Source organism: Pseudogemmobacter humi, assembly GCF_900609055.1.
Taxonomy (GTDB): Bacteria; Pseudomonadota; Alphaproteobacteria; order Rhodobacterales; family Rhodobacteraceae; genus Pseudogemmobacter; species Pseudogemmobacter humi.
Genome location: NZ_UXAW01000081.1, coordinates 109,932 through 164,294 on the forward strand (window position 1 = coordinate 109,932; position 54,363 = coordinate 164,294).

The following is a 54,363-nucleotide window of genomic DNA, read 5'->3' on the forward strand; positions in this document are numbered from 1 at the left end:
ATCTGCAACCGCTCCAGCCCCATCCATTTCGCCTTCAGCCGGTAGTAGCGGTGCGACAGCCGGGGATAGGCGGCGACCACGGCATTCCTGAGCGCCTCGACCACCTCGGGCTCGACATGGTTCGACAGATGCCGCCCGGTCTGCGGGGTCGGCATCTTGCGCCAGCGGTCCTCGATCTCTTTTTCCTTCGCCAGCGTGTTGTGGACCCGGGCGAAGAGCTTCACGTTCTGGCGGAACACCTCGGCCAGCGCCCGCGCGCCCGCCTCGCGCTTTGCGCGGACGGGGTCGGTCAAAAGGTTCAGCGTGGCTTCGAGGTTCAGCTCCTCCTCTTCGCCCTCCACTTTGAACATCAGCCCGGCCATGGTCTCGTCGAACAGCTTGTTCCAGGCCGAGGCGCCGACCACCGACTGGTCGTGCAGGAATTTCTCCATCTCGTCGGAAAGCTGATGCGGGCGCATGGCGCGCATGCGGTCGAACACCGGGCGGTAGCGGGCGAGATCCGCGTTCGCCGCCAGCAGCGCGTCGAGATGGGCATCCTCCAGCCGGTTGAATTCGAGGCTGAAGAACACCAGCGCCGTGGTGGCATCCGTCACGGCGCCTTCCGCGTCGGACATGAACTTGGCGCGTTCCGAATCCATCGTGTTCTGGTAGTAGCGCAGCCCCGCGTAGGACATCAGCCGCCCGGCGGTGATGTCGATCCGCTCGTAATCCTGAACGCAGGCCAGCAGCTCGTCTGCGGAAAGCGTGGCGAGCCTGCCCTCATAGCGGGCGGCGAAATCCGTGCAGGCGGAGGTCAGCCAGTCCATGTCGCGGCTGAACTCCGGCGCATCGGGCGCGGGGTAGAGATCGCGCAGATCCCATTCCGGCAGATCGCCGAGCGCCTTGCCCGAGGCATTGGCGTCGAAAACGGGGCGGGGCAGGGGAAGGGTCATCGCGGCACTACCTGTCATCAAGGGGCGCCCTTGCGGGCCTTGCCGTCATCTAGGCGCGCGAGGCGGGTGGCCGCAAGGCCGCATGGGTTCAAACCGCCGGGATCAGGGGGGCAGGAACGTGTCGAACAGGCCGAAAACATGGCTCAGGGGGATCATCCCCGGGCCGCCCGTCGCGGGGCCGAAGCGGCTGTCCATCGCATTGTCGCGGTTGTCGCCAAGGACGAAGACATGGCCCTCGGGCACCTGCTGCGGCGCCATCCGGTCGGTGACCGCGATATCGCCGAGGTCCAGCACCTCGTATTCCGTCCCTCCGGGCAGGGTCTCGCGCAGGCGGGCGGTGCGGCAAACCCCGTCTTCCTCTGTGCCGCAGCGTCGCCAGTGCGTTCCGGCCAGGCGCGGCGTGACGTAATCCGCCACCGGCACCTGCACGACCCCGATGCCGTTCAGCCGGAGCTGCCCGTCCTCGATGGCGACCGTATCGCCGGGCAGGCCGATCAGGCGGAAGACATGGGTTTCGCCGCTGACGGGATGGGTGAAGCCGATCACCGTGCCGCGCGGCGGCAGCGCCACCCCCGCCGCCGGGACGGCCAGGGTGAAACAGGTGCCGGTGGGGATCCCCGGCTCCATCGACGAAGACGGCATGATGTAATGGCGGAACGGCCCGCCCAGGCATTTGAGGCAAAGACAAAGCGCATCGGCCTGCATGGGCAGCAGTGAAAGGCTCAGGGCGAGGGCGGTGCGGCGGATCATCGGCCCGAGGCTAGCCCGGCGCGCCCGGCCCGGCAAGATCGCGCGGAACCGGCAGGCCCCCGGGGGCGTTGACCGCCGTTCTGCCCGATTTTCGGGCAGTTGCCTGTGGCACAGACGGTTTTCGCGCCCCTTTCGGGCCAAACGCGCCGGCGGGGGGCTTTACGCGCCGGTTTTCCGCGCGGTTGACTGAACCTGCCATCAACCAGCGGAGCCGGGCATGGATGCAGCCTTCGACGAGATGAACGGTTCGGGCGGGGGAACCCGCATCCCCTATGCCAGGCTGGAAGACTGGCTCGCCCATATGCCGCGCGAATTGCGCAGCCTGAAACAGGCCGAGGCCGAGGCGCTGTTCCGCCGCATCGGCATCACCTTCGCGGTCTATGGCGAGGGCGGCGATCCCGACCGGCTGATCCCGTTCGACATGTTCCCCCGGGTCTTTTCCGGCGCCGAATGGGCGCGGCTCGACCGCGGGGTGCGCCAGCGGGCGCGGGCGCTGAACGCCTTTCTGGTGGATGTCTACGGCCGGGGCGAGATCATCCGCGCCGGCCGCATCCCCGCCGATATCGTCTGTCGCAACGCGGCCTATGAGAAGGCCGCCGTCGGCTTCGTGCCGCCGCGCGGGGTCTATTCGCATATCGTCGGCATCGACCTCGTGCGCACCGGTCCGGATGAGTTCTTCGTGCTGGAGGACAATTGCCGCACCCCCTCGGGCGTCAGCTACATGCTGGAAAACCGCGAGATCATGATGCGGATGTTCCCGGCCCTGTTCCGCGAGAACCGGATCCAGCCGGTCGACAGCTATGCGGGCCTTCTGCGCCGGACGCTTGCCTCGGTCGCGCCCCTGAAATGCGAGGGCGAGCCGAGGATCGTCATCCTGACCCCGGGCCCGTTCAACAGCGCCTATTACGAGCATAGTTTCCTCGCCGATCTGATGGGGCTGGAACTGGTCGAGGGCCAGGATCTGTTCGTCGACGGCGAATATGTCTGGGAGCGCACCACCGAAGGCCCGAAGCGGGTCGATGTGATCTATCGCCGGATCGACGACGCTTTCCTTGATCCCTTGTGCTTCCGCCCCGATTCCACGCTGGGCGTGCCGGGGCTGATGGATGTTTACCGCTCGGGGGGTGTCAGCCTGTGCTCGGCGCCCGGGGCGGGGGTGGCGGACGACAAGGCGGTCTATACCTACGTGCCCGAGATGATCCGCTTTTATCTCGGCGAAGAGCCGGTTCTGAACAATGTCCCGACCTGGAAATGCGCGGATGCCTCTGATCTGAAATACGTGCTCGACAACCTCGCCGATCTGGTCGTGAAAGAGGTCCACGGCTCGGGCGGCTACGGCATGCTGGTCGGGCCGAAGGCCAGCCGCGCCGAGGTCGAGGCGTTCCGCGCGCGGCTTTGCGCCGATCCGGCGAATTACATCGCCCAGCCGACGCTGGCGCTCTCCACCGTTCCCACTTTCGTAGACGAGGGCGTGGCGCCGCGCCATGTCGATCTGCGGCCCTATTGTCTGGTGGGCGAGCGGATCGAACTGGTCCCCGGCGCGCTGACCCGGGTGGCGTTGCGCGAGGGCAGCCTTGTCGTCAATTCCTCGCAGGGCGGCGGCGTGAAAGACACCTGGGTGCTGGCGGAGTAAGGAAATGCTGTCACGAACCGCCGACAATCTTTTCTGGATCGCCCGCTATATGGAACGCGCCGACACTGCCGCGCGGCTCCTGGACATGGGCTGCCGGATCTCGCTGATCCCCTCGGCCCAGGGCTATCGCAGCGAATGGGACAGCGTGTTGCAGGCCACCGGCACCGGCGATCTGTTCCGCCGCAAATACGGCGAGCCGGTGCAGCGCAACCTGGAAAGCTGGCTGTTCTTCGACCGCGACAACCCCTCCTCGGTGGCAAGCTGCCTGACGGCGGCGCGCGAGAACGGCCGCATCGTGCGCACCGCGCTGACCGCCCAGGTCTGGGATGCGCTCAACACCGCCTTTCAGGAGCTGCGCCAGCTTGAGCGCGCGGGGCCGTCCCGCGATCCCTCGGAACTGACCGACTGGGCGGCGCGGCAGAGCGCCATGGTGCGCGGCGCGATAGACGCCACGCTGCTGCGCGACGACGGCTACAATTTTCTGAACATCGGTTATCATCTGGAGCGCGCCGACAGCACCGCCCGGCTGATGGATGTGAAATATTACGTCCTGCTGCCGCGGCTGGATTTCGTCGGCTCCGGTCTCGACAATTACCAGTGGAGCGCGCTTTTGCGCGCCATGGGGGCGGGGCGCGCCTTCCACTGGGCCTATGGCGGCGAGGTGACCGCGGCGCGGATCGCGGATTTCCTGATCCTGAACCGGCAGAATCCGCGCTCGCTGATCACCTGCGTCGCCGGGATCGCCGGACATCTCGATCTGCTGGCGCGGGCCTATGGGCGCGAGAGCGCGGCGCAGGCGCGGGCGCACGACATGCGGGCGGCGCTGGAGGCCGGGACGGTGGCGCGGATCTTCGACGAGGGGCTGCACGAATATCTCTCGCGTTTCATCGGCGAGGCGGCGGCGCTCGGCACGCTGATCCATGAGATCTATCTGAGCGGAGAGATGCGCGGATGCGGCTGAGCGTCGATCACACCACCCGTTACAGCTATGCCAGCCCGGTGCGCAGCCTGGTGCAGAGCCACCGGCTGACGCCCTCGGTCTGCGAGGGGCAGCGGGTTCTGTCGTGGGAGATCAGCGTCACCGGCGGCATCCGCGGCGCCGATTTCACCGATGGCGCGGGCGACCGCATCCAGGGCTGGAGCATCGCCGGACCGCTGAGCGAGATCGGGGTCACGGTGAAAGGCGAGGTCGAGACCACCGACACCGCCGGCGTGCTGCGCGGCCACCGCGAGGCGATCCGCCCCGAAGTCTGGCTGCGCGAAACCGCGATGACGGCGGCGGACGCGGGCCTCGGCGCGCTTGCTGCGCGCGCCTCGGGGGAGGGCTCGCTGGCGCTCGCCCATGCGCTGGCCGAAGCGGTCGCGGGGGCCATCGCTTACCGCCCCGGCGCGACCCATGCCCATACCACCGCCGCCGAGGCGCTGGCGCTGGGCGAGGGGGTCTGCCAGGACCATGCCCATGCGCTGATCGCCTGCGCCCGGCTGCGCGGCCTGCCCGCGCGCTATGTCTCGGGCTATCTCTTCGCCGCCGCCGACGGCCAGCCGCACGAGGCCGCGCATGCCTGGGCCGAGATCTTCGTCGCGGGCCTCGGCTGGGTCGGGTTCGATCCGGCCAATGCCTGCTGCCCCGATGCGCGCTACATCCGTCTGGGCAGCGGGTTCGACGCGCGCGATGCGGCGCCGATCCGGGGCGTGGCGCGTGGCGCCTCGGGGGCGGAAAGCCTGGACGTGGCGGTTGCGGTCCTGTCGGCGGGCCAGTAGGCTCCCCGCGTTTGCCTGGGACCGGAGAGAGATGACCTATTGCGTCGGCCTGCTGCTCAACGAGGGCATGGTATGCCTGTCGGACACCCGGACCAATGCCGGGCTCGACAATATTTCCACCTATCGCAAGATGTTCTCCTTCGAGGTGCCGGGCGAGCGGGTGATCCTGATCATGACCGCGGGCAGCCTGTCGGTGACCCAGACCACCATCGCGCGCCTGCAAGAGGCGATGGATCATGACGAGGCCACGCCCGAGACCTCGATCCTGCTGGCGCCGACCCTGCTCAAGGTCGCCGAACTGGTCGGCAACACGCTGTCGTGGGTGCGCCACGAGATCGACGAGAAACTGGCGATGAGCCAGGGCGCCCATGCCTCGATGATCGTCGCCGGGCAGCGGCGCGGCGGGGCGATGCGGATGTTCCTGATCTATCCCGAAGGAAATTTCATCGAGGCGACCGAGGACACCCCCTTCCTTCAGATCGGCGAGCACAAATACGGCAAGCCGATCCTCGACCGGGTGGTGCGGCCCGAGACCAGCCTGCACGACGCGCAGAAGGCGGTGCTGCTGTCGATGGATTCGACCCTGCGCTCGAATCTTTCGGTGGGGATGCCGCTCGATCTGGCGGTGATCGAAAAGGACAGTTTGCGGGTGGGGATGCGGCGCCGGATCGAGGCCGGGGACGAGGGGTTCCGCGCCATGAGCGAGGCCTGGTCCACCGCTTTGCGCGACGGTTTCGCCCGTATCAGCATCTGAGGCCCGGGGGAAATTGTCGCAGCCCCCGGCGTGGGGCTTCACAGGCCAGGGCGGCGGCCCTACCTTGCCCGGATCAGCCGGAGAAACGATTCATGCCCAGACTCGTGCGCCTCTATATCTGGTCGGTCGCGATCGGCTTTGCGATGTCGGGCGGTTTCACCGCCCTGCTGATGTGGCTGAACGTGGCGGGGATCGGCGGGCTGGTCCTTGGGTCGAATGTCGGCTGGATCGCGGTGGCGATGCTTTTCGTCTTCTTCGGCATCCTGTTTTCCGGCGTGCAGTTCGCGATCCGCATCATGATGATGGCGGAAAGCGGCGACGGCCCGCGCGGCGGCCTGCGCCAGCATCTGCACCCCCTGCGCCTGCGCGCCGCGGCTGCCGCCCGGCGGCGCTGAACGCCCGTTCACATTTTCTGACCATCCTGTTGCGGCCGCGGCCCTCGCGTGAGGCGCGGCGGCGGTTTTCTGCCCCCCGCCAGGGGGCAGGGATCGCGATGCGCCGCCTGCGGCGTTATGGCAGCACATGTTCAGTGCTCAGGCGGTGCCCCGATGGAACTTCAGCTTATCCGCAGCTTTCTCGAAGTCGCCGAAAGCGGGTCTTTCGCAGCGGCCTCGGACCGGCTTTTCGTGACCCAGTCGGCGGTGTCCCTGCGCATCCAGCGGCTGGAGGATCAGCTTGGCCGGCCGCTGTTCCTGAGATCGAAAGACGGGGTGACGCTGACCGCCGCCGGGCGCGAGTTCCGCAGCTTCGCGGTGACGATCCTGCGCAACTGGGAGCAGGCGCGCCAGCGCGTCTCGGCCGCCGACGAGGTGCGGGCGTCGCTGGCGATCGGGGCGCAGCACTCGCTCTGGCCGCGGTTCGGCTTTCGCTGGCTCGACAGCCTGCGCGAGGCGGCGCCCGATCTCGCGTTGCGCGCCGAGATGGCGCGGCCCGACGGGCTGAGCCAGATGATCCTGTCGGGCAATGTCCAGGTGATCCTGTCCTATGCGCCGCTGGCGCGCGCCGGTCTGCGCACCGAATCGCTGCTGGAGGAGCAACTGGTGATGGTCGCGCCTTTCGAAGGGGCGGGGCTTGCCGATCTGAAGGGGCGTTATCTGCTGGTGGACTGGGGCCCCGACTTCCTGCGTTTCCATGAAGAGGCGCTGGCGGAACTGCACGATCCGGCCCTTGTCATGGCGCTCGGCTCGCTTTCGGCGCGGTTCATCCTTTCGCGGCCCTTCGCCGCCTATCTGCCGGCGCGCTACGTCAAGCGCTATGTCGACAAGGGGCGACTGCATCTGGTGGCGGATGCGCCGGTCTGGGCCATGCCGGCCTGGGTGATCTGGCGCGAGGACATGGATTCAGAGTTGCGCGATGTTGCGCAGGCGACACTGAACGCGGTGGTGGAACGCGCCGAAGAGGATACCGCCGATCTGCTGGACACGCTCTGAGAGGTTGTGATCAGTTCTGAGAAGGCGGCCGGAAATCATTGATTTCCGGCCTTTTTCATTGCCGCGCCGCCATGCGCCCCGGCGTGGGTTTCCAAATCGCCATCCGGTTCCACGAGTAATTCTGAGGACATCCTCAAATTTCGCAAATGTTCCGGTTTCCCCGCACAGGCCCCAGATCATCCTCATCCGAGCCGCCCGGAATGTTCCGGATCCGGCACACCACCGTGAAAGGATTTACGATGAAACAGGTTGCTCTTCTGGCATCAGTCTCGGCGCTGACCCTCTCGCTGGCAACTCCGACCCTCGCGCAGACCGATATCATCGGCATCAGCGGCCTCGACGATCAGATCGAAGACATCGAGCGCGACGTCGCCCGCGACATGCGCCGCGCCGAGGATACCGCGCGCTTCGGCAATCCCGAAAGCCGCCAGGGTCTCTCGGGCAGCGCCTCGCTGGGCTATTCGGGCAAGACCGGCAACAACGAATCGCAGGATCTGACCATCGGCCTGCGCATCCGCCACGCCCAGGGCCAGTTCCAGCAGACCGTGGGCGCGGTGCTGGATTTCCAGGAAGCCAACAACACCTCGACCAAGAAGGACGTGTTCGGCATCTATGATGCGAACTACTACTTCAACGACAGCTTCTACGGCTTCATCCTGGGCCGGGTGCAGTCGGACGGTCTGGCGGACCAGCTGACGGCTGACGAGATCGCGAACGGGGTGACGCTGGCCGACAAGGTCAAGCGCGACGCCTTCCTCGGCTTCGGCCCGGGCTACCGGGTGATCAACACGCCCGACATGACCTGGCGCGTGCAGGCCGGTATCGGCGTCAGCTATCTGGAATATGGCGACGACAGCTCGGTCACCGAGGAAGCCGCCATTGCCTCGTCGCGCTTCTACTACGGCATCAACGAGAACATCTTCCTGACCAACGACACCGATGTGCTGAATTCGGACGCGGCGCTGCGCGCCAACAACGATTTCGGGATCAACTTCAAGATCACCGACACGATGTCGACCCGCGTGAGCTATCTGTCGGAATACAACGACAGCCGTGCGATCCGCACTGACAACAAGCTTGGCGTTTCGATCGTTTTCGGCTTCTGAGCCGGGAACAAAGGATGCAGTCAGCCCTGGGCGCGGAGAGATCCGCGCCCTTTTTCTGAAACGCCGCGCGGAGCGATCCGCGCCGTTTTCATGCGGCAGGGGAAAGGGTGGCGGGCCCGCAGCGGCCGTGGGTGGTCGTATGTCCCGAGAGCCAGAGGTCTCAGGTGGGCGCCAGATACCCGGACCAGGATCCGGGCAGAGCCAGCCCCCATTCACGTGCTTATCGGCCACTGGGATATTGACCCCACACGCGAAGAGCAGCACCCGCCGTTTTTCAATCTAGGCACCCCGCGCGCCGCCCGCAAGGGTGCGCTCATCGGCCCTTACGGGCCTCTTCGCTGGCGATGACGCCCGTAAGGGCGGAAGAGCGTCCGGGTGCTGGACAGATGTTTGCATTTTGTTCATGTTTGGACAATGACTCCGCTGCCGCTTTCCCGCCCCACCTTTGAAACGGATCTTTCCGCCGGCCAGCGTCTTGCACGCGGCGCGGCGCGGCTGTTGCGCAGTCATGATTTCCTCGCGCTGGAAGAGGTGCCGCTGAAGGGCGGTCTGCGCGCCGATCTGCTGGCGCTTGGTCCCGGGGGTGAGATCTGGATCGTCGAATGCAAGTCCTGCCGGGCCGATTTCCGTGCCGACCGCAAATGGCAGGGGTACCTGGAACATTGCGACCGCTTTTTCTGGGCGGTGGACCCGGACTTTCCGGCGGCGATCCTGCCGGAAGACAGCGGGCTGATCCTTGCCGACGCCTGGGGCGGCGAGATCCTGCGGATGGCGCCCGAGACCCCGCTCGCCGCCGCCCGGCGCAAGGCGCTGACCCGGGAGGTCGCGCGTCTGGCCATGGCGCGGCTGATGGCCCTGCGCGATCCGGCGGTGTGAGGCCAAATTTCTTTGAAGAAATTTGCCCGGATCCTTTGAAGGATCCGGCCCGGATCGTCAGAACAATCCGAGCTGATCCCCTCTGGCGAAGGGCGGCGCGAAGAGATCGGTTCTGAGCGGCGGCAGTTGGGTGTCCAGCTCCAGCCGCGCCACCGCCTTGCGGAAACGCTCATGGATCAGCCGCGACCACAGGCCTTCGCCGCGCATCCTCTTGCCCCAGGACGGGTCGTAATCCCGGCCGCCGTGCACGTCGCGGATCCGGGCCAGCACCTTGGCCGCCCGCCCCGGAGCGGCGCGCTCCAGCCAGTCGCGAAACAGCGGCGCCACCTCCATCGGCAGGCGCAGCATGATCCAGCTGGCCGAGGAGGCGCCCGCCGCCTTCGCTTCCGTCAGCAGGGCCTCCATCTCGTGATCGGTCAGCCCCGGAATCACCGGCGCCAGCATCAGCCGCACCGGAATGCCCGCCTCGCTAAGCCGCCGGATCACTGCCATCCGCCGGGCGGGCGCGGGCGCGCGGGGCTCCATCCGCCGCGCGAGACCGGCATCCAGTGTGGTCACCGTGATCCCCACTTTGAGCAGCCCCTGCGCCGCCATCGGCGCCAGCAGATCCAGATCGCGCTCGATCAGCGTGCCGCGGGTCACGATGGTCAGCGGGTGGCGGAAGGCGGCCAGCACCTCGACCACCTCGCGCATGACGCGGTGTTTCGCCTCGATCGGCTGATAGGGATCGGTGTTGGTGCCGAGCGCGACCGGCGCCACCCTGTAGCTCTTGCTGCGCAATTCGCGGTCGAGCACCGCGCCGATCCCGGGCCGGGCGATCAGCTTCGTCTCGAAATCGAGCCCCGGCGACAGGTTCAGATACGCATGGCTGGGCCGGGCGAAACAGTAGGTGCAGCCGTGTTCGCAGCCGCGATAGGGGTTGATCGAGCGGTCGAACCCGATATCGGGCGAGCGGTTGCGGGTCAGCGCGCTGCGCGGGCGCTCCAGCCGGACTTCGGTCGTGACCAGTTCCTCGTCATGCGGCAGATCCCAGCCGTCGTCGGCCGTCTCGCGGCTGAGCGCCTCATAGCGCCCGGCCTCGTTCGAATCCGCGCCGCGCGCCCGGACCCGCGCGCCGGGCATCAGCCCCGCGCCGGGCGGCGGTGTCGGATTTTCGTGGCGGCTCATGGCGGGGACCCGGGTTGCGAAACTGGAACAAAGGTAGAACAAATGCGCGGTAAAGTGAAGGCCATCTGCACGGAAGTCGGCTTTCTCTTCGCGCATGTCGCAAACCGCGAAGTGTGTGCGTCGTATTCGGCTCATGCAGGACAAAAGACCTCTGCCGTTTTGGAGCGCGCCATGGCCGACGAAGACATCATCCTCTCTGAACTGCCCGATGACGAGCTGGTCCTGCAAATGCACGACGATCTCTACGACGGGCTGAAGGACGAGATCGAAGAGGGCACCCGCATCCTGCTTGATCGCGGCTGGACGCCCTATGACGTGCTGACCCAGGCGCTGGTCGCCGGGATGAAGATCGTCGGCGACGATTTCCGCGACGGCATCCTCTTCGTTCCCGAAGTGCTGCTGTCCGCCAATGCAATGAAATCGGGCATGACCATTCTCAAGCCGCTGCTGGCCGAGACCGGCGCGCCGCGGATGGGCAAGATGGTGATCGGCACCGTCAAGGGCGACATCCACGACATTGGCAAGAACCTCGTCGCGATGATGATGGAAGGCGCCGGTTTCGAGGTGCTGGACCTGGGGATCAACAACTCGGTCGAGAAATACCTTGAGGCGCTGGAGGCCGAACAGCCCGATATCCTCGGCATGTCGGCGCTGCTGACCACCACCATGCCCTATATGAAGGTCGTGATCGACACGATGAAGGAAAAGGGCATGCGCGAGGATTACATCGTCCTCGTGGGCGGCGCGCCGCTGAATGAGGAATTCGGCCGGGCGATCGGCGCCGATGCCTATTGCCGCGACGCGGCGGTGGCGGTCGAGACCGCGAAGCAACTGGTCGCCCGCAAGCACAACCAGCTGAGCGCCTGAGGAAAGTTTCTTCTGCACGGCCCCGGGTTTTCCCCGGGGCCTCTTTCAATCGTGACTTGTGGTGCGGGCCGGCCGACCCCAGATTGAGAAAAGGAGGGTGATGACATGCCGCTGACCTCTTTTCTCGGATTGATCGCCCTGGTCGTCGTTGCGGCGGGGCTGACGCTGCTCTTGGCGTTTCACCTCGGTGTGCCGATGGCGGCGCTGGCCTTTGCCGCGCTTGCCGGAAGTCTGATCCTCGGGATCAGACAATGGCGCTGACGGAGTCCGGACGTGACGGCTGACCCGCTTCCCGTCGACGAGGTGCTGACCGGCGGGGGCCTTGCGCCGGAGGGGGCAGGGCGGATCCTGCTGATCGCCTGCGGCGCGCTGGCGCGCGAAATCCTCGATCTGAAACGCGCGAACGGCTGGGATCATCTCGATCTGCAATGCCTGCCCGCCAATCTGCATCTCTGGCCCGACAGGATCACCCTCGCGGTCGAGGCGGCGGTGAAAGAGCATCGGGCGGCTTACGACCGGATCTTCGTCGTCTATGCCGATTGCGGTACCGGGGGGCTCCTGGCCGCGAAATGCGCGGAACTGGGCGTCGAGATGGTCGAGGGGCCGCATTGCTATTCCTTCTTCGAGGGCAACGAGGCTTTCGCGGAACGCGACGAATTCACCGCCTTCTACCTGACCGATTTCCTTGTGCGCCAGTTCGATGCCTTCGTCTGGAGGCCGATGGGGCTGGACCGCCACCCCGAACTGCGCGACATGATTTTCGGCAATTACGAAAAGCTGGTCTATCAGGCGCAGACCGAAGATCCCGCGCTGGACGCGAAGGCACGCGACTGCGCGGACCGGCTGGGTCTGGCCTACGAGCGGCGCTTCACCGGCTATGGCGATCTGACGGGGGCGCTGGCGCGGCTGCGGTGATGGCCGCGGGCGATTGCCGATCCTGGCCGCGCCCGGCAGGAGAGAGGGGATCAGCCCTTTTCCACCGCGCCTTTCATCTTACGGAAATGACGAAGGCAGAATACCCGGATCGCCGAGGCCAGCCCTTCGCCAGGATCGCGATGTTCGTCGATCTCGGCGGCGAGCTGGTTGATCGCGATGCCTTTTACGGCGGCGATCTCGCGGAAGGCCAGCCAGAACTCCGCCTCCAGCGTGACGCTGGTGCGGTGGCCGTGCAGGGTCAGCGAATGTTTTTGCGGGCCGGGGGACATCGGGGCCAGGATAGCCACGCGGCCAGCCGTGCGCCAGCCGGAGTTTTCGAAAACTCCGGCCCGGAGCCTTCAAAGGCTCCGGCGCGATTTCTTTGAAGAAATCGCTTACACCAGCCGCCGCAGCGGTTCGCAGTTGCAAAAGATTACGAATTGCCCGGCGTTTTCGACCACTGGAAAGCCGCGCCTGCGCATTTCGGCGAGAAAGGCCTCGCGCCCGACGAAGCGTTCGATGTCGCGGATCTTGCGGCGGATCACGCCGCCCTGCCGCGCCGCCTGCGAGGAAAACAGATGGCCAATCCAGTGTTCGGCGCTGAGAAATTGCGGCATCGCTGTCATCGGGCACCTCCACCCGCCAGCCTGGCCGCTCACGGTTAACCGGGGGTTAATCACTCTCCCCGCGCCTGTGCGCCTCAAAGTCGCGGGCGGCTTTCTCCGCCCGCGCCCTCTCCAGATCCCGCTCGGCCCGGCTGCGGCCGGATTTCGCGGCATTCTCGTCGCCCTTCGCGCGGGCGGCCTTGCGGGCCGCCTGCTTCCTTGCGGTGCGCAGGTTGACGATTTCCGCCATGGTCAGTCCTTCGGGCCGATCATGTCCTCGGGGCGCACGATGCGATCAAAGGTCTCGCCATCGACGAAGCCGAGCGCGATCGCCTCTTCCCGCAGGGTGGTGCCGTTCTTATGCGCGGTCTTGGCCACTTTGGTCGCATTGTCATAGCCGATGGTGGGGGCCAGCGCCGTCACCAGCATCAGGCTTTCCTGCATCAGCTTTTCGATCCGCGCCACATTGGCCTGGGTGCCCACCACCATATTGTCGGTGAACGAGGACGCCGCATCGCCCAGAAGCTGCATGCTTTGCAGCACATTGTAGCTCATCATCGGGTTGTAGACGTTCAACTCGAAATGGCCCTGGCTGCCGGCGAAGCCCACGGCGGCGTCGTTGCCCATCACATGGGCGCAGACCATGGTCAGCGCCTCGGCCTGGGTCGGGTTGACCTTGCCCGGCATGATCGAGGACCCCGGCTCGTTCTCCGGCAGGATCAGCTCGCCCAGCCCCGAACGCGGGCCCGAGCCGAGGAGACGCAGGTCGTTCGCGATCTTGAACAGCGAGCCCGCCACCGTCTTCAGCGCGCCCGAGAACATGACCATCGCATCATGCGCGGCCAGCGCCTCGAACTTGTTCGGCGCGGTGATGAACGGGAGGCCGGTGATCGCCGCGATCTCGGCGGCGACACGGGTGTCGTAGCCCTTTTTCGTGTTCAGCCCGGTGCCGACCGCGGTGCCGCCCTGGGCGAGCTCGTAGATGTCGCCGAGGCAGGCTTTCACCCGCGCGATGCCCTTGTCGACCTGGGTGGCGTAGCCCGAGAATTCCTGGCCCAGGGTCAGCGGCGTCGCATCCTGGGTATGGGTGCGGCCGATCTTGATGATGTCCTTGAACTCGGCCGATTTGGCCCACAGCGCCGCCGCGAGCTTTTCCAGCCCCGGGATCAGCACGTCGCGCGCATGCATGCCGATGGCGACATGCATCGCGGTGGGGAAAGTGTCGTTCGAGCTTTGCCCCATGTTCACATGATCGTTCGGATGGACCGGCTTTTTCGAGCCCTTCTCGCCGCCCAGCATCTCGATGGCGCGGTTCGAGATCACCTCGTTCGCGTTCATGTTCGACTGGGTGCCCGAGCCGGTCTGCCACACGACCAGCGGGAAATTGTCGTCGAATTTGCCTTCGATCACCTCGGTTGCGGCGGCGGCGATGGCATCGGCCAGCACCGGATCCAGATCGCCCTGGGCCTTGTTGACCAGCGCCGCCGCCTTTTTAATCACCCCGAGCGCGCGGATGACGGGCACCGGCTGACGCTCCCACCCGATGGGGAAGTTGATGATCGAGCGCTGCGTCTGCGCGCCCCAGTATTTGTCGGCGGGAACCTCCAGCGGGCCGAAGCTGTCGGTTTCTGTGCGGGTCTCGGTCTGGGTTCCGGGGCGGGTCGCGGTCATACATGCCTCCTGCAAGTGCTCGGGTCCGCTCTAGCGCAGCAGAGCGGCGGAAATCAATCGGTATGCCATGGTATGCAGAATATGCTGCGGGGTGGGGGACGCGGATACACTCGCCAGCAGGACAGGGCGAGTGTTTTGGGCCCATTGCGGACATTGACCAGATAAAGCAACTTCTCAACGTTATCTAACGAAGTGTTGGGGTTCAGTATGCTCAGGTTCGATCTCGACGATACTTTTTATGCCGATGCTGAAGAAATGGCGAACGTTCGGATCGGTGAGATCCACCACATTCTCAGGAACAAGGTGGGAACAGGGTCAGTCTCAACGCCTGTAGCAAGGTATTTTGCCTGGCGCCCGAAGAACATTGAGGGATGCAACCCTCATTGGCGGATCGATTGCTTCGTTCGGGATCACAAGCTGTCTGGCGACCCGCAAACGATGGCAAAGTTGTTAACTGCCAATCTGCGCAAACTTGGCCTATGCGATCTGCCGATCTGGATCAGTTGGCATCAGTGTTCAGAACATGGCGGCGAGAAGCTAGGCGATTTGTGGGAACCAGGTTAAAAAGCCAATACCAGAAGCAGCCAGCACATTTTATGCCAACGATCGCTTTGTCCCGCAAAGCGGTCCCGTTGGCTGTGTGGGCCTCACGCCCGGCGGAAGCGGTAGACCCGCGCGGGCGGCAGGTTGGCCCAGATCTTGTGGCCCTTGTTCACCCTCAGCCCGAGCGCCGCGATGGTTTCCGGCGGCAGCGGCGGGCGGGGGCCGTAGGTGAACTGCACATAGCTGCCGCGTGGCGCCAGCACCGCGAAGGCGGCCGAGACGATGGCGTCGCGGATCTCTTCGGGCATCGACAGCAGCGGCAGGCCCGAGACCACGGTCGAGACGCCGCCCTCCATCACCTGCGGCGCGGTTTCCGCCCCGGCCTGATGCACGGTCACGCCGGGGAAGCGGGCGCGCAGGTAAGTGACGAATTCCTCGTCCAGTTCGAACAGGGTCAGGTTTTCCGGTGGCAAGCCGCGGGCGAGGATCGCCTCGGTGAAACGCCCGGTGCCGGGGCCGAATTCCACCACCCGGCCGGTGTTCGGCCCGATCCCCAGCGTCATGGCGCGCGCGAGCGTGCGCGAGGACGGCGCGATGGCCGAGACCTGGCGCGGATTGCGCAGCAGCCTGCGGCGGAACAGGGCGAGGTCGCTTTCCAATGGATTTCTCCCGCAGGCTGCGGCTCAGGTCTTGCGGAACTGGTCGAGGCTGACGACCTCGGCCTCCTGGCGGGGGGCGGGATCTTCCTCGTCCTCTTCATCCGCCTCGTCTTCGTCTTCCTCGTCCTCATCATCGTCGGACTGGGTCTCGAAACGCAGGCCGAACTCCACCGAGGGATCGACGAAAGTGCGCACCGCGTCGAAGGGAATCACAAGGGGTTCGGGCGAATTGCCGAAGTTCAGCGTGACCGAGAAACCGTCTTCCGTCACTTCCAGCCCGCTGAACCAGTGCTGGATCACCACCGTCATCTCGGACGGATAGCGCTCTTTCAGCCAGTCGGCGATGGCCACGTCGGGATGGGTGGTGTCGAAGGTGATGAAGAAGTGATGCGCGCCGGGCAGGCCGTGTTCGGCCACGTCCTCCAGCACCGAGCGGATCAGCCCGCGCATGGCCCTGTGCATCAGGTTTCCGTAGTCGATCCCGCGTGCCATCCGGTTCCTCGCCGTTTTCGCCGCCAGCATAGGGAATTTGACGCTCAAGGAAAGAGCCTGCGAGGCGAAGGACCGGCGAAAGCCTGCAAACCCCGGCGGACAAAGGGGATTTGCCGGAAATCAAGCGGGCGGCTGCCCCGCGGCGGACAAGAATCGCCCGTGCTGCGGCCGGGCCCCCCGGCGCGGCGCTTTGCCGGAGTTTTCAAAAACTCCGGCCCGGAGCCTTTGAAGGCTCCGGTGCGATTTCTTTGAAGAAATCGCTCCCGGGCCGGCGCCGCTGCCGCGGGCGCATTCCTTCAGAGGATTTTGCGCGTCACGAAGCGCGGTCCTGCGATCAGGCCTTCGCGGCGCGGATCACCAGAACCGGAATGGTGGAATGGGCCAGCACTTCCGCGGTCTGGCTGCCGAGGATCAGCTTTCGGAAGCCGCGCCGCCCATGCGACGACATCACGATCAGGTCGCAGCCATTGGCGGTGGCGAAGCGGATGATGGCCTCGGCGGGCGCGCGGTCGGTGCCGGTTTCCAGCCGGATCTCCACCCCCGCGGCGGCGGCCTTCGCCCGGATCGCCTGCGCCCGCTCGGCCAGATCGCGGGCGATGGTTTCCTCGTAGCGTGCGGCGGCATCATGCACGCCGCCCACCGCCGCCGCCTGAAGCACGCGCGGATCCATCGGCTCGGCCAGCGTCAGCACGCTGACTTTCGCCCCGAGCTTCGAAGCCAGCCCGAGCCCGTGGTCCAGCCCGAGCGCCGCAAGATCCGACCCGTCGGTCGTGATCAGAATGTGGTGATACATCCGTCCCTCCTTCGCCGTCCTGCCAGCATCGGGGCGGAGCGGAAAGATTGCAACCGCCGCGAGGGGGCCGGAGGCGGGGGGTGCTCTTTTCCCGCGCTGCGGCCATCGGGCCGGGCGGGAAGGATCTGCGTCACGCCCCCCTGGTTGCGGCTTTCGCCGGGCGGGGATCGCCTTCCGTGATCGTTCCTGCGCCTGCCGTCGCTCCTGCGCTCCGGCGGATGGAGCGCCGTGACGATGCGGATTACGCCCCCGGCGTTTTTTCGCTATCAGGGACACGCCGGAGGCAGAATCCCGGCGCCGGGACCGCCGCAATGCCGCAGCGCATCAGGATCTTCTATCACCGCAACGCCGAGCCGGGCTGGGCGCCGGTCACCCATCTGGCCGCGCTTGCCAGCCGGCTGCTTCAGGCCGAATCCGTCGATCTCGCGGGCGCCGGCCTCGGCTGGTCCGTGCGGCTGCGGGCCACGCTTCTGGCGCCTCCGTCGGGCGGCAAGGGGGGCGACATCTTCCTTTTGCGCTCGCCCGCCGAACTGGCCGAGGTCTTCGCCCATCCCGCCTTCCGCGAAAGACGGGCGTGGCGGGCGCTGTGGATCATCGACAGTTTCTGGACCGAAATGCTGTTGCGCCCGGTGCGCCATATGCTGTCGCGTTTCGATCTGGTGGCCTGCACCCGCGCGGGGGATCTGCCGGAGTACCGGGCGCTTTGCGGCGAGCGCGCGGTGTTTCTGGGCTGGGGGGCCGATGTGCTGGAGCTGGGCGGCAGTGGTGCCGAGCGGCCCTGGGACGTGCTGCGCATCGGCCGGCAGCCCGAGGAATGGGACGACGACGCGCGCACCGCCGCCGCCTGCGCGGCGCGCGGGCTCAGCTTCCACGGCCGCCCGCCGTTTCCCGCGCAGCCAGAGGGCCGCCAGCAGGATCTGATGCGCAACTGGTATGGGCGGGCGAAATTCGTGATCGCCCATTCCAACCTGGCGGCGCCCGCAGGCTATACCCATCCGGCGAAGGAATATCTCACCGCGCGCTGGACCGATGCCATCGCCTGCGGCGCCACCGTGGCGGGCTGCCAGCCGCACAGCGATCTGGGTCTGCTGGACTGGCCGGAGGCGGTTCTGGAAACCGGGCCGATCGGGCTGGAGGACAATCTCGACCGTATCGCCGCGGCTGTGGCGGCCTGGACGCCCGAGCGCGCCCGACGCAATCACGCGGGCGCGCTGAAGCGGCTGGACTGGCGCTGGCGCATCGCCGGACTGGCGGAACGGCTGGACTGCGGCGGGCCGGTGCTGGCGGCAGAGATGGCCCGGCTCCGGGCGGCGCTGGCGGCGGTGGATGGCGCGCCTCCGCCGGAGGACTGCGGCAAAAGATCCGGCAAGACCGCGCCGGGGTGACGTTCCGGCCCGACTTCCCCGGAAGCTGCCGCTCCTGCGGCAGATGGGGCGCCAGGGATCCGTGGTCTGTTGCGGGCCTCCTCCCGGTCCCGGGCCTTGCGGAGGTTTTTCCGGGTGGCGGATGGTATGGGCGCGCGGTGCGCCCCATGGCTTTTGCACCCACTTCGCCAGTGCAACCGGGCCACTGATCCGTCTTGGCATGTCCCCGCCGGGCGCTCCCTGTGGATACAGCCCCGGGGGATCGTTCATGGCGCGCCGGGGCGATCCGGCGAAGGCGTCCCGCGGGCTTGCGGACAGCCTTGGGCCAGACCGGCGCCGCTGTAAACCAGCGCATCCGCGCTCGCGCGCCCCGGCTGGGATAAGTCCGGCACGATGATGCGGGCTCCATGGCCATGCCGGAAAGAACCCGATCTGGTTTCAGGAACGAGACCGATATCAGCCTGCTGCCATCCGTATGCCCATCTTCAGCCAGAGCTCCGTGGCGGTCAGCCAGACGGCATCTGCGGAGTGCCGGCGGATGATCAGCGTCTGCACCTCACCGGGCTGTGGCGCAACAGCGCCGGACCGGGCAGGGCAGGCCTGTGAGAAGCGGGCGGGGCTGACTGGCCGGGGATCGGGGCTCGACGGGGTTTCGGGCGGATATGATCGCGGGATCGGCAGTTGAGGGGAGTGAAACCGGCGGGGGATGAGAATTCCCTGTCCGAATCAGGAACACCCTTCGGGACTCCCGGGGGTGCTTCCTGGGATTTTCAGGGTGAAACCGGCCGATGCAGCTCAAATGTTCCACAGCCCTGAAAGGATGGCCATCCCGGTGAAATCCGGGAAAATATCGGAATATCAGCGGGTTGTGGTATGGAGTGCGATGGAGCGGGTGAAGGGAATCGAACCCTCGTATTCAGCTTGGGAAGCTGCTGCTCTGCCATTGAGCTACACCCGCATAAGCCATCAGCTATGCGATGGCGGCGTGCAGGTCAAGCCGCCATCGCCGCGTTTCATCCCCGCCGCCGGCGCCGGCCGCCCTCGGCGCCGCCGCTGCCGCCGGTGTTGAACGAGACCTCGGGCAGTTGCACGATCTTCGCCAGTTCCGGGAACGGATCGACCGCATGGGGGATGGCGTTCGCGTTGACGAAATGCTCCTGAAAGCGCGGCTCGATGGCGGTTTCCACCTTGTGGATCCGGTGGACGGTTTCCTCGATCTGGTCGCGCGCGGCGCGGTTCAGAAGCGCGATCCGCGCCCCGGTCCCGGCGGCGTTTCCGGCCGAGAACACCCGGTCCAGCGGCACGTCGGGGATCATCCCCAGCACCATCGCGTGTTTCGGCGAGATATGCGCGCCGAAAGCGCCCGCCAGCACCACGCGGTCGACATGATCGACCCCCATCTCGTCCATCAGAAGCCGCGCGCCCGCGTAAAGCGCGGATTTCGCCAGCTGGATCGCGCGGATGTCGCCCTGGGTGACGGCGATCTTCGGCCCGCCCTCGGCGGTGCCGTCGTACAGCACATAAGCATGGGTGCGGCCATGCGGCTCGCAGCGCGGCGTTCCGGTCTGCTCGGGCCCGCCGATCAGGCCCGAGGGATCGACGAGGCCCGCCATCCGCATCTCGGCCACCGCCTCGATGATGCCCGAGCCGCAGATCCCGGTGATGCCGGTCGCGCGGCTGGCCCCGGCGAAGCCGGGATCGTCGGACCACAGATCCACGCCGATCACCCGGAAGCGCGGCTCTTTCGTCACCGGGTCGATCTCGACCCGCTCGATGGCGCCGGGCGCGGCGCGCTGACCGGACGAGATCTGCGCGCCCTCGAAAGCCGGGCCGGTGGGCGAGGAACAGGCCAGCACGCGGTGCTCGTTCCCGAGCAGGATCTCGGCATTGGTGCCGACATCGACCACCAGCACCATGTCCTTCGATTTGTCGGGCTCTTCCGACAGCGCGACGGCCGCCGCATCGGCGCCGACATGGCCCGCGATGCAGGGCAGCACATAGACCCGGGCGTTGCGGTTCATCGCGGTCAGATCCAGATCGCGGGCGTCGAGCGAGAGCGAATCCGACGTGGCCAGCGCGAAGGGGGCCTGGCCCAGTTCCACCGGATCGACGCCGAGGAACAGGTGGTGCATCACCGGGTTGAAGACGATCACCATCTCATAGACCCGCTCCGGGTCGATCCCGGCCTCGGAGGCGACGGCGCGGATCAGATTGTCGATCGCCTCGCGCACGGCGCGGGTCATCTCGACATCGCCGCCGGGGTTCATCATCGCATAGGAGACGCGGCTCATCAGATCCTCGCCGAAGCGGATCTGCGGGTTCATCAGCCCCGACGAGGCCAGCACCTTGCCGGTCGACAGGTCGCACAGATGCGCGGCGATGGTGGTCGAGCCGAGATCGACGGCAAGCCCGCAGAGCGGCTCCTCGGCGAAGCCCGGGAAAATGTCGAGGATGCGGTGCGCCTCATCGTGATTGCCGCGGTGCAGGACGACGGTCGCCTTCCATTCGCCCTTGCGCAAGACCGGCTGGAGCTTGCGCAGCACGGACAGATCGGCCGTCACGCCGTCGATCTGCCACTGGTCCTTCAGCGCGCGGGCGAGGCGCTCGAAATCCCCGGTGGGGATGTGCATGTCGGGTTCCTGAACCTCGACGTAAAAGCTGCGGGTGGCCGGATCCATGGCGATGTCGCGCTCGGTGGCGGATTTGCGGATCACCTGTTTGTGGACCTGGCTTTCAGGCGGCACGTCGATGACGACATCGCCCATGATCTTCGCCTGGCAGCCCAGGCGGCGGCCCTCTTTGAGGCCGCGGATGCGGTTGTAGCGGTCTTCGACCGCGTTCCATTCGGAAAGCGCATCTTCGGCGACGGTGACGCCGTGTTTGGGAAATTCGCCGTAGCCCGGGGTGATCTGGCATTTCGAGCAGATCCCGCGCCCGCCGCAGACCGAATCGAGATCGACGCCGAGGCTCCGCGCGGCCTGAAGGACCGGGGTTCCGGTGGCGAAACGGCCCCTTTTGCCCGAGGGGGTGAAAATGACGAGGGCGTCTTCTGACATGGCTGTTCTCTGGCTCCTGCGCGCGCGAGAACCGTTCTAGCGCGGAAGGTCCGCAGGGCAAGGGCCGGAAGCGTCAGATCGCGCCCGGATTGCGGCGTGTCGGCGGCGAAGGACGAGGGCTTTGCGCCTCCCCCGCGCGCATCGGTTGCCCGAACCGATGGCGCAGCATTGCCCGCCCCCGCGGCAGAGTATCCGGCTCGGAATGAAAGGGTTTCGGGAAGGAGACCGGGCGAGGGTCGGCAGGCCGGGTACCGGGTATTTGGATCAGGGTGAAGCACAGGATTTTCGCTGTGATCAGGGCGGGGAGAGTTGACGCGGGCGGGCGCGGCGCATAGCGGATGCCGCATGGCACGCGCTCCTTTGCTTCAGCTTTCGGGGATTTCGCTGACGTTCGGCGGCAATCCGGTATTCGACAATCTTTCCCTGACCGTGCAGCCGGGCGACCGGGTGGCGCTGGTCGGGCGCAACGGCTCGGGGAAATCCACCCTGATGAAGGTGATGGCCGGAATGGTCGAGCCCGACCGCGGCCAGGTCGTGGTGCCCGCGGGCGTGACCGTCGGCTATATGGAGCAGGATCCCGATCTGTCGGGCTATGCCACTCTGGGCGATTTCGCGGCGAGCCGGTTGCCCGAGGGCGAGGCCTACCGGCTGGCCCTGGCGGCCGAGGGGCTGAAATTCGATCCCTCCACCCCGGTTGCCACCGCGAGCGGGGGCGAGCGGCGGCGCGCGGCGCTGGCGAAGCTGCTGGCCGAGGCGCCCGAGCTGATGCTTCTGGACGAGCCGACCAACCATCTGGATATCCAGGCCATCGAATGGCTGGAGCGCGAACTGGCCGAGACCCGCGCCGCCTTCGTGCTGATCAGCCACGACCGCGCGTTCCTCAAGGCGCTGACCCGCGCGACGCTCTGGATCGACCGCGGCGAGGTGCGGCGGCGAGAGGCGGGTTTCGAGGGATTCGAGGACTGGCGCGAGACGATCTGGGCCGAAGAGGACGAGGCGCGCCACAAGCTCGACCGCAAGATCCGGGCCGAGGCGAAATGGGCGGTCGAGGGGATCTCGGCGCGCCGCAAACGCAACCAGGGCCGGGTGCGGGCGCTGGCCGCGCTGCGTTCGGAACGCGCGGCGCAGATCCGCCGCCAGGGCACCGCGGCGCTGGAACTGGAAAGCGGGCCGGTCTCGGGCAAGAAGGTGATCGAGGCGGCGGGGCTGAGCAAGAGCTTTGGCGACAAGCTGATCGTGAAGGATTTCGATCTGCGGGTGCTGCGCGGCGACCGGGTGGCTTTCGTCGGCCCCAATGGCGTCGGCAAGACCACGCTGCTGAAGCTGCTGACCGGCGAGACCGGGCCGGATGCGGGCAGTGTCACGCTTGGCACCAAGCTGGAGATCGCGGTCTTCGACCAGGCGCGGGCGCGGCTGGACCACGAGGCGAGCCTGTGGGAGAACCTGACCGGCGATCCGCTGATGGCGGTCTCGGGCGCCTCGGATCAGGTGATGGTGCGCGGCACGCCGAAACATGTGGTCGGCTATCTCAAGGAGTTCCTGTTCGACGACGCCCAGGCCCGCGCGCCGGTCAGATCGCTCTCGGGCGGCGAGAAGGCGCGGCTTCTGCTGGCGAAGCTGATGGCGCAGCCGGCCAATCTGCTGATCCTCGACGAGCCGACCAACGATCTGGATGTCGAGACGCTGGATCTCTTGCAGGACCTCTTGGGCGAGTTCGACGGCACCGTGCTGCTGGTCAGCCACGACCGCGATTTCATCGACCGGGTGGCGACGACCACCATCGCGATGGAGGGGGACGGCCGCGCGGTGGTCTATCCGGGCGGCTGGTCGGATTACGCGCGTCAGCGCCCGGCGGCGGCGGCCCCTGCGGCGAGGGCCGCATCGAGGCGCGAGGCGGCGAAGAAAGAGGAACCGGCGAAGAGCGCCGGCCTTTCCTTCACCGAGAAGAAGCGGTTCGACGAATTGCCCGCCCGGCTGGAAAAGCTGGAGAGCGAGATCGGCAAACTCTCGGAACTCCTGGCCGCGCCGGGACTGTTTGAGCGCGATCCGGTGAAATTCCGCAAGGCGAGCGAGATGCTGGCCGAACGGCAGGCGGCCATGGCGGCGGCGGAAGAGGACTGGCTTGATCTGGCCGAACGGGCGGGCGGCTGAAGGACCGGCGCCTTTCTGCCGCCCGCGCCACGACCCCGGCAGAATTTTGCCGAAAAATGAACCGAACGGTTCACATTGGCTCACGCCCCGGTAAAGCCGCCGTGAGCCTCCCTTGTGTCAGGGCCTTATCGGTCACACTCCAGTAACCAGCCGCGCACCGGCGACGGAAAAACAGACCGGCGCGCAGCGGAACAGATGGAGAAAGACATGAAACGTATCGCAGCGCTCCTCGCCTTTGGCGGTCTGGCCGCCCCGGCCTTTGCCGGCGGCCCGGTTCAGGTCGCGGCCGAACCCGAGGTCTATGCCCCGGCTCCGGTGGTGGTGGCTGCCCCGGTGGGCGAGTGGACCGGCTTCTACGCCGGTGCGCATCTTGGCTACGGTAAAGCAGAGGGTGACAACGCAGCGTTCGATGCCGATGGCGCCCTTGGCGGTGTGCAGCTCGGCTATCGCTGGGATCTCGGCCGCACCGTGCTCGGCGTCGAAGGCGCGATCGCGGCGTCCGATGTCAAGGACGACGCGACCGGAATCAAGCTGAAGAACAAGACCGATCTCAAGCTGCAACTGGGCTATGATCTGGGCAATTCGCTGATCTATGCCACCGCGGGCGCCTCCTGGGCCAAGCTCGACAACGGTGTGAGCAGCATCAGCGACAATGGCTGGGTCGCAGGTCTGGGTTACGATTACGCGATCAACGACAGCTGGGTCGTGGGTGGCGAATATCTCTACCACAAATATGACGATTTCGACGCGACCGGCGTCGATGTGGACGGCGGCTCGTTCGCCATCCGCGCCAACTATCGCTTCTGATCGCTTCGGAGCGTAAGCTCCGCTTGCGGGCCGGCGCCGCCAGACAGGGCGGCGCCGGTTTCTTTTTGTCCGGTTTCTTCTGCCGGGGCGGTGAAAACCGCTTGGCGGGCCGGGCGGATCGTGGCAGAGACAGGCCCGACGAACCACGATGGGCCGCCCGCATCCGATGACGAGATTGCGCGAAACCTTCGACTGCTGCATTACCCGCTGATCCCAGGGTCGCGCGGGCGCTTCGTCTTTCTTCACGGAAAAACCGGCCCGCGCGGGGGGAAAGCCTCGCGAGGACAAGACATGGCCACGATCCGGCTGACGAACAGCAAGACCCGCCGCAAGGAGGATTTCGTCCCCCTCGATCCCGCCATGCTGCGGATCTATGTCTGCGGCCCCACGGTCTATGACCGGGCCCATATCGGCAATGCGCGCCCGGTGGTGGTGTTCGACACCTTGTTTCGCCTGCTGCGTCATGTTTACGGGCGGGATGGCGTGACCTATGTCAGGAACTTCACCGACGTTGACGACAAGATCAACGCCCGCGCCGCCGACACAGGGCGGCCGATCCGCGACATCACCGACGAGACGATTGGCTGGTTCCACGACGACATGGACGCGCTCGGCGCGCTGCGCCCGACGCATGAGCCGCGCGCGACCGAATATATCGGCGCGATGATCGCGATGATCGAAAGCCTGATCGCGAAGGGCCATGCCTATGCGGCTGAGGGCCATGTGTTGTTCCGCGTCCGCAGCTACCGCGATTACGGCGCGCTCTCGGGCCGGTCGGTCGACGACATGATCGCGGGGGCGCGGGTCGAGGTGGCGCCGTTCAAGGAAGACCCGATGGATTTCGTCCTGTGGAAGCCCTCGGAAGCGTCGCTGCCCGGCTGGGAAAGCCCCTGGGGCCGCGGGCGGCCCGGCTGGCATATCGAATGCTCGGCAATGTCTTACGAGCTGCTCGGCGAGAGCTTCGACATCCACGGCGGCGGGCTGGACCTGCAATTCCCCCACCACGAGAACGAGATCGCGCAAAGCTGCTGCGCCCATCCGCATGGCGGTTTCGCGAAGATCTGGATGCACAATGAGATGCTCCAGGTCGAAGGCAGGAAGATGTCGAAATCGCTCGGCAATTTCTTCACCGTGCGGGACCTGCTGGAGCAGGGCTGGCCGGGCGAGGTGATCCGCATGGTCTATCTGATGACGCATTACCGCAGCCCGATGGACTGGACGGCGGAAAAGGCCCGCCAGGCCGAGGCCACCTTGCGCAAATGGCGCGCGCTGGTGGCTGGGGCGGGGCAGGGCAGCCCTGCGCCCGCGGTGGTCGCGGCTTTGGCCGACGATCTGAACACCCCCGGCGCGATCGCCGAGCTGCATGAACTGGCGAAGGCGGGCGACGGCGCGGGGCTGAAGGCATCGGCGGCGCTTCTGGGCCTGCTGGAGGACCACATGGGCGACTGGACCGGCGCGAATGTGGACCTTTCGCCCTGGGCCGGGCGGCTTGCCGATCTGCGCGCGGCGGCGATGGCGACGAAGGATTTCGCCCCGGTCGATGCGCTGAAAGCGGCGCTGCTGGCGGCGGGGGTCGAGGTCAGGATGTCGAAAGCCGGGGTAGAGCTGGTGCCCGGCCCCGGCTTCGATCCGGCGAAACTGGATGCGATCGGCTGAGGCCGCCCGGAGTTTTCCAAAACTCCGGGCAATTTTCTTCGAAGAAAATTGCAAATTCCTTTGAAGGAATTTGCGGGGGGACAGGGATGAGAGAGCGGCTCTACCTATTCGACACCACGCTGCGCGACGGGCAGCAGACCCAGGGCGTGCAGTTTTCGGCTGCCGAGAAGGCGCAGATCGCCCGCGCGCTCGATGCGCTCGGGGTGGATTACATCGAGGGCGGCTGGCCCGGCGCCAATCCGACCGACAGTGATTTCTTCCGGGACGCGCCCGCCACCCGCGCCATCATGACCGCTTTCGGGATGACGAAGCGGGTGGGCCGCTCGGCCGCGAACGACGACGTGCTGGCCGCGGTGCTCGATGCCGGAACGCCCGCGGTCTGCCTTGTCGGCAAGACCCACGACTTCCACGTCATCACCGCGCTCGGGGTGACGCTGGAGGAAAACCGCGAGGCCATCGCCGCCTCGGTCGCCCATGTCGTCGCCAAAGGCCGCGAGGCTTTGTTCGACGCCGAGCATTTCTTTGACGGATACCGCGCCAACCCGGAATATGCGCTTGGCTGTCTGCGCGCGGCTTATGATGCGGGCGCGCGCTGGATCGTGCTCTGCGACACCAACGGCGGGACGCTGCCGTCCGAGGTGAGCCGCATCACCGCCGAAGTGATCGCCGCGGGCATCCCCGGGGCAAGCCTCGGCATCCATTGCCATGACGACACCGGCAATGCGGTCGCCAATTCCCTCGCTGCGGTCGAGGCCGGCGCGCGCCAGATCCAGGGCACGCTGAACGGGCTGGGCGAACGTTGCGGCAATGCCAATCTGGTGACGCTGATCCCGACGCTTACGCTGAAGGAACCCCTCGCCAGCCGGCTGGAGACCGGCGTCACGCCCATTGCGCTGGCGGGTCTGGTGAAGACCAGCCGGATGCTCGACGACATTCTGAACCGGGTGCCGCAGCGCGCCTCGCCCTATGTCGGCGCCTCGGCCTTCGCCCATAAGGCGGGGCTGCATGCCAGCGCGATCCTCAAGGATCCCGCGACCTATGAGCATATCGACCCCGCGCTCGTCGGCAACGAGCGTCAGATCCCGATGTCGAACCAGGCGGGCCAGTCGAACCTGCGCGCGCGCCTCGCCGCGGCGGGGCTGAACGTCGATCCGAAAGACCCGCGCCTCGCGCTGATCCTCGATGAGATCAAGCGGCGCGAGGATCAGGGCTATGCCTATGACGGCGCCCAGGCCAGTTTCGAGATGCTGGCGCGGGGGGCCCTTGGCCTTGCGCCCCGGTTCTTCGAGGTCGAGCGCTACCGCGTCACCGCCGAGCGCCGCCAGCTTCCAGACGGGCGCCGCCTCAGCCTTTCCGAGGCGGTGGTGGTGGTCGATATCGGCGGGCAAAGGATGCTCTCGGTCTCGGAAAGCCGCGACGGGAATGGTGAGGACCGTGGCCCGGTCAACGCGCTCTGGAAGGCTTTGGCCAAGGATCTGGGGCCCTGGCAGGGCTGCGTCGACGATATGCGGCTGGTGGATTTCAAGGTGCGCATCACCCAGGGCGGCACCGAGGCCGTCACCCGCGTCATCATCGACAGCGAGGATGGCCAGGGCCGCCGCTGGTCCACCGTGGGCGTCAGCGCGAATATCGTCGATGCGTCTTTCGAGGCGCTGCTCGACGCCGTGCGCTGGAAGCTGATCCGCGACATCGGCCTGAATGCGGGGAAAGCGGCGTGACGCTCGACGCCTGCGCGGCTCTGATCGAGAAGGGCGATCCCGACCGCTGGCAGGCGCTGCTGGCCGCGCCGGTCGCCGCGCGGGCGCGGCTGCTGCCGCTTTACGCGCTGAACCTGGAGGTGGCCCGCGCGCCCTGGCTCACCCGTGAGCCGATGATCGCCGAGATGCGGCTGCAATGGTGGCGCGATGTGGTGGAAGAGGCGGCCGCGGGCAAGGCGCCGCGCGCGCATGAGGTTGCGGGGCCGCTCTCCGATCTGATCCGCGGGGCGGGGCTGCCGGTTGATGTGCTCGATGCGCTGATCGCCGCGCGCAGGCATGACGCCTGGAAGCAGGCGTTTGCGGGTGAGACCGCGCTCGATGATTACCTCGCCGACACCGCGGGCGGGCTGATGTGGCTCTCGGCGCTGGCGCTTGGGGCGGGTCCCGGGGCCGAAGCGGCGGTGCGCGCCTATGGCCGGGCCGCGGGGCTGGCGGCTTACTTCACGGCGGTGCCGGAGCTTTCGGCGCGGGGCAGGGCGGCGCTGCCCGATCCCGCGCCCGGGGCGGTGAGGCGGCTTGCAGAGCGCGGTCTCGGCTGGCTGGCCGAAGCCCGTGCCGCCCGGGCGACGGTTCCGCGCCGCGCCGCGCCCGCGCTGCTTGCGGGCTGGCAGGCGGGGCCGCTGCTGCGCCTCGCCGCCGCGACCCCCGAAGCGGTCGGCGCGGGGGGGCTGCACCTGTCGGAATTCTCGCGCCGTGGCCGGCTGTTGTGGCAGGCGATGAGCGGCCGCTGGTAGCTCAGGCCCGCTCCTGCGGGCGCAGCCAGAGCCAGATCAGTGCCCCCCCGGCCATGACGAGGAAGGGCAGCATGGCAAGGTTCACCATCTGCCAGCCCGCCTGGACCGAGCCGCCCGAGCAGTTCATCAGCCCGCCCGACGAGAACGAGGCCATGGTCACGCCGCCGAACACCACCAGATCGTTCAGCCCCTGAAGCCGCCCGCGCTCCTCGGGCCGCTGCGCCTGGGTCAGCATGGTGGTGGCGCCGATGAAGCCGAAGTTCCAGCCGATCCCCAGCAGGATCAGCGCGGCGAAGAAATGCTCCAACTCCACGCCGGACATGGCGACCGCGCCGGCTCCGGCCAGGATGGTCAGGCCGAGCGCGATGATCTTCTCGACCCCGAACCGCGCGATCAGATGGCCGGTGAAGAAGCTGGGCACATACATCGCCAGCACATGGGCCGAGACCACATCGGCGGCGTCCGAGGTCTCGAACCCGCAGCCCACCACCGCCAGCGGCGAAGAGGTCATCACGAGGTTCATCAGCGCGTAGGACACCGTGGCGCAGATCATCGCCACCGCGATCGCCGGGGTGCGGATCAGCTCGGCCCGGCTGCGGCCGCGCGCCACACCGGCGGCAGGCGGCGCCGGGCGCGGGATCCTCAGCGCGAAGAACAGAAACATTCCGACGAGGTTCAGCGCGATCACCGAAAGATAGGTGCCGATGAACGGCACCACCCAGGCGGTTGCGGTCAGCTTGACGATCTGCGGCCCGATCACTGCGGACAGCAGCCCCCCCGCCATCACCCAGGAGATCGCCTTGGGCCGGAAGCTCTCGGAGGCGGTATCGGCGGCGGCGAAACGGTAAAAGCCCTGCGCGCTCATATAGATGCCGGTCAGGAAGGCGCCGAGGCAGAACAATGCGAAACTGCCGCTCCACAGCCCCCAGGCCCCGAAGACCCCGCCCAGAGCGCCGCCCAGAGCGCCGAGGACGAAGCCCGCGGTGCGGCCATGGCGCTGCATGAAGGCCGAGATCGGTGCGGCCGTCAGCATCGAGCCCATGACCGAGAGCGAGATCGGCAGCGTCGCCCAGCAGATATTCGGCGCCAGCGTCTGGCCCGCAAGCCCCGCGACGGTGAAGACGATGGGCATCTGCGCGCCGAGGATTGCCTGGGCGAGGATGAGAACGAAGACATTGCGCTTTGCGGTGGAATCGGAAGGAATCATCTGCACTCCGCTGGTTGGCGCCACCGAACGCCTTCCGGCGCAGGAGGGTCAAGCCCCGATCTGCGCGCGGCGCGGATTGCCTTCCCCCGCCGGCCATGCGCATCCTGCCGCCATGACCCTGCGCCTGATCCGCTCCGACGCCTGCCTGACCGAGGGCATGGCCTGGCTCTCCTCACACGAGCCGCGCTTTGCCGGGGCTTACCGGCTGACCGGGCCCTTGCCGCTGCGGCTGCGCGCGGACGGGTTCGGCGCGCTTCTGGATGCCATCGTCAGCCAGCAGGTCTCGGTCGCCTCGGCGCGGGCGATCCTCGCGCGGATGCAGGCGGCGGGACTCAGTTCGGAAGAGGCGATCCGCGGGGTGGGTGAGGACGATCTGCGCGCCGCGGGCCTGTCGCGGCAGAAAGCGCGCTATGTCAAGGCGCTGGCCGATGCGGCGCTCGATTATCCCGCGCTGCGCGAGGCGCCCACCGGCGAGGTGGTGGCGCAACTGACGGCGCTGCCGGGGATCGGGCGCTGGACCGCCGAGATCTATGCGATGTTCGCGCTCGGCCATGCCGATGTCTTCGCGCCCGCGGATCTGGCGTTGCAGGAATCGGCGCGGCGGCTGTTCGGGCTGGAGACGCGGCCGAACGAGCGCGCCCTGCGGCAGCTGGCGGAAACCTGGTCGCCCTGGCGGGCGGTTGCGGCGCGGCTTCTCTGGGCCTACTACCGGGTGGACAAGGGCCGCGAGGGGATCATCGGATGAGGGAACTGAATTTCGGCCGCAAAGGCGCGGCGCAGGGCCAGGCGAGGTCGCTCGTGGTGCTGCTGCACGGCTACGGCGCGGATGGCAACGATCTCCTGGGCCTTGGCGACGTGCTGGCGCCGCATCTGCCCGGCACCGCCTTCGTCGCCCCCGACGCGCCCGAGCCCTGCGCCGGCAATCCTTTCGGGCGGCAGTGGTTCCCGATCCCCTGGCTTGATGGTTCCAGCGAGGAAGCGGCCCGCGCCGGTCTGCTGGCGGCGGCGCAAGACCTGAACGGTTTTCTGGAGGCGCGGCTGCTCGACGAAGGGCTGGGGCCGGAGGCGCTGGCGCTGGTGGGCTTTTCGCAGGGCGCGATGATGAGCCTGCATGTCGCACCGCGCCGCGATGCGCCGGTGGCGGCGATCGTGGCGATCTCGGGCCGGCTGCTGGTGCCGGAACTGCTGGCGGCCGAGGCGAAGGTGAAGCCGCCGGTGCTGCTGATCCACGGCGATCAGGATCCGATGGTGCCCTTCGCCGAGATGGACCTCTCGGGCCAGGCGCTGACCGGCGCCGGGTTCGAGACCTATGCCCATGTGATGAAGGGCACCGGCCACGGCATCGCGCCCGATGGCCTTGGCGCCGCGCTCGGCTTCCTGAAGGAGCGGCTGCCGGGCTGAAAGCGGGGGAGGGGGCCAGCCCCCTCGCGCGTTCCGCGCTCACCCCCGGGATATTTAGAGACAGAAAATGACAAAGAGGGGCATTTTCTGTCCTTAAATATCCCCGCGCGGCGCGCATCCGCCGCTTCGTCGCGGGCGACCGGCCCGGAGAGGGGCGAGGGCGCTCAGCCTCTGCGCAGGGCTTCGAGCCAGGCGGCGCAGCCGGTGAGGGCGGCGTAATCGTCCTCGACCACGCTGACGGCGAAAGCATGGGTCAGGAGGTCCACCCGGCGCGGCTCGCGGAACTGTTCAGCCAGCCGCAGGCGGGCCAGATGCGGGGCCATGGCGCGGGCCATGCCGCCGATCAGCCAGATCCCGCCCCAGGGCAGATGGGTCAGCGCCAGATCCGCAAGAGACTGCGCAAGGATGCGGGTGTAAAGCGCGGCGGCATGGTCTGCCACCGTCTCGCCTGCCTCAAGCGCGGCGATCACCTCTGCCGCGGTCTTGCTGCCCGGCAAACCCGCCTCGGCGGCGGCGAAGGCGAAGAGGTTGCCGAGGCCGCGGCCTGAGAGCACCTCTTCCACACCGCAATGCGGGGGCTCGCCCTGGCCCGCCAGCAGTGATTCGATGAATCGCATCAGGCGCAGGTCTTCCTCGCTGCGCACCGGCATGTTCATATGGCCGCTCTCGGACGGCGGCACCACCCGCGCGGCACCCCGCCCATGCACCGGCGCGGCATTGACCCCGGTGCCGAGGCCGATGACCAGCATCGGCGCGCCATCCTCGCGCGGGCCCGCGATCAGCGGGCGCAGCCTGTCTGCCGCGATATGGCCGAGCGCATGGCCCTGGGCCTGAAGGTCGTTCAGGATCGCCACCCGCTGCGCGCCGGTGGCGGCCGCGAGCTTTTCCGGCCCGATCACCCAGTCGAGATTGGTCATCCGCGCGATTCCGGCGCGCACCGGCCCGGCGGCGGCGACGCAGGCGCCCCCGACCCGGGCGCCGCTCTCGCCGAGATATTCGCTCAGGATCGCGGCGATATCCTCGCCGCGCGCCCTGTAGTCCGCATTCGGATATCGGCGGATGCTGCCCTCCAGCACCCGCGCGCCCTCGGCCAGCGCGACCCTGGTATTGGTGCCGCCGATATCGGCGAGGATCGCGAGGCTCATGGCGTTCTCCCTTTGCGCTCTCCCTCAGGGATACGGGGCTTCGGGGCCCGACCGCAAGCCGGGCGGCCTCAGCCGCGCTGGCTGCGGGCGTGGAAGATGAAGCCGAGGAAGTTCAGCAGCACCTGCGCCGCGAGGATCTGGGTCGAGCCGCTGTGATCGTAATCCGGCGCCACCTCGACCAGATCCATCCCCACCACCTCGTGCCGGTTGGCCACCGCCTGGAGGATCTCCAGCACCTCGTAATAGAGGAAGCCGCCGTGCGAGGGCGTGCCGGTGCCGGGCGCGATCGAGGGGCAGAAACCGTCGATGTCGAGCGTGACGTAGATCCGCGCGTCCTTCGGGATGCGGTCGAGCACGCCCTCGGTCCCGAGTTTGCGGACCTGGCGGACCGAGAGGATGTCGTCGCCCATCTTGCGCGCGGCGTCATAGCCGTCTTTCGCGGTCGAGGAGACGTTGCGGATCCCGAGAGCGGTGATCCCCGAGACATATTCCTTCTCGGCCGCGCGGCGCATCGGATTGCCGTGGCCGTGGCGGACGCCGTGGCGCACGTCGACGAAATCGAGATGGGCGTCGATTTGCAGGATATGGATCGGGCCGCGGCCCTCATAGGCGCGGATGCAGGGGATGTTGACCGAATGGTCGCCCCCCAGCACCACCGGCAGCGCGCCCGCGTCGAGGATGGCGCGCACGCCCTTCTCGATATTGGCGTGGCTGGTCTCGGTGTCGGTATGGACGATATCGGCGTCGCCGATGTCGACGATGCTGACATCGGGGCCGAGATAGGTCGCGTCGTCCTCGTGGTCATAGGCGCCGCCATGGCCGAAGGAGAACAGGGTCGAGGCCTCGCGGATCGCGCGCGGCCCGAAGCGGGCGCCGGCGCGGAACTGGGTGCCGAAATCGAACGGTGCGCCGAGCACCGCCACATCGGCCGCGATCGCCGACCAGTCGCCCTGATAGGGGCGCTTGCCGAAGGTGGAGATTCCCACGAAGGGCAGATTCAGTCGCCCGCTGTCATAGCTGTTGGAACTCATGGTCCTCGTCCCTGTTGTCTTCTGTCGGGGGGCAGACTGTCGCGGGGCGGGCAGATTGGCAAGCCGGGCTGCGACGCCTTTGACCCTTGCGGGCGACACCTGCGCAGGATGTGATGGGCCGGAAGGGAGAGATCATGCCGCAACCGACCGTCCGCCCGCGCCCCAGGGCTTACCCACCGCCGGAATTTCCGCCGCGCCGCGCGGCACTGTTCGCCCGCACGCCTTCGGCGGTTTTTCCCGTGATTCTGGGCCTTTGTGGATTGCAGCTTGCGCTGCGGACGGGGCTGGCGGCGACCGGGCTTGCGCCCTGGGCCGGGGATCTGCTCGCGGGGCTGGTCCTGCCGCTCATCGCTTTCGCGCTCTTCGCTTATGGGGTGAAGATCGTCAGGCGAGCCCCTGTTATCATGGAAGATATTCGTGTCGTGCCGTCGCGCGCCGGACTGGGCGCGGCGGGAATGGCGGCGATGGCTTCCGCGGCGATTCTTGCGCCCTATGCGCCGGGGCTGGCGCAGGGGGTGCTGATCCTGGCGCTTGCCGCGCATGGGGTGCTGGCGCTTCTGGTGCTGCGGGGGGTGGCGGCGCTGCCGCCCGGGGCGCGCGGAGTCGATCCGGGCTGGCATCTGATCTTCACCGGCCCGGTGGTGGGCGCGCTTGCGGCCGCGATGCTCGGGCTGCGGGGGCTGTCGGTCACGCTGTTTTTCCTCGCGCTGGCGGCGGCGCTGGCGATCATGGCGGTGAGCCTGGTGCAACTGATCCGCCGGGTGCCGCCCGCGCCGTTGCGGCCCATGCTGGCGATCCATCTGGCGCCCATGAGCCTGTTTTCCTCGGTCGCGGTGCTGAACGGCTGGCCCGGGGTGGCCCTGGGGTTCGCGGCTCTGGCGGTGGCGATTCTCGCGGCGCTGAGTCTGGCGGCGCGCTGGATCACGGCGGCGGGGTTCTCGCCGCTCTGGGGCGCCTTCACCTTCCCGCTGAGCGCCTTTGCCGGGATGCTGTTCCTGAACGGCGCGACGGTTGCGGGCTGGCTGGCGCTGGCGGCTGCCGGCGTGGTGGTGCCGCTGATCGCCTGGCGGGTGCTGCGGCTCTGGCCGGGCGGGCGGCTCGCCGCGCTGACCAACGCCGCCGAGGCGTGACGCCTCAGATCAGCGCCACCCAGGCCCGGGCGATGGCGAGGCCATGGGCGTCGGCTGCGGCACCGAGCCGGGCCGCCTCGGCGGGCATGTCGCGCAGCCAGCCTGGGCGCATCCGCTCGATCACTTCGGGGAAATCGTGGTTCCAGGCGGCGGCGACGTTGCGGTTGGCCTCGAAATGGAACTGCATGCCATAGGTCGCGCGCCCGATGCGGAAACACTGGTTCGGCGTCACCGAAGACCCCGCCAGGCGCACCGCGCCCTCGGGCAATCCAAACGTGTCGGTGTGCATCTGGTAGATCGGAAAGCGCGCGGGCAGGTGGCCCAGAACCGGATCCTCGCCCGCCTCGGCCGTCAGTTCCACCTCGCACCAGCCGAATTCGGGCGCCTGGCCCAGCAGGTTCTCGGCCCCGAAGCCGCGCGCGAGGATCTGCGCGCCAAGGCAGACCCCCAGCACCGGCAGCCCGGCCCCGGACCAGTCGCGCATCATCTGCGCGAGCTGCGGCAGATAGGGATGCGCCGCGTCGTCGTTCGCCGCCTGTTCGCCGCCGAACACCACCAGCGCATCGGCATTGATCCCGGCGGGCAAAACATCGCCCTGGCGCGGCTTGTAAAGGTCGATGGCGGCGCCGGCCTCGTGCAGCGCCACGCCGAGCTGGCCGTGCTGGGTGCTGGGGGTGTTCTCGACGATGGCGACGCGCATGGGGGATTCCTTTTGCCCGCCATATCGGCAAGGCCCGCGGCGGCTTGCAAGGCCCGGCTTTGCAAAGCTGCATTCGGCAGGATTGTTTTGCGCGAAAACCCCGCGAAAACCGCATGAAAACCCTTGCGCATCCGCCGGGGAAGTGAAACAGGGAACCGCCAAACGACGATCCCTGAGGAGATTCCTATGGAGATTCGCGAGGCTCTCACCTTCGACGATGTCCTGCTCGTGCCCGCCGCGAGTTCCGTTCTGCCGGGGACGGCGGACACTTCCACTTATGTCACCCGCTCGATCCGCATGAACATCCCGCTTCTGTCGAGCGCGATGGACACCGTGACCGAGGCGCGCATGGCCATCGCCATGGCGCAGGCGGGCGGGATCGGGGTGATCCACCGCAATCTCGGTACCGAAGAGCAGGCGCGCGAGGTCTCGCGCGTCAAACGCTTCGAATCGGGCGTGGTCTATGCGCCGATCACACTTCGCCCCGAGCAGACGCTGGCGGATGCGAAAGAATTGATGGAGCGCTATCACATCACCGGCTTTCCGGTGGTGGACGGCGACGGCCGGGTGGTCGGCATCGTCACCAACCGCGACATGCGTTTCGCGAGCGACGAGAGGACGCCGGTCTCGGTGATGATGACCGCGGACAATCTGGCGGTGCTGCGCGAGCCGGTGGACCGCGACGCCGCGATCAGCCTGATGAAGGCGCGCCGGATCGAGAAACTGCTGGTCACCGACGGGGCGGGCAAGCTGACCGGCCTGCTGACGCTGAAGGACACCGAGCAATCGGTGCTGAACCCCCAGGCCTGCAAGGATGAGCTGGGGCGCCTGCGCGTCGCCGCCGCCTCGACCGTGGGCGATGCCGGGTTCGAGCGCAGCCAGGCCCTGATCGAGGCGGGCGTGGATATGGTGGTGATCGACACCGCGCATGGCCACAGCGAAGGCGTCGCCATCGCGGTCGAGCGGATCAAGAAATTCTCGAACCGTGTTCAGGTGGTGGCAGGCAACGTCGCCACCGCCGAGGCCACCCGCGCCCTGATCGGGGCGGGGGCGGATGCGGTCAAGGTCGGGATCGGCCCGGGCTCGATCTGCACCACCCGCATCGTCGCGGGCGTCGGCGTGCCGCAACTGACCGCGATCATGGATTCCGCCCAGGCCGCGGGCGACGTGCCGGTGATCGCCGACGGCGGCATCAAATTCTCGGGCGATTTCGCCAAGGCCATCGCGGCGGGGGCCTCCTGCGCCATGGTCGGCTCGGCCATCGCGGGCACCGACGAGAGCCCGGGCGAGGTGATCCTGTGGCAGGGGCGCTCGTTCAAGAGCTATCGCGGCATGGGCTCGATCGGCGCCATGGCGCGCGGCTCGGCGGATCGCTATTTCCAGAAGGAAGCGTCCTCGGACAAGCTGGTCCCCGAGGGGATCGAGGGCCAGGTGCCCTACAAGGGCGCGGCGGCGACCGTGCTGCATCAGATGGTCGGGGGCCTGCGCGCCGCCATGGGCTATACCGGCAATGCGACGGTGGCCGAGATGCGGCAGAACTGCCGGTTCGTGCGGATCACCGGGGCGGGGCTGAAGGAAAGCCACGTCCATGACGTGCAGATCACCCGCGAAAGCCCGAACTACCGCGTGGGCTGAGGGCGCGAGGGCGGCCCCCGTGGCCGCCCCTCACCGTTTCCGCACGGTGGCCTGCCGGCTGCGGCCCGGATCGGTGCAAGCCCGCCATGCCTTTCGCTTCTGCCGCGCAGGCATCGCCGGAGAAGGGCCTTTGCGCCGCCGGATGGACCTGTCCTTTCGCAAGGCTGCTCTTTACCGGACGCAAGAGCGCCGGCTGACCCGTTCCTGCCGTTTCCGGGGGGCCGTTCTTTCCCCGGGGCGGCATGCGCTTGCAGCGCGCGCGGTTTCGGAGGATCACGCGGGTTCTGTCCGCAGGGGGTATCGATGGCACGATCACCAGGGTTTTCCGCACCGGCCCGGCGCCGGGCAGGGGCGTAAGATGCAGGCTCCCGGCCGCGCGGCGGCGGCGACAGAGGTGCTCGACCGGGTTCTGGCGGGCGAGCCTGCCGAGAAGGCGCTGACAGCCTGGGCGCGCGGCGCGCGCTATGCCGGATCCAAGGATCGCGCGGCGGTGCGCGATCTGGTCTATGATGCGCTTCGCCAGCGCCGAAGCGCCGCGGCGCTCGGCGGCGGCGAGGATGGCCGGGCGCTGGTGCTCGGGGTGCTCCGCGCACGCGGGGAGCCGGAGGACAGCTGGTTCGACGGCTCGGCCCATGGTCCCGCCCGGGTGCGGCCCGATGAGGCGCCACGCGCGGCGGTGGGGGCGGCGGCATTCGACATTCCCGACTGGCTGGAGCCGCCGCTGCGCGCGGCTTTGGGCGAGGATTTCGAGGCGACGATGCAGCTGATGCGCGAACGCGCGCCGGTGATCTTGCGGGTCAATCTGGCGAAGATCAGCCGTGCGGGTGCTGCCGCGGCGCTGGCCGACGAGGGGATCGTCACCGCGCCGCACCCCCTGGCCGAGGCCGCCTTGCAGGTGACGCAAGGCGCGTCACGGCTGCGCCAGGCGCGGGCCTTCGCCGAAGGTCTGGCCGAACTCCAGGACGCCGCCTCGCAGGCGGTGATCGCCGCGCTGCCGCTGACGGACGGGATGCGGGTGCTTGATCATTGCGCGGGGGGCGGCGGCAAGACCCTCGCCATGGCGGCGCGGGCCGATCTGCGCCTGTGGGCCCATGACGCGCAGCCGCGCCGGATGGAGGATCTGAAGATCCGCGCTGCCCGCGCCGGCGTCCGCGTCACCCTGACCGCGCGCCCGGAAGAGGCCGCGCCCTTCGATCTGGTGCTGACCGATGTGCCCTGTTCCGGCTCGGGCAGCTGGCGGCGCGATCCCGAGGGGAAATGGCGCCTGACGCCCGCGCGGCTGGACGAACTGACCGCGATCCAGTCGGCGATCCTTGAGCGCGCCGCGGCCATGGTCGCGCCCGGCGGCTGGCTGGCCTATGCGACCTGTTCCTTCCTGCGCGAAGAGAACGAGGCCCGGGTTCAGGCATTCCTGTCCCGCAGCCCCCGCTGGGAGACGGTCCTGACCCGCCGCTATGGCCCGCTTGAGGGCGGCGACGGATTTTTCCTGGCGCTTTTGCGCCACAGCGGATGAAAAAGCGCAAATTCTCAGTGCGGTTAAGCCGTGGTTAACGATTTCCGGCGTCTGTTCTGTCTGTAATGCGCGGGCTGTTGCGGAGGGATGGGTGCAGGTGCCGGGGGCGGAAACCAGGGGCGTGCTTGATGCCGCGCGCAATCTTGCCGGCCGCTCGGGCTGGCTCGCGGGTGTGGCTGCGGTCAGCCTGGGGCTGGCGGCACTGGCGGGGGACGATGGCCTGCGCTTCACGCTGGCGGCGACGGGGCTTGCGCTGGTCATGGTGACGCTGGCGCTGTGGGGCCTTGCCCGGCTGGCCCGGCGCGAGGATGAACAGCTTTTCGCCCGGCTCTCGGCGCTGGTGGGCGAGGATGCGGCGCCGTGTTTTACCACCGACGCGCTCGGCCAGATCCTTTACCGCAACCGCGCGGCCCAGGCCCGGTTCGGCGATACCCCGGCGGTCACCCTGGCCGCGCAACTGCACGAACAGATCGCCTCGCCTTCGGCGGTGATGTACCGGCTGCAAACCCGCGCGGCGGCCCAGGGCGGCATGTACGAGGATGTGGTCACCCGGCGCGGCCATCTGCGGCTCTCGGTGCACCGGATCGGATCGGACAGGTTCCTCTGGCGGCTTGAGGAATTCGAGGATCGCAGCCCCGCCGGCCGCGGCGCCGAGGGGTTGAGCCTGCCGATGGCGGTCGCCAATCGCGCGGGCGTGGTTCTGTTCTCCAACGAGGCCCTGCGCCGGCTGGTCGGCGAGCGGCCCAAACGGCTCGACCGTATTTTCCTGCAACCGCGTTTCAACAGCGGTGAAGAGGTGGCGATCGCCGCAGCCGGCGGCACGATGCGCGCCATCGTGGCCGAACTCGACGGGCCGGGCGACCGGCGCGAGATCTTCCTGCTGCCCGCGCCGATGCGGAGCGAGGCCGATTCCGTCCCGGTCGATTTCGAGAATGTGCCGGTCGCGCTGATGAAATTCGGCGCCGACGGCGGGCTGCGCTCGGCCAACCGCGCCGCACGGGAGATGCTCGGCACCCGCTCGGTGGCGGCGCTCAGCTTCCACGAGCTGTTCGAGGATCTGGGCCGGCCGGTGAACGACTGGCTCTCGGATGTGATCGGCCAGCGCCTGCCCGGCGGGGCCGAGATGATGCGGCTCAGGGGCGGCGAGGAGGACAGTTTCGTCCAGGTTCAGCTCAGCCGGTTCATCGAGAACGGCCGCGCTTTCGCGCTGGCGATCCTGTCGGATGTCACCGCGCTGAAACGGATGGAGGCGCAGTTCGACCAGAGCCAGAAGATGCAGGCGATCGGCCAGCTCGCGGGGGGAATCGCGCATGATTTCAACAATCTGCTGACGGCGATCTCGGGCCATTGCGACCTTCTGCTGCTGCGCCGCGGCCAGGAGGATACGGATTTCGCCGATCTGGAGCAGATCCGCCAGAACGCCAACCGGGCTGCGGCGCTGGTCAGCCAGTTGCTGGCCTTCTCGCGCAAGCAGACGTTGCGGCCCGAGCGGCTCGACCTGCCCGAGGTGCTGGCCGAGATGGTGCATCTGCTGAACCGGCTGGTGGGCGAGAAGATCCGGCTGATCCATTCGCACGACCCCTCGCTCGGTCCGGTGCGCGCCGACCGGCGGCGGCTGGAACAGGTGCTGATGAACCTGGTGGTGAATGCGCGCGACGCGATGGCCGGCCGCGGCACGATCCGCATCTCGACCGAGGCCGTCACCCTCGATCAGCCGCTTCTGCGCGACGGGGCGACCATTCCGGCCGGGCGCTGGTCGGTGATCCGGGTCAGCGATACCGGCTGCGGCATTCCGCCCGACCGGCTCGGCAAGATCTTTGAGCCCTTCTTCACCACCAAGCGGATCGGCGAAGGCACCGGCCTCGGTCTTTCCACCGTCTACGGTATCGTCAAACAGTCGGGCGGCTATGTCTTCGTCGAGAGCATGCCCGACCAGGGCACCACCTTCGAGATCCTGTTCCCGGTTTACGAGGGCGAAACCGAAGAGGCCGCGCCCGAGGGGCAGCGACCGCTGGTCCTGAGGAATGGCGCGGGCGTGGTGCTGCTGGTCGAGGACGAGGCGCCGGTGCGCGCTTTCGCCAGCCGCGCGCTGCGGCTGCGCGGCTATACGGTGATCGAGGCTGCCAATGCCGAAGAGGCCCTGCACCTCCTGGAGGATCCCGGGCTGGCGGTGGACATTTTCGTCACCGATGTGGTGATGCCGGGGATGGACGGCCCGTCCTGGGTGAAACGCGCATTGGAAGACCGGCCAGACGCCCGGGTGGTCTTCGTCTCGGGTTATGCCGAGGACCATCTCGCCGCCGATCAGTCGCAGATCCCGAATTCGGTCTTCCTGCCGAAACCCTTTTCACTCAACGACCTGACGGCAACGGTCCAGGGCCAGCTTCACTGATGCTGCAACGTCTCGTAGAGGCGGAAATCGGCGGCCGCCACCTGGTGCAGCAGGGCCTCGGTCGCCGGAGAAAGCGCGGTCGCGCCGGGGGGCGAGACATTGACCCGGGGCAGGGTGATTTCGCAGCCGAGCCTTTCCTCAAGGAAATCGACGAAGCTGTCCATCTCCTCGTAACGGAACAGCCGGTCGAGACCCCGGCCCTGACGCGGGCGCAGGAATTTCTCCTGCGCGCCGACATCGGCGAAAGCGGGCCGCGGATCGGCGCACCAGCCGCGGACGAAATCGTCGAAACTCATGCCGCGGGTGGATTTCAGCGGATCGGTCTGATCCTCGCGCGAGCGGAAGCGGTACCATGATCCCAGCCAGTCGCGCGGCTCGCGCATCAGCGCGACGAGGCACCAGTCGTCTTTCTTCGAGGCGGCTTCCAGATAGGGGCGGATGAAGCGCTCGAAGCGGTGAACCGTGGTGTGTTTCAGCACCGGCGGTCGCTGGAGCGAGACCGAGGCGAGCGATTCGAGCGCGCTCGCGATGGCGGTCGATCCCGTCTTCGGCGTTGCCAGAAAGGCGAGCCGCTGCTCCCAGAACACCAGCATCCCTTTGTCTCCTTCGGTATCGGGGGCGATTTTGCATCTTCGGACGGTTTTCCGCACCGGCGTAAACTATCCGTTAAGGAAACTGCGCAAAAGCTGATTTTACGAGAATGCTGTTGATTTGTTCCTGTTTTGATCGCATAAGGGGTGCGAACATATGCGGAACATATGCCGGGATTGCTGCTCGCGGGCGGCTGTGGAATAAGGGGACGAAAAATGGCGACAGCCAGTCTGCTGGACTTCGGGAGCAAGCGGGACATGGATAAGCAGAAGGCGCTGGAAAGCGCTCTCCAGCAGATCGAACGGCAGTTCGGCAAGGGCTCGATCATGAAGCTGGGTGAGAACAACCCGGTGATGGAGATCGAGGCGACCTCGACCGGCTCGCTGGGGCTCGACATCGCGCTCGGGATCGGCGGGCTGCCCAAAGGGCGGATCGTCGAGGTCTACGGGCCGGAAAGTTCGGGCAAGACCACGCTCACGCTGCATGTGGTGGCCGAAGAGCAGAAGAAGGGCGGCGTCTGCGCCTTTGTCGATGCCGAACACGCGCTGGACCCGCTTTACGCCAAGAAACTCGGTGTCAACCTGGATGAACTGCTGATCAGTCAGCCCGACACCGGGGAACAGGCGCTGGAAATCGTCGATACCCTCGTGCGCTCGGGCGCGGTTTCGCTGATCGTGGTCGACTCGGTCGCGGCGCTGACGCCCAAGGCTGAGCTTGAGGGCGATATGGGCGATGCCACCGTTGGCGCCCAGGCCCGGCTGATGAGCCAGGCGATGCGCAAGCTGACCGCCTCGATCGGGCGCTCGAATTGCATGGTGATCTTCATCAACCAGATCCGCATGAAGATCGGTGTGATGTTCGGCAGCCCCGAAACCACCACCGGCGGCAATGCGCTGAAATTCTACGCGAGCGTCCGTCTCGACATCCGCCGCATCGGCGCGATCAAGGACCGCGACGAGGTGGTCGGCAACACCACCCGGGTGAAAGTGGTCAAGAACAAGGTCGCGCCGCCGTTCAAACAGGTGGAATTCGACATCATGTATGGCGAGGGCATCTCGAAGACCGGCGAGTTGGTCGATATCGGCGTCAAAGCGGGCGTGGTCGAGAAATCCGGCGCCTGGTATTCCTACAAGGACGAGCGCATCGGCCAGGGCCGCGAAAACGCCAAGACCTTCCTGAAGAACAACCCGGCCATGGCCCAGGACATCGAGGATAAAATCCGCGCCGCCAACGGGCTCGATTTCCACATGTCGGGCGAGGATGGCGTGGTCGAGGACGACGGCTGACGGGCGCCGCTTCCCGTTGGAATGAAAGGCCGGAGACATGGTTTCCGGCCGTTTTCAGGACCCGACCCGGGAAAACAGGCCGGCTGCCCGGCCGCGATGGTTCTCGCGCCAGAACAGACATGCCTCGCGGAGGTGCCGGACAGGCCGGGAGAGCAGCATATTTCCCACGCAGATGCGTCGGGCAGGGCTGGGCCGTTCGGTTGCTTTGCGGCTGAACACCGTTTCTGCCGCGTGGGTATCTGCCCAGGCGATCCGTTCCGGCAGACCCGCCGCGCCGCCCTGCACATCTGCTGGCGGAGCCAGGCAGATGACAACCTGGCCTTTCTCAACCGTTCTGCAATCGTGGAGAGGGCCAGACTGCCAAGCTACTCCGCCGCGGCGGAGTGGGCGGTTTAAGCGCTGCGGATGGCATACTCGAGGCCCTCGCCGGGGGCTCCCATCGCTCCGCACCGGGCTTCCGCGCCTGATCGCACGGCGCCCGGGCCTTTTTCGCAAGGCCCCGCGAATCCGCCCGTGGACAGAGGATTGCAGGGCCGTTACATGGAACGCTGACACGATCAACCCCCGCAAGAGGCCCGGCCCATGGCGTCGCTCAACGACATCCGTTCCACCTTCCTCGATTTCTTTGAGAAGAACGGGCACCGCGTGGTGGAGTCCTCTCCGCTGGTGCCGCGCAACGATCCGACGCTGATGTTCACCAACTCGGGCATGGTGCAGTTCAAGAACCTTTTCACCGGCACCGAGCATCGCGACTACACGCGCGCGACCACCTCGCAGAAATGCGTCCGCGCCGGGGGCAAGCACAACGATCTCGACAATGTGGGCTACACCGCGCGCCACCATACCTTCTTTGAAATGCTGGGGAATTTCTCCTTCGGCGATTATTTCAAGGATCAGGCGATCCCCTTCGCCTGGGAACTCCTGACCAAGGGTTTCGACCTCGACCCCAAGCGCCTGCTGGTCACCGTCTACCACACCGACGACGAGGCGGCGCAGATCTGGAAAAAGGTCGCCGGCCTGCCCGAGGAGCGGATCATCCGCATCCCGACGAACGACAATTTCTGGATGATGGGCCCGACCGGCCCCTGCGGTCCCTGCACCGAGATCTTCTACGACCACGGCGACAAGATCTGGGGCGGCCCGCCCGGTTCGGCCGAGGAAGACGGCGACCGTTTCATCGAGATCTGGAACAACGTCTTCATGCAATATGAACAGTTCGAGGACGGCTCGCGCCGCGAACTCGACAAGAAGTCGATCGACACCGGCATGGGGCTGGAGCGGATCGGCGCGCTCTTGCAGGGCAAGCACGACAATTACGACACCGATCTGATGCGCAGCCTGATCGAGGCCAGCGCGAATGTGACCCATGCCGATCCCGACGGGCCGGGCAAGGTGCACCACCGGGTGATCGCCGATCACCTGCGCTCGACCTCGTTCCTGATCGCCGACGGGGTGATGCCCTCGAACGAGGGCCGCGGCTATGTGCTGCGCCGCATCCTGCGCCGCGCCGCACGCCATGCCCATATGCTGGGCGCGCAGGATCCGGTGATGTACCGGTTGGTGCCGGCGCTGGTGCGGCAGATGGGGGCGGCCTACCCGGAACTGGTGCGGGCGCAGTCGCTGATCGAAGAGACGCTGAAGCTCGAAGAAACCAAATTCGGCCAGACCCTTGATCGTGGGCTGAAGCTGCTGGACGATGAACTGGCGAAGATCCCCGAAGGCGCCGATCTTCCGGGCGCCGCGGCCTTCCGGCTGTATGACACCTATGGTTTCCCGCTCGATCTGACCCAGGATGCGCTCCGCGAAATGGGCCGCAACGTCGATGTCGCCGGGTTCGACGCCGCGATGGACGAGCAGCGCGCCAAGGCGCGGGCGTCCTGGGCGGGCTCGGGCGAGGCGAAGGACGCGAAGATCTGGTTCGAACTGGCCGAGGCGAACGGCCCGACCGAATTCCTCGGCTATGAGACCGAAAGCGCCGAGGGGGTGATCCAGGCCCTGGTGCGCGACGGGGCCGGAATCGGCGCCGCCCAGACCGGCGAGGCGGTGCAGGTCGTGGTCAACCAGACCCCGTTCTACGCCGAATCCGGCGGCCAGGTCGGCGACACCGGCTGGATCCGCACCGACACCGGCCTCGTCGAGGTGACCGACACCCGCAAATCGGCGGGGGTGTTCCTCCACATCGGCACGGTGACCGAGGGCGCGGTCGCGAAAGGCCAGCCCGCGAAGCTGGAGGTTGGCCACGCGCGGCGCCGGGCGATCCGGGCGAACCACTCCGCGACCCATCTGCTGCACGAGGCCCTGCGCGGCGCGCTCGGCGCGCATGTGGCGCAGAAGGGCTCGCTCAACGCGCCCGACCGGCTGCGCTTCGATTTCTCGCATTCCCAGGCGCTGACGCCCGCGGAACTGGCGCAGGTCGAGGCCGAGGTGAACGAATATGTCCGGCAGAACAGCCCGGTCGAGACCAGGATCATGACGCCCGACGACGCCCGAGCGCTCGGCGCACAGGCGCTTTTCGGCGAGAAATACGGCGATGAGGTGCGTGTGGTGTCGATGGGCCTGCAACCGGGCTCCGGGAAGGGCGCCGAGGGGAAGACCTACAGTCTGGAGCTGTGCGGCGGCACCCATGTGGTGCGCACCGGCGACATCGGTGCCTTCATCCTCCTCGGCGACAGCGCGTCCTCGGCGGGTGTGCGCCGGGTCGAGGCGCTGACCGGCGAGGCGGCGCTGGCGCATCTGCGCGGCCAGGACGCGCGGCTTTCCGAAGTCGCCGCGGTGCTGAAAGCGCCGGTGGGCGAGGTGGTCGAACGGGTGCGCGCTCTGGCCGAGGAGCGCCGTCAACTCGCGAATGAGATCGCAGGCCTGCGCCGCGAACTGGCCATGGGCGGTGGCGCTGCGGCGGGGCCGGAGGCGAAAGAGATCAACGGCGTGAAGCTGGTGGCCCAGGTGCTGAAAGGCGTCTCGGGCAAGGATCTGCCGGCGCTGATCGACGAGATGAAGAGCCGGATCGGCTCGGGCGCGGTGGTGCTGATCGCCGATACCGGCGCGAAACCGGCGGTGGCGGCGGGGGTGACCCAGGACCTGACCGCGCGGGTCTCGGCGGTGGATCTGGTCAAGGCGGCGGCGGCGGCTTTGGGCGGCAAGGGCGGCGGCGGCCGCCCCGACATGGCCCAGGCCGGTGGCACCGACATCGCCCAGGCCGAGGCGGCGATCAAAGCGGCCGAGGCAGTGCTGGGCGCCTGATCCAGGCGGGATGTGCGCCCTGGAGGAAACGTCGAAGGGGGGCTGTCTGCCCCCCAACGCGCGCCAAAGCGCGCTCCCCCCCGAGGGTATTTGCATCAGGGTGAATGCAGGAAGGCGTGAGCGTCTGGCCTGCTCATTTTCTGTCTGAAAATATCCTCGGGGGGAGCACGCCTCCGGCGTGCGTGGGGGGCAGACAGCCCCCCATCCTCGGTGTCGTCAGTCCATCGCCTTGAAGTTCAGCGAGGCGCCTTCCTTGATTCCCGAGAACCAGCGCGCGGTCACCGTTTTCGTCTTCGTATAGAAGCGGAAGGCGTCCGGCCCGTATTGGTTCAGATCGCCAAAGGCCGATTTCTTCCAGCCGCCGAAGCTGTAATAGCTCAGCGGCACCGGGATCGGGAAGTTCACCCCGACCATGCCCACGTTCACCCGGGAGACGAAATCGCGCGCGGTGTCGCCGTCGGCGGTGAAGATCGCCGTGCCGTTGCCGTATTCGTTGTCGATCACCAGGTTCAGCGCGTCCTCGTAGGTGGCGGCGCGGACCTGGGAAAGCACCGGGCCGAAGATCTCCTGTTTGTAGATCTCCATCTCGCGGGTCACGTTGTCGAACAGGGTCGGGCCGACGAAGAAGCCCTTCTCATAGCCCTGGAGGCGGAAGTCGCGACCATCGACCACCAGTTTCGCGCCCTGGTCCACGCCCGAGGAGATCAGCCCGCGGATGCGCTCGGCCGAGGCCGAGGTGATCACCGGGCCGAAATCCACGTCTTCGCCCGCGGTATAGGGGCCGACCTTCAGCTTCTCGATCCGCGGCACCAGACGCTCGATCAGCGCGTCGGCGGTCGCCTCGCCCACCGGCACCGCGACCGAGATCGCCATGCAGCGCTCGCCCGCCGCGCCGAAACCGGCGCCGATCAGCGCATCCGCCGCTTTGTCGAGATCGGCGTCGGGCATGATGATCATATGGTTCTTCGCGCCGCCGAAACATTGCGCGCGCTTGCCGTTCGTCGCGGCGCGACCGTAGATATATTGCGCGATCGGGGTCGAGCCGACGAAGCCGATGGCCTGTATCGTCTCGTGATCCAGGAGCGCATCGACGATTTCCTTGTCGCCGTTCACCACCTGGAGCACGCCGTCGGGCAGCCCGGCCTCCTGGATCAGCTGCGCGAGGTAAAGCGAGGTCGAGGGGCAGCGCTCGGACGGTTTCAGGATCATCGCGTTCCCGGCGGAAATCGCCGGCGCCATTTTCCACAGCGGGATCATCGCCGGGAAGTTGAAGGGCGTGATGCCCGCGACCACGCCGAGCGGCTGGCGCATCGAGTAAAGATCGATGCCAGGCCCGGCGCTGTCGGTGTATTCGCCCTTGAGCATCGCGGGCGCGCCCATGCAGACCTCGACCACCTCAAGCCCGCGCTGCACGTCGCCGCGCGCGTCGGGCAGGGTCTTGCCGTGCTCGCGCGAGACCAGTTCCGCCAGCTTGTCCATGTCGCGGTTGATCAGATCGGCGAATTTCATCATCACCCGCGCGCGGCGCTGCGGATTGGTCGCGCCCCATTTCAGCTGGGCTTCGGCCGCCGAGCGGATCGCGGCGTCAAGCTCGGCGGGGGTCGCCAGCGCCAGACGGCCCTGAACCTCGCCGGTCGCCGGGTTGAACACGTCGCTGGTGCGGCCCGATGTGCCCGCGACCAGTTTGCCGTCGATCCAGTGACCGATCTCCTGCATGGGATTCCCTCCGAATGGAAATTGCGTTGAGGGTGTTTTACCCTTGCGGAAATGCGGGATAAAGCGGCAATACTTCATTCGTGTTTTGCAATTATGCAAAGGGGTCGCGGTGGACTGGGACGATCTGCGCATCTTTCTGGAGGTCGCCCGGTTCGAGAGCCTGTCGGGCGCCGGGAAACGGCTGAAGATCGACGCGGCCACTGTGGGGCGGCGCATCGCCCGGCTGGAAGAGGGGCTGGGCCAGCGCCTGTTCGCGCGCAGTCCGCAGGGCTATCAGCTCAGTCCGGCGGGCGAGCGGCTGCTTCCCCATGCCGAGCGGGCCGAGGCCGCGATGCTGGCGGCGGGCGAGGCGGCGGCGGGCGGCCAGGAGGCCGGGCTGACCGGGCTGATCCGGCTGGGCGCGCCGGATGGCTGCGCCAATTACCTCTTGCCGCCGGTGATCGCGCGGATCTGCGATGCCAATCCGGGGCTGGAGGTGCAGCTTGTCGCGCTGCCGAGGGTGTTCAACCTGTCGAAACGCGAGGCCGATATGGCGATCGGCGTCTCGCGCCCCGAGACCGGGAGGCTGACGGTGCAGAAGCTGGCCGATTACCGGCTGGTGCTGGCGGCGTCCCAAAGCTGGCTCGCGCGCCATCCGGCGCCGAAAAGCCGCGCCGATCTGCAAGGATTGCGATTCGTCGGCTATATCCCCGATCTGATCTTCGACAAGGAACTGGACTACCAGGCCGGGATCGGGGCCCCTCCGGCGGCGATTTCCTCGAACTCGGTTTCGGTGCAACTGAATTTCCTGCGTCAGGGGGCGGGAATCGGCGTGGTGCATGACTTCGCCATGGCGGCGGCGCCGGAACTCAGGCGGCTTCTGCCCGAAGAGGTGGGCCTGACCCGGAGCTTCTGGCTGATCCGTCACGCTGATGATGGGCGGGTGCAAAGGCTGAACCGCTTCGCCACTGCCCTGGTGCGGGAAGCGCGCGCCGAGATGGCCAGGCATGAAAAGGACGATATTTCAGTCGCTTCGCACGAGGCGTCTTGACAGTTCCGCCCTGGCGCAGGACGCTTCTGATGACAGACCAGCGAAGCAGGAGGAGCCCCATGCTTGTCAGCCAGATCCTGAAAACCAAGCCGGTCGGGGGCGTCATCACCATCTCGCCCGAGGCAACCGTCGCCGATGCGGCGGCGCTGCTGTCTGAAAAGCGGATCGGGGCGCTGGTCGTCTCGGCCGATGGAAAGAAGGCGGCCGGTATCATCTCGGAACGCGACATCGTGCGCGAACTCGGCCGTTCGGGCGGCGCATGTCTTGACCAGAAGGTCGCGGATCTGATGACCGCGAAACTGGTGTCCTGCACCGGCGGCGATCTGAACACCGAGGTGCTGCAACGGATGACCGAGGGGCGCTTTCGCCACATGCCGGTGATCGAGGACGGTGAGGTGATCGCGATCATCACGCTCGGCGATGTGGTGAAGGCGCGGTTGCAGGAACTCAACGCCGAGAAGGACGCGCTCGAAGGGATGATCATGGGCTACTGACCGCGGGCCGTGGCGGCGATGCCGCGCCGCGGCGATTTGGTCTTGCGCAGGCGCGGGTAATATTGTTGCGTGCGCCTGCGGCACAGGGATCAGGGAGGAAAGCCCATGCGCATCGGCCTTTATCCGGGAACCTTCGACCCGGTGACGCTTGGGCATACCGACATCATCCAGCGCGCCATGGCTTTGGTGGACCGGCTGGTGATCGGCGTCGCGATCAACCGCGACAAGGGGCCGCTGTTCACCCTGGACGAGCGGGTGAAGATGATCCGCGAGGAATGCGCTGGCGTCATCGAACGCACCGGCGGCGAAATCGTGGTCCATCCGTTCGAAAATCTGCTGATCGACTGCGCCCGTGACGTGGGGGCCGGGGTGATCATCCGCGGCCTGCGGGCGGTGGCGGATTTCGAATACGAGTTCCAGATGGTGGGGATGAACCGCGCGCTCGACGACAGCGTCGAGACGGTCTTCCTGATGGCGGATGCGCGCCGCCAGGCCATCGCCTCGAAACTGGTGAAAGAGATCGCCCGGCTCGGCGGCAACGTCAGCCGGTTCGTGCCGCCCGCGGTGGCCGAGGCACTGAAAGCGAAATACCGCTGAACGGAAAAGGGGCGCCCCCAAATTCCTTTGAAGGAATTTGCAAAAATCTTCAAAGATTTTGGGCCCCCGGATCAGATCAGCCGCCCCATCGCCACCGCCACATCGGCCATCCGGCAGGAAAAGCCCCATTCGTTGTCATACCAGGCCAGTACCGAGGCCATGGTGCCTTCCAGCACCCGGGTCTGGTCGAGATGGAAGACCGAGGAATGCGGGTCGTGGTTGAAATCCGACGACACGTTCTTAAACGCGGTATAGCCGAGGATGCCTTTCAGCGGCCCGTCGGCGGCCGCCCTGATCGCGGCGTTGATCTCTTCCACCGTGGTCTCGCGTTTTGCGATGAATTTCAGATCCACCGCCGAGACATTCGGCGTCGGCACCCGGATCGCGAAACCGTCGAGCCGGCCCTTCAGCTCGGGCAGCACCAGACCCACCGCCTTCGCCGCCCCGGTCGAGGTCGGGATCATCGACAAGGCCGCCGCGCGGGCGCGGTAGAGATCCTTGTGAAAGGTATCCAGCGTCGGCTGATCGCCGGTGTAGGAGTGGATCGTGGTCATCATGCCGCGCTCGATCCCGATCGCCTCGTTCAGCACCTTGGCCACCGGCGACAGGCAGTTCGTGGTGCAGGATGCGTTCGAGACCACGATGTCGTCTTTCGTCAGCGTCTGGTGGTTCACGCCGTAAACCACGGTCTTGTCGGCGCCTTCGCCGGGGGCCGAGATCAGCACCCGTTTCGATCCGTTCTCCAGATGGGGCAGGCATTTCTCCTTCGAGGTGAAGATGCCGGTGCATTCCAGCACCACATCCACATCGCCCCAGGGCAGGTCGGCGGGATTGCGCAGCGCCGTCACCCGGATGGGGCCGCGGCCCGCGTCGATCCAGTCCTCGCCGGTGGTCACCTCGCCCGGAAAGCGGCCATGCACCGAATCGAAGCGCAACAGATGCGCGTTGGTCTCGACCGGGCCGAGATCGTTCAGCGCCACGACCTCGATGTCGGTGCGCCCCGATTCCACGATGGCGCGCAGGATATTGCGGCCGATGCGGCCAAATCCGTTGATTGCAACCTTGACGACCATGACCTGTTCCTCCGGGTGCTGCGGTGTCCGGGCCTTACCCGTTCGCGGGCAGGGGCCTTATGCTAGCGCTAACAACGCCAGAATAGCGGAAAATGCAACCTCAGTCTGCCGCGATCAGCGCCAGAATTGAACCCAGTCGACCAGATGCAGGAACTTTTGCGCCAGAAAGACAAAGATCTGCCCCTGGTTGAGGAGCAGATCCAGCACGATTGCGGCGCCGAGGAACAGCGCCAGAAAGAGGGCCACACGGTTGGTCAAACACTTCTCTCCGAAGGCCGACCTGTGCCGGCGGGATCAGTTCGCGAGCCGCCCCATCACGCCGGCCACATCGGCCATGCGGCAGGAGAAGCCCCATTCGTTGTCATACCAGGCCAGCACCCGCACCGAACGGCCGACGACCTTGGTCTGGTCGGGGGCGAAGATAGAGGATTGCGGCGTGTGGTTGAAGTCGATCGAGACCTTGGGCTCGGGGTCATAGGCCATGACCATGCCCATATAGCCCTGGGCGGCCTCGCGCACGATCTCGTTCACTTCCTCGGCGGTGACCGATTTCGCGGCGATGAAGGTCAGATCCACCGCCGAGACGTTCGGGGTGGGGACGCGGATCGCCGAACCGTCGAGCTTGCCTTTCAGTTCCGGCAGCACCTCGCCAAGCGCCTTGGCGGCGCCGGTCGAGGTGGGGATCATCGCCATGGCGGCGGCGCGGGCGCGATACAGATCCTTGTGGCGGCGGTCGAGCGTGGGCTGATCGCCGGTGTAGCTGTGGATCGTGGTCATGATGCCCGATTCGATGCCGATGGCATCGTTGAGCACCTTGGCCAGCGGCGCGAGGCAGTTGGTGGTGCAGGAGCCGTTCGAGACGACCAGATGCTCGGGCGTCAGGCTGCGGTGGTTCACGCCATAGACCACGGTCTTGTCGGCGTTCTTCGCCGGGGCCGAGACCAGCACGCGCCGCGCGCCGCGGCTCAGGTGGACGGCGGCCTTGTTGCGGTCGTTGAAGTTGCCGGTGCATTCCAGCACAACGTCGACGCCTTCCCAGTCCAGCTCTTCGGGGTTGTAGGTCGACATCACCCGGATCGGGCCGCGGCCCAGATCGAGCGAGTCGCCGACCACTTTCACCGCGCCGCCGAACCGGCCATGGACCGAATCGTATTTCAGCAGATGGGCGTTGGTTTCGATCGGACCGGTCGCGTTGACGGCGACGACCTGAACGTCGTTGCGGTTCGACTCGGCGATATGGGCAAGGGTGCAGCGGCCGATGCGGCCAAATCCGTTGATTCCGACGGTGATGGTCATGTCTCTTGCGCTCCGATCCTGCGGTCTTGTAGCTGCTAGCTGGTCGATCTGAACATTCATAGATGAAAAACGACATGTTTTCATGTTGTTAGCGCAAACTTTCCTTGTTTGCGCTATCTGCTAGCGATAGCAGAAGGCCGCTTCCGCACCCCCGCCCGGCGGAGAGCCTCTTGCGGGGCGGGGGTGATTCCGTGTCTGGATGGCGCCGGACCGGGCAACAGGAGAAAGCGATGAGCGGATTGCTGGCGCTGCTGGACGATGTGGCGGCCATTGCCAAAGTGGCGGCAGCCTCGGTCGACGATGTGGCGGCGGCGGCGGCGAAAGCCGGGGCCAAGGCCGCGGGCGTGGTGATCGACGATGCGGCGGTGACGCCGAAATACGTCACCGGATTCAAGCCCGCGCGCGAACTGCCGATCATCTGGCGCATCGCGCTCGGCTCGGTGCGCAACAAGCTGATCCTGCTCTTGCCGGCGCTGCTCTTGTTGCAGAGCTTCCTGCCCCAGGCGATCACGCCGCTGCTGATGCTGGGCGGTGCCTATCTGTGTTTCGAGGGCGCCGAGAAGGTGTTCCATGCGTTGTTTCCGCATGGCGACGCCCGGGTCGAGGCCGATTTCTCGCCCGGCGACGAGAAGCGGCTGGAGGAGGAGAAGGTCGCGGGCGCGATCAAGACCGATTTCATCCTGTCGGCCGAGATCATGACCATCGCGCTCTCGGTCATCGAAAGCCCCAGCCTGTGGATGCAGGGGGCGACGCTTGCGGTGGTGGGGGTGCTGATCACCGTCGCGGTCTACGGCGTGGTGGCGCTGATCGTGAAGATGGACGACGTGGGCCTGTATCTGGCGGCGAGCGGGCGGCTCGGCCTGACGCGGGCGGTCGGGCTGGTGCTGGTGCGCGGGATGCCGGTGCTGCTCAGGGTGCTGTCGGTGGTGGGGACGGCGGCGATGCTCTGGGTTGGCGGCAGTATCGTGCTGCACGGGCTTGAGATCACCCGTCTCTGGCCCGCGCCCTATGAGGCGATCCATCACATGGCCGAAGCGGTGTCGAACGGCTCGGCGGCGCTGGCCTGGGTGGTGACGGCGGCGCTGGACGGGGTGTTCGGCCTTGCGCTCGGGCTCTTGCTGATTCCGCTGGCGACCCGGGTGATCGCGCCCTTGTGGCGCGCAGTGACGGGCGCGAAGTGATCAGCCGGCCCCCATCAGACGGTGGCGGGGCCGCGCCGCATCATCGAGACCGAATAGATCGCCAGCGCCACCCAGATGAAGCCGAAAGCGACCAGGGTCGCCGGGCTGAACGGCTCGTGAAAGACGAAGACCGCCAGCAGGAAGATCATCGTCGGCGAGATATACTGCATTAGCGCGATGGTGGTCAGCCGCAGCCGTTTGGCGCCATTGGCATAAAGCATCAGCGGCAGCGCGGTGACGGGGCCGGCCAGAAACAGCAGCCAGCTCTGCAAGCCCGGTCCGTGCAGGAACTCCATCCGGCCCTGAAAGCCGAGCCAGGCCAGAACCGCGACGGCGGGCACCAGCAGGATCAGCACTTCCAGCGCGAAGCCCTGGTTCGGGCCGACCGGCAGGCTCTTCTTGAAATAGGCGTAGAACCCCCAGGTCACCACCAGCCCCATGGCCACCAGCGGCAGGCTGCCGGCTTTCCATGTCAGGATGGCGACGGCGATGACGACGCAAAGGATCGCCAGCCACTGGATGCCCCTCAGCCGCTCGCCCAGCAGGACGGCGCCCAGGAGGATCGAGAACAGCGGGTTGATGTAATAGCCAAGCGCCGCGTCCAGCGCATGGCCCGTGGTGATCGCCCAGACATAAAGGCACCAGTTCAGCGAGACCAGCAAGGCGGTGACCGTGGCCATGCCCAGCATCCGCGGATTGCGCAGCGCGGCTTGCAGATCGCGGGTGCGTCCCATCCAGATCAGCGCCGCCAGGGCGGCCGGCACCGCCCAGATCACCCGATGCGCCACCACCTCGACAGGCGAGACCTGGTCGAGCGCCTTCATGAACAGCGGCAGAAATCCCCAGAGCAGATAGGCCGAAAGCGCGTAAAGCAGGCCGGCGGAGCTGTTGTCCTGGGGGGTGGGCGGCGGGGCTGGCGGTTCCATGATCCCTGTCTATCTCCGGGTGCGGGCCTGCGCCAGGGGCGATCTTGTAACCGGCACAATCGGGAAGCGCGTCACGCCGCGCGCCAGGCGCCGGGGGCAAGACCGTCCAGCGTCCAGTCGCCCACCCGCCAGCGGATCAGTCGCAGCGTCGGATGGCCCACGGCCGCCGTCATCCTGCGCACCTGGCGGTTGCGGCCCTCGCGGATGGTCAGTTCGATCCAGCTGTCGGGGATGTTCTTGCGCACCCGGATCGGCGGCTCGCGCGGCCAGAGCCAGTCGGGCGGCGCCACCTTGCGGGCG

Annotated in this window: 52 protein-coding genes, 1 tRNA gene and 1 other RNA gene (1 of these 54 cut by a window edge); 30 read left to right on the plus strand and 24 right to left on the minus strand. The window is 67.2% G+C overall.

The window, feature by feature from the left end:
* Both XINFAN_RS13765 and lepB read right to left on the minus strand, forming a co-directional pair.
* Positions 1 to 932: the 5' portion of a M3 family oligoendopeptidase gene (locus XINFAN_RS13765; protein ID WP_124087438.1), read on the minus strand. It extends 892 nt beyond the left edge of the window; 932 of the gene's 1,824 nt are visible here — the first part of the coding sequence; the start codon lies at positions 930 to 932; its stop codon lies beyond the left edge, outside the window.
* Positions 933 to 1,034: 102 nt separating this feature from the next.
* Entirely contained in the window at positions 1,035 to 1,682 is a 648-nt protein-coding gene (lepB, locus tag XINFAN_RS13770) for a signal peptidase I (protein WP_124087439.1), read from the minus strand.
* 217 nt (positions 1,683 to 1,899) lie between these two features.
* Between lepB and XINFAN_RS13775 the strand changes: the two genes are divergently transcribed.
* From XINFAN_RS13775 to XINFAN_RS13805, 7 genes are all read left to right on the plus strand, one after another.
* Positions 1,900 to 3,315, plus strand: a complete 1,416-nt coding sequence (locus tag XINFAN_RS13775; RefSeq protein WP_199286422.1) for a circularly permuted type 2 ATP-grasp protein — start codon at positions 1,900 to 1,902, stop codon at positions 3,313 to 3,315.
* Positions 3,316 to 3,319: 4 nt separating this feature from the next.
* Complete coding sequence (locus tag XINFAN_RS13780) at positions 3,320 to 4,276, plus strand: alpha-E domain-containing protein (protein ID WP_124087440.1); 957 nt, start codon at positions 3,320 to 3,322, stop codon at positions 4,274 to 4,276.
* Entirely contained in the window at positions 4,267 to 5,076 is an 810-nt protein-coding gene (locus XINFAN_RS13785) for a transglutaminase family protein (protein WP_124087441.1), read from the plus strand. The genes XINFAN_RS13780 and XINFAN_RS13785 overlap by 10 nt, the downstream gene beginning before the upstream one ends.
* A 31-nt stretch (positions 5,077 to 5,107) precedes the next feature.
* Complete coding sequence (locus XINFAN_RS13790; protein WP_124087442.1) at positions 5,108 to 5,830, plus strand: proteasome-type protease; 723 nt, start codon at positions 5,108 to 5,110, stop codon at positions 5,828 to 5,830.
* A 92-nt stretch (positions 5,831 to 5,922) separates the two neighbouring features.
* A complete protein-coding gene (locus XINFAN_RS13795) occupies positions 5,923 to 6,225 on the plus strand; it encodes a hypothetical protein (protein WP_124087443.1) in 303 nt (100 codons plus the stop codon).
* Between the two features lie 153 nt (positions 6,226 to 6,378).
* Positions 6,379 to 7,260, plus strand: coding sequence for a LysR family transcriptional regulator (locus tag XINFAN_RS13800; protein ID WP_124087444.1), 882 nt, complete (start codon positions 6,379 to 6,381; stop codon positions 7,258 to 7,260).
* A 239-nt stretch (positions 7,261 to 7,499) separates the two neighbouring features.
* Positions 7,500 to 8,366: a DUF481 domain-containing protein gene (locus XINFAN_RS13805; protein ID WP_124087445.1), complete on the plus strand. Its 867-nt coding sequence runs from the start codon at positions 7,500 to 7,502 to the stop codon at positions 8,364 to 8,366.
* 110 nt (positions 8,367 to 8,476) lie between these two features.
* Here XINFAN_RS13805 and ssrS read toward each other — a convergent pair.
* Positions 8,477 to 8,633, minus strand: a non-coding RNA gene (ssrS, locus tag XINFAN_RS22585) — 6S RNA.
* Between the two features lie 147 nt (positions 8,634 to 8,780).
* Between ssrS and XINFAN_RS13810 the strand changes: the two genes are divergently transcribed.
* Positions 8,781 to 9,242, plus strand: coding sequence for an MmcB family DNA repair protein (locus XINFAN_RS13810; protein ID WP_124087446.1), 462 nt, complete (start codon positions 8,781 to 8,783; stop codon positions 9,240 to 9,242).
* Between the two features lie 57 nt (positions 9,243 to 9,299).
* Here the strand turns inward: XINFAN_RS13810 and XINFAN_RS13815 are convergent, their stop codons facing one another.
* Positions 9,300 to 10,409, minus strand: a complete 1,110-nt coding sequence (locus XINFAN_RS13815; protein ID WP_233352213.1) for a PA0069 family radical SAM protein — start codon at positions 10,407 to 10,409, stop codon at positions 9,300 to 9,302.
* A 171-nt stretch (positions 10,410 to 10,580) separates the two neighbouring features.
* Here XINFAN_RS13815 and XINFAN_RS13820 point away from each other — a divergent pair, with 171 nt between their 5' ends.
* The 3 genes from XINFAN_RS13820 (at position 10,581) to XINFAN_RS13825 (ending at position 12,191) form a co-directional block, all read left to right on the plus strand.
* Positions 10,581 to 11,276 (plus strand): corrinoid protein, encoded by a 696-nt coding sequence (locus tag XINFAN_RS13820; RefSeq protein ID WP_124087447.1) that lies wholly within the window; start codon positions 10,581 to 10,583, stop codon positions 11,274 to 11,276.
* Between the two features lie 105 nt (positions 11,277 to 11,381).
* A complete protein-coding gene (locus XINFAN_RS21970) occupies positions 11,382 to 11,537 on the plus strand; it encodes a hypothetical protein (RefSeq protein WP_199286423.1) in 156 nt (51 codons plus the stop codon).
* Between the two features lie 12 nt (positions 11,538 to 11,549).
* Positions 11,550 to 12,191, plus strand: coding sequence for a DUF1638 domain-containing protein (locus XINFAN_RS13825; RefSeq protein ID WP_233352214.1), 642 nt, complete (start codon positions 11,550 to 11,552; stop codon positions 12,189 to 12,191).
* Positions 12,192 to 12,241: 50 nt separating this feature from the next.
* On the opposite strand, the gene XINFAN_RS13830 is transcribed toward XINFAN_RS13825, so the two are convergent.
* From XINFAN_RS13830 to fumC, 4 genes are all read right to left on the minus strand, one after another.
* Positions 12,242 to 12,481, minus strand: coding sequence for a ribbon-helix-helix domain-containing protein (locus XINFAN_RS13830; protein ID WP_124087492.1), 240 nt, complete (start codon positions 12,479 to 12,481; stop codon positions 12,242 to 12,244).
* A 105-nt stretch (positions 12,482 to 12,586) separates the two neighbouring features.
* Entirely contained in the window at positions 12,587 to 12,817 is a 231-nt protein-coding gene (locus XINFAN_RS13835) for an N-(5'-phosphoribosyl)anthranilate isomerase (protein WP_199286424.1), read from the minus strand.
* A 46-nt stretch (positions 12,818 to 12,863) separates the two neighbouring features.
* A complete protein-coding gene (locus XINFAN_RS13840; protein ID WP_124087448.1) occupies positions 12,864 to 13,046 on the minus strand; it encodes a DUF4169 family protein in 183 nt (60 codons plus the stop codon).
* Positions 13,047 to 13,048: 2 nt separating this feature from the next.
* On the minus strand, positions 13,049 to 14,467 hold the full coding sequence (fumC, locus tag XINFAN_RS13845; RefSeq protein ID WP_124087449.1) for a class II fumarate hydratase: 1,419 nt from the start codon (positions 14,465 to 14,467) through the stop codon (positions 13,049 to 13,051).
* Positions 14,468 to 14,674: 207 nt separating this feature from the next.
* On the opposite strand from fumC, the gene XINFAN_RS13850 reads away from it, so the two are divergent.
* Positions 14,675 to 15,031, plus strand: a complete 357-nt coding sequence (locus XINFAN_RS13850; protein WP_124087450.1) for a hypothetical protein — start codon at positions 14,675 to 14,677, stop codon at positions 15,029 to 15,031.
* Positions 15,032 to 15,114: 83 nt separating this feature from the next.
* On the opposite strand, the gene XINFAN_RS13855 is transcribed toward XINFAN_RS13850, so the two are convergent.
* The 3 genes from XINFAN_RS13855 to XINFAN_RS13865 form a co-directional block, all read right to left on the minus strand.
* The gene (locus XINFAN_RS13855) at positions 15,115 to 15,669 is read right to left on the minus strand and encodes a class I SAM-dependent methyltransferase (protein WP_199286425.1); all 555 of its coding nucleotides are present in this window, start codon (positions 15,667 to 15,669) and stop codon (positions 15,115 to 15,117) included.
* Between the two features lie 24 nt (positions 15,670 to 15,693).
* Entirely contained in the window at positions 15,694 to 16,161 is a 468-nt protein-coding gene (locus tag XINFAN_RS13860; protein ID WP_124087495.1) for an SspB family protein, read from the minus strand.
* 334 nt (positions 16,162 to 16,495) lie between these two features.
* Positions 16,496 to 16,954, minus strand: a complete 459-nt coding sequence (locus tag XINFAN_RS13865) for a universal stress protein (RefSeq protein WP_124087451.1) — start codon at positions 16,952 to 16,954, stop codon at positions 16,496 to 16,498.
* A 311-nt stretch (positions 16,955 to 17,265) separates the two neighbouring features.
* On the opposite strand from XINFAN_RS13865, the gene XINFAN_RS13870 reads away from it, so the two are divergent.
* Positions 17,266 to 18,339 carry a hypothetical protein gene (locus XINFAN_RS13870; RefSeq protein WP_124087452.1) on the plus strand — a complete coding sequence of 358 codons (1,074 nt, stop codon included), beginning with the start codon at positions 17,266 to 17,268 and terminating at the stop codon, positions 18,337 to 18,339.
* A gap of 863 nt (positions 18,340 to 19,202) precedes the next feature.
* Here the strand turns inward: XINFAN_RS13870 and XINFAN_RS13875 are convergent.
* Together XINFAN_RS13875 and XINFAN_RS13880 are read right to left on the minus strand one after the other, a co-directional pair.
* Positions 19,203 to 19,276 (minus strand) — tRNA-Gly (locus XINFAN_RS13875).
* A gap of 55 nt (positions 19,277 to 19,331) precedes the next feature.
* A complete protein-coding gene (locus XINFAN_RS13880; protein ID WP_124087453.1) occupies positions 19,332 to 21,374 on the minus strand; it encodes an ASKHA domain-containing protein in 2,043 nt (680 codons plus the stop codon).
* A gap of 345 nt (positions 21,375 to 21,719) precedes the next feature.
* Here XINFAN_RS13880 and XINFAN_RS13885 point away from each other — a divergent pair, with 345 nt between their 5' ends.
* From XINFAN_RS13885 to XINFAN_RS13905, 5 genes are all read left to right on the plus strand, one after another.
* The gene (locus XINFAN_RS13885; RefSeq protein WP_124087454.1) at positions 21,720 to 23,525 is read left to right on the plus strand and encodes an ABC-F family ATP-binding cassette domain-containing protein; all 1,806 of its coding nucleotides are present in this window, start codon (positions 21,720 to 21,722) and stop codon (positions 23,523 to 23,525) included.
* A gap of 207 nt (positions 23,526 to 23,732) precedes the next feature.
* A complete protein-coding gene (locus XINFAN_RS13890) occupies positions 23,733 to 24,332 on the plus strand; it encodes an outer membrane protein (RefSeq protein WP_124087455.1) in 600 nt (199 codons plus the stop codon).
* Positions 24,333 to 24,623: 291 nt separating this feature from the next.
* On the plus strand, positions 24,624 to 25,988 hold the full coding sequence (cysS, locus tag XINFAN_RS13895) for a cysteine--tRNA ligase (protein WP_124087456.1): 1,365 nt from the start codon (positions 24,624 to 24,626) through the stop codon (positions 25,986 to 25,988).
* Between the two features lie 86 nt (positions 25,989 to 26,074).
* Complete coding sequence (gene cimA, locus XINFAN_RS13900; RefSeq protein ID WP_124087457.1) at positions 26,075 to 27,706, plus strand: citramalate synthase; 1,632 nt, start codon at positions 26,075 to 26,077, stop codon at positions 27,704 to 27,706.
* A complete protein-coding gene (locus XINFAN_RS13905; RefSeq protein ID WP_124087458.1) occupies positions 27,703 to 28,479 on the plus strand; it encodes a squalene/phytoene synthase family protein in 777 nt (258 codons plus the stop codon). The genes cimA and XINFAN_RS13905 overlap by 4 nt, the downstream gene beginning before the upstream one ends.
* Before the next feature lies 1 nt (position 28,480).
* Here XINFAN_RS13905 and XINFAN_RS13910 read toward each other — a convergent pair whose 3' ends face one another.
* Positions 28,481 to 29,686 (minus strand): MFS transporter, encoded by a 1,206-nt coding sequence (locus XINFAN_RS13910; RefSeq protein ID WP_124087459.1) that lies wholly within the window; start codon positions 29,684 to 29,686, stop codon positions 28,481 to 28,483.
* Positions 29,687 to 29,798: 112 nt separating this feature from the next.
* Here XINFAN_RS13910 and XINFAN_RS13915 point away from each other — a divergent pair, with 112 nt between their 5' ends.
* Entirely contained in the window at positions 29,799 to 30,431 is a 633-nt protein-coding gene (locus XINFAN_RS13915) for a DNA-3-methyladenine glycosylase family protein (RefSeq protein WP_124087460.1), read from the plus strand.
* A complete protein-coding gene (locus XINFAN_RS13920; protein WP_124087461.1) occupies positions 30,428 to 31,087 on the plus strand; it encodes an alpha/beta hydrolase in 660 nt (219 codons plus the stop codon). The genes XINFAN_RS13915 and XINFAN_RS13920 overlap by 4 nt, the downstream gene beginning before the upstream one ends.
* Before the next feature lie 164 nt (positions 31,088 to 31,251).
* Here the strand turns inward: XINFAN_RS13920 and XINFAN_RS13925 are convergent, their stop codons facing one another.
* A complete protein-coding gene (locus tag XINFAN_RS13925; RefSeq protein ID WP_124087462.1) occupies positions 31,252 to 32,232 on the minus strand; it encodes a glucokinase in 981 nt (326 codons plus the stop codon).
* Positions 32,233 to 32,300: 68 nt separating this feature from the next.
* Positions 32,301 to 33,263, minus strand: a complete 963-nt coding sequence (gene speB / locus XINFAN_RS13930; protein ID WP_124087463.1) for an agmatinase — start codon at positions 33,261 to 33,263, stop codon at positions 32,301 to 32,303.
* Between the two features lie 134 nt (positions 33,264 to 33,397).
* Here speB and XINFAN_RS13935 point away from each other — a divergent pair, with 134 nt between their 5' ends.
* Positions 33,398 to 34,393, plus strand: coding sequence for a TDT family transporter (locus XINFAN_RS13935; protein ID WP_124087464.1), 996 nt, complete (start codon positions 33,398 to 33,400; stop codon positions 34,391 to 34,393).
* Between the two features lie 4 nt (positions 34,394 to 34,397).
* Here XINFAN_RS13935 and XINFAN_RS13940 read toward each other — a convergent pair whose 3' ends face one another.
* Complete coding sequence (locus XINFAN_RS13940; protein ID WP_124087465.1) at positions 34,398 to 35,093, minus strand: type 1 glutamine amidotransferase; 696 nt, start codon at positions 35,091 to 35,093, stop codon at positions 34,398 to 34,400.
* A 186-nt stretch (positions 35,094 to 35,279) separates the two neighbouring features.
* On the opposite strand from XINFAN_RS13940, the gene guaB reads away from it, so the two are divergent.
* The 3 genes from guaB (at position 35,280) to XINFAN_RS13955 (ending at position 40,633) form a co-directional block, all read left to right on the plus strand.
* Positions 35,280 to 36,728, plus strand: coding sequence for an IMP dehydrogenase (gene guaB, locus XINFAN_RS13945; protein WP_124087466.1), 1,449 nt, complete (start codon positions 35,280 to 35,282; stop codon positions 36,726 to 36,728).
* A 358-nt stretch (positions 36,729 to 37,086) separates the two neighbouring features.
* Positions 37,087 to 38,241: an RsmB/NOP family class I SAM-dependent RNA methyltransferase gene (locus tag XINFAN_RS13950; RefSeq protein ID WP_124087467.1), complete on the plus strand. Its 1,155-nt coding sequence runs from the start codon at positions 37,087 to 37,089 to the stop codon at positions 38,239 to 38,241.
* 91 nt (positions 38,242 to 38,332) lie between these two features.
* Positions 38,333 to 40,633, plus strand: coding sequence for an ATP-binding protein (locus XINFAN_RS13955; protein ID WP_233352215.1), 2,301 nt, complete (start codon positions 38,333 to 38,335; stop codon positions 40,631 to 40,633).
* Here XINFAN_RS13955 and XINFAN_RS13960 read toward each other — a convergent pair.
* Positions 40,627 to 41,226: a hypothetical protein gene (locus XINFAN_RS13960; RefSeq protein ID WP_124087469.1), complete on the minus strand. Its 600-nt coding sequence runs from the start codon at positions 41,224 to 41,226 to the stop codon at positions 40,627 to 40,629. The genes XINFAN_RS13955 and XINFAN_RS13960 overlap by 7 nt on opposite strands.
* 213 nt (positions 41,227 to 41,439) lie before the next feature.
* Here XINFAN_RS13960 and recA point away from each other — a divergent pair, with 213 nt between their 5' ends.
* Positions 41,440 to 42,510 carry a recombinase RecA gene (gene recA, locus XINFAN_RS13965; RefSeq protein WP_124087470.1) on the plus strand — a complete coding sequence of 357 codons (1,071 nt, stop codon included), beginning with the start codon at positions 41,440 to 41,442 and terminating at the stop codon, positions 42,508 to 42,510.
* A gap of 582 nt (positions 42,511 to 43,092) precedes the next feature.
* Positions 43,093 to 45,750 carry an alanine--tRNA ligase gene (gene alaS / locus XINFAN_RS13970; RefSeq protein ID WP_124087471.1) on the plus strand — a complete coding sequence of 886 codons (2,658 nt, stop codon included), beginning with the start codon at positions 43,093 to 43,095 and terminating at the stop codon, positions 45,748 to 45,750.
* Positions 45,751 to 45,966: 216 nt separating this feature from the next.
* Here alaS and XINFAN_RS13975 read toward each other — a convergent pair whose 3' ends face one another.
* Positions 45,967 to 47,466: a CoA-acylating methylmalonate-semialdehyde dehydrogenase gene (locus XINFAN_RS13975; protein ID WP_124087472.1), complete on the minus strand. Its 1,500-nt coding sequence runs from the start codon at positions 47,464 to 47,466 to the stop codon at positions 45,967 to 45,969.
* A 109-nt stretch (positions 47,467 to 47,575) separates the two neighbouring features.
* Between XINFAN_RS13975 and XINFAN_RS13980 the strand changes: the two genes are divergently transcribed.
* The 3 genes from XINFAN_RS13980 to coaD all read left to right on the plus strand — a co-directional run bounded on the left by XINFAN_RS13980 (position 47,576) and on the right by coaD (position 49,587).
* Entirely contained in the window at positions 47,576 to 48,496 is a 921-nt protein-coding gene (locus XINFAN_RS13980) for a LysR family transcriptional regulator (RefSeq protein ID WP_124087473.1), read from the plus strand.
* Positions 48,497 to 48,555: 59 nt separating this feature from the next.
* Positions 48,556 to 48,990 carry a CBS domain-containing protein gene (locus XINFAN_RS13985; RefSeq protein ID WP_124087474.1) on the plus strand — a complete coding sequence of 145 codons (435 nt, stop codon included), beginning with the start codon at positions 48,556 to 48,558 and terminating at the stop codon, positions 48,988 to 48,990.
* A gap of 105 nt (positions 48,991 to 49,095) precedes the next feature.
* Positions 49,096 to 49,587: a pantetheine-phosphate adenylyltransferase gene (gene coaD / locus XINFAN_RS13990; RefSeq protein ID WP_124087475.1), complete on the plus strand. Its 492-nt coding sequence runs from the start codon at positions 49,096 to 49,098 to the stop codon at positions 49,585 to 49,587.
* A gap of 71 nt (positions 49,588 to 49,658) precedes the next feature.
* Here the strand turns inward: coaD and gap (XINFAN_RS13995) are convergent, their stop codons facing one another.
* The 3 genes from gap (XINFAN_RS13995) to gap (XINFAN_RS14000) form a co-directional block, all read right to left on the minus strand.
* Positions 49,659 to 50,660: a type I glyceraldehyde-3-phosphate dehydrogenase gene (gap, locus tag XINFAN_RS13995; RefSeq protein WP_124087476.1), complete on the minus strand. Its 1,002-nt coding sequence runs from the start codon at positions 50,658 to 50,660 to the stop codon at positions 49,659 to 49,661.
* 114 nt (positions 50,661 to 50,774) lie between these two features.
* On the minus strand, positions 50,775 to 50,918 hold the full coding sequence (locus XINFAN_RS21975; RefSeq protein ID WP_199286426.1) for a hypothetical protein: 144 nt from the start codon (positions 50,916 to 50,918) through the stop codon (positions 50,775 to 50,777).
* Between the two features lie 36 nt (positions 50,919 to 50,954).
* On the minus strand, positions 50,955 to 51,956 hold the full coding sequence (gap, locus tag XINFAN_RS14000) for a type I glyceraldehyde-3-phosphate dehydrogenase (RefSeq protein WP_124087477.1): 1,002 nt from the start codon (positions 51,954 to 51,956) through the stop codon (positions 50,955 to 50,957).
* Between the two features lie 230 nt (positions 51,957 to 52,186).
* Between gap (XINFAN_RS14000) and XINFAN_RS14005 the strand changes: the two genes are divergently transcribed.
* The gene (locus XINFAN_RS14005) at positions 52,187 to 53,137 is read left to right on the plus strand and encodes a DUF808 domain-containing protein (protein WP_124087478.1); all 951 of its coding nucleotides are present in this window, start codon (positions 52,187 to 52,189) and stop codon (positions 53,135 to 53,137) included.
* 14 nt (positions 53,138 to 53,151) lie between these two features.
* Here XINFAN_RS14005 and rarD read toward each other — a convergent pair whose 3' ends face one another.
* Positions 53,152 to 54,063 (minus strand): EamA family transporter RarD, encoded by a 912-nt coding sequence (gene rarD, locus XINFAN_RS14010; protein WP_124087479.1) that lies wholly within the window; start codon positions 54,061 to 54,063, stop codon positions 53,152 to 53,154.
* A 71-nt stretch (positions 54,064 to 54,134) separates the two neighbouring features.
* A partial coding sequence (locus XINFAN_RS14015) for a pseudouridine synthase family protein (RefSeq protein WP_494338101.1) occupies positions 54,135 to 54,363 on the minus strand: 229 nt, incomplete at its 5' end.

Excerpts from the sequence above, each read along its gene's own strand:
- lepB (WP_124087439.1), bottom strand. The coding sequence starts at position 1,682 with ATGATCCGCCGCACCGCCCTCGCCCTGAGCCTTTCACTGCTGCCCATG.
- XINFAN_RS13775 (WP_199286422.1), top strand. The coding sequence starts at position 1,900 with ATGGATGCAGCCTTCGACGAGATGAACGGTTCGGGCGGGGGAACCCGC.
- XINFAN_RS13780 (WP_124087440.1), top strand. The coding sequence starts at position 3,320 with ATGCTGTCACGAACCGCCGACAATCTTTTCTGGATCGCCCGCTATATG.
- XINFAN_RS13785 (WP_124087441.1), top strand. The coding sequence starts at position 4,267 with ATGCGGCTGAGCGTCGATCACACCACCCGTTACAGCTATGCCAGCCCG.
- XINFAN_RS13790 (WP_124087442.1), top strand. The coding sequence starts at position 5,108 with ATGACCTATTGCGTCGGCCTGCTGCTCAACGAGGGCATGGTATGCCTG.
- XINFAN_RS13795 (WP_124087443.1), top strand. The coding sequence starts at position 5,923 with ATGCCCAGACTCGTGCGCCTCTATATCTGGTCGGTCGCGATCGGCTTT.
- XINFAN_RS13800 (WP_124087444.1), top strand. The coding sequence starts at position 6,379 with ATGGAACTTCAGCTTATCCGCAGCTTTCTCGAAGTCGCCGAAAGCGGG.
- XINFAN_RS13805 (WP_124087445.1), top strand. The coding sequence starts at position 7,500 with ATGAAACAGGTTGCTCTTCTGGCATCAGTCTCGGCGCTGACCCTCTCG.
- XINFAN_RS13810 (WP_124087446.1), top strand. The coding sequence starts at position 8,781 with ATGACTCCGCTGCCGCTTTCCCGCCCCACCTTTGAAACGGATCTTTCC.
- XINFAN_RS13815 (WP_233352213.1), bottom strand. The coding sequence starts at position 10,409 with ATGAGCCGCCACGAAAATCCGACACCGCCGCCCGGCGCGGGGCTGATG.
- XINFAN_RS13820 (WP_124087447.1), top strand. The coding sequence starts at position 10,581 with ATGGCCGACGAAGACATCATCCTCTCTGAACTGCCCGATGACGAGCTG.
- XINFAN_RS21970 (WP_199286423.1), top strand. The coding sequence starts at position 11,382 with ATGCCGCTGACCTCTTTTCTCGGATTGATCGCCCTGGTCGTCGTTGCG.
- XINFAN_RS13830 (WP_124087492.1), bottom strand. The coding sequence starts at position 12,481 with ATGTCCCCCGGCCCGCAAAAACATTCGCTGACCCTGCACGGCCACCGC.
- XINFAN_RS13835 (WP_199286424.1), bottom strand. The coding sequence starts at position 12,817 with ATGACAGCGATGCCGCAATTTCTCAGCGCCGAACACTGGATTGGCCAT.
- XINFAN_RS13840 (WP_124087448.1), bottom strand. The coding sequence starts at position 13,046 with ATGGCGGAAATCGTCAACCTGCGCACCGCAAGGAAGCAGGCGGCCCGC.
- fumC (WP_124087449.1), bottom strand. The coding sequence starts at position 14,467 with ATGACCGCGACCCGCCCCGGAACCCAGACCGAGACCCGCACAGAAACC.
- XINFAN_RS13850 (WP_124087450.1), top strand. The coding sequence starts at position 14,675 with ATGCTCAGGTTCGATCTCGACGATACTTTTTATGCCGATGCTGAAGAA.
- XINFAN_RS13860 (WP_124087495.1), bottom strand. The coding sequence starts at position 16,161 with ATGGCACGCGGGATCGACTACGGAAACCTGATGCACAGGGCCATGCGC.
- XINFAN_RS13865 (WP_124087451.1), bottom strand. The coding sequence starts at position 16,954 with ATGTATCACCACATTCTGATCACGACCGACGGGTCGGATCTTGCGGCG.
- XINFAN_RS13870 (WP_124087452.1), top strand. The coding sequence starts at position 17,266 with ATGCCGCAGCGCATCAGGATCTTCTATCACCGCAACGCCGAGCCGGGC.
- XINFAN_RS13880 (WP_124087453.1), bottom strand. The coding sequence starts at position 21,374 with ATGTCAGAAGACGCCCTCGTCATTTTCACCCCCTCGGGCAAAAGGGGC.
- XINFAN_RS13885 (WP_124087454.1), top strand. The coding sequence starts at position 21,720 with ATGGCACGCGCTCCTTTGCTTCAGCTTTCGGGGATTTCGCTGACGTTC.
- XINFAN_RS13890 (WP_124087455.1), top strand. The coding sequence starts at position 23,733 with ATGAAACGTATCGCAGCGCTCCTCGCCTTTGGCGGTCTGGCCGCCCCG.
- cysS (WP_124087456.1), top strand. The coding sequence starts at position 24,624 with ATGGCCACGATCCGGCTGACGAACAGCAAGACCCGCCGCAAGGAGGAT.
- cimA (WP_124087457.1), top strand. The coding sequence starts at position 26,075 with ATGAGAGAGCGGCTCTACCTATTCGACACCACGCTGCGCGACGGGCAG.
- XINFAN_RS13910 (WP_124087459.1), bottom strand. The coding sequence starts at position 29,686 with ATGATTCCTTCCGATTCCACCGCAAAGCGCAATGTCTTCGTTCTCATC.
- XINFAN_RS13915 (WP_124087460.1), top strand. The coding sequence starts at position 29,799 with ATGACCCTGCGCCTGATCCGCTCCGACGCCTGCCTGACCGAGGGCATG.
- XINFAN_RS13920 (WP_124087461.1), top strand. The coding sequence starts at position 30,428 with ATGAGGGAACTGAATTTCGGCCGCAAAGGCGCGGCGCAGGGCCAGGCG.
- XINFAN_RS13925 (WP_124087462.1), bottom strand. The coding sequence starts at position 32,232 with ATGAGCCTCGCGATCCTCGCCGATATCGGCGGCACCAATACCAGGGTC.
- speB (WP_124087463.1), bottom strand. The coding sequence starts at position 33,263 with ATGAGTTCCAACAGCTATGACAGCGGGCGACTGAATCTGCCCTTCGTG.
- XINFAN_RS13935 (WP_124087464.1), top strand. The coding sequence starts at position 33,398 with ATGCCGCAACCGACCGTCCGCCCGCGCCCCAGGGCTTACCCACCGCCG.
- XINFAN_RS13940 (WP_124087465.1), bottom strand. The coding sequence starts at position 35,093 with ATGCGCGTCGCCATCGTCGAGAACACCCCCAGCACCCAGCACGGCCAG.
- guaB (WP_124087466.1), top strand. The coding sequence starts at position 35,280 with ATGGAGATTCGCGAGGCTCTCACCTTCGACGATGTCCTGCTCGTGCCC.
- XINFAN_RS13950 (WP_124087467.1), top strand. The coding sequence starts at position 37,087 with ATGCAGGCTCCCGGCCGCGCGGCGGCGGCGACAGAGGTGCTCGACCGG.
- XINFAN_RS13960 (WP_124087469.1), bottom strand. The coding sequence starts at position 41,226 with ATGCTGGTGTTCTGGGAGCAGCGGCTCGCCTTTCTGGCAACGCCGAAG.
- recA (WP_124087470.1), top strand. The coding sequence starts at position 41,440 with ATGGCGACAGCCAGTCTGCTGGACTTCGGGAGCAAGCGGGACATGGAT.
- alaS (WP_124087471.1), top strand. The coding sequence starts at position 43,093 with ATGGCGTCGCTCAACGACATCCGTTCCACCTTCCTCGATTTCTTTGAG.
- XINFAN_RS13975 (WP_124087472.1), bottom strand. The coding sequence starts at position 47,466 with ATGCAGGAGATCGGTCACTGGATCGACGGCAAACTGGTCGCGGGCACA.
- XINFAN_RS13985 (WP_124087474.1), top strand. The coding sequence starts at position 48,556 with ATGCTTGTCAGCCAGATCCTGAAAACCAAGCCGGTCGGGGGCGTCATC.
- coaD (WP_124087475.1), top strand. The coding sequence starts at position 49,096 with ATGCGCATCGGCCTTTATCCGGGAACCTTCGACCCGGTGACGCTTGGG.
- gap (WP_124087476.1), bottom strand. The coding sequence starts at position 50,660 with ATGGTCGTCAAGGTTGCAATCAACGGATTTGGCCGCATCGGCCGCAAT.
- gap (WP_124087477.1), bottom strand. The coding sequence starts at position 51,956 with ATGACCATCACCGTCGGAATCAACGGATTTGGCCGCATCGGCCGCTGC.
- XINFAN_RS14005 (WP_124087478.1), top strand. The coding sequence starts at position 52,187 with ATGAGCGGATTGCTGGCGCTGCTGGACGATGTGGCGGCCATTGCCAAA.
- rarD (WP_124087479.1), bottom strand. The coding sequence starts at position 54,063 with ATGGAACCGCCAGCCCCGCCGCCCACCCCCCAGGACAACAGCTCCGCC.